Source organism: Pseudanabaena sp. FACHB-1998 (assembly GCF_014696355.1).
Classification (GTDB): Bacteria; Cyanobacteriota; Cyanobacteriia; order Pseudanabaenales; family Pseudanabaenaceae; genus Pseudanabaena.
In genome coordinates, this window is the sequence record NZ_JACJQA010000026.1 from 115,344 (window position 1) to 168,851 (window position 53,508).

The 53,508-nt window shown below is 41.2% G+C and carries 55 protein-coding genes and 2 tRNA genes (1 of these 57 cut by a window edge); 15 read left to right on the forward strand and 42 right to left on the reverse strand.

Annotation, left to right across the window (positions count from 1 at the left end):
• The 8 genes from H6F42_RS09980 to H6F42_RS10015 form a co-directional block, all read right to left on the reverse strand.
• Positions 1-1,047, reverse strand: partial view of a glycosyltransferase gene (locus tag H6F42_RS09980; protein WP_190399200.1) — the 5' portion only. Its footprint begins 1,278 nt before the window's first position; 1,047 of the gene's 2,325 nt are visible here — the first part of the coding sequence; its start codon is at positions 1,045-1,047; its stop codon lies beyond the left edge, outside the window.
• Between the two features lie 13 nt (positions 1,048-1,060).
• Positions 1,061-2,170, reverse strand: a complete 1,110-nt coding sequence (locus H6F42_RS09985) for a DegT/DnrJ/EryC1/StrS family aminotransferase (protein ID WP_190399201.1) — start codon at positions 2,168-2,170, stop codon at positions 1,061-1,063.
• The gene (locus tag H6F42_RS09990) at positions 2,170-2,583 is read right to left on the reverse strand and encodes an FdtA/QdtA family cupin domain-containing protein (RefSeq protein ID WP_190399202.1); all 414 of its coding nucleotides are present in this window, start codon (positions 2,581-2,583) and stop codon (positions 2,170-2,172) included. Before H6F42_RS09990 ends, H6F42_RS09985 begins: the two co-directional genes overlap by 1 nt.
• Positions 2,580-3,521 (reverse strand): GNAT family N-acetyltransferase, encoded by a 942-nt coding sequence (locus H6F42_RS09995; protein WP_190399203.1) that lies wholly within the window; start codon positions 3,519-3,521, stop codon positions 2,580-2,582. Before H6F42_RS09995 ends, H6F42_RS09990 begins: the two co-directional genes overlap by 4 nt.
• Before the next feature lie 133 nt (positions 3,522-3,654).
• On the reverse strand, positions 3,655-4,572 hold the full coding sequence (locus H6F42_RS10000) for a hypothetical protein (protein ID WP_190399204.1): 918 nt from the start codon (positions 4,570-4,572) through the stop codon (positions 3,655-3,657).
• A 70-nt stretch (positions 4,573-4,642) separates the two neighbouring features.
• Entirely contained in the window at positions 4,643-5,329 is a 687-nt protein-coding gene (locus H6F42_RS10005; protein WP_190399205.1) for an acetyltransferase, read from the reverse strand.
• A gap of 64 nt (positions 5,330-5,393) precedes the next feature.
• Positions 5,394-6,797 (reverse strand): ABC transporter ATP-binding protein, encoded by a 1,404-nt coding sequence (locus H6F42_RS10010; protein ID WP_190399206.1) that lies wholly within the window; start codon positions 6,795-6,797, stop codon positions 5,394-5,396.
• A 66-nt stretch (positions 6,798-6,863) separates the two neighbouring features.
• Positions 6,864-7,709 carry an ABC transporter permease gene (locus H6F42_RS10015; protein WP_190399260.1) on the reverse strand — a complete coding sequence of 282 codons (846 nt, stop codon included), beginning with the start codon at positions 7,707-7,709 and terminating at the stop codon, positions 6,864-6,866.
• Positions 7,710-8,059: 350 nt separating this feature from the next.
• On the opposite strand from H6F42_RS10015, the gene H6F42_RS10020 reads away from it, so the two are divergent.
• The gene (locus tag H6F42_RS10020) at positions 8,060-8,794 is read left to right on the forward strand and encodes an ABC-2 family transporter protein (protein WP_242018395.1); all 735 of its coding nucleotides are present in this window, start codon (positions 8,060-8,062) and stop codon (positions 8,792-8,794) included.
• A 71-nt stretch (positions 8,795-8,865) separates the two neighbouring features.
• The gene (locus H6F42_RS10025; protein WP_190399208.1) at positions 8,866-9,744 is read left to right on the forward strand and encodes a neutral zinc metallopeptidase; all 879 of its coding nucleotides are present in this window, start codon (positions 8,866-8,868) and stop codon (positions 9,742-9,744) included.
• A 14-nt stretch (positions 9,745-9,758) separates the two neighbouring features.
• Here the strand turns inward: H6F42_RS10025 and H6F42_RS10030 are convergent, their stop codons facing one another.
• Positions 9,759-10,652, reverse strand: a complete 894-nt coding sequence (locus H6F42_RS10030) for a cation diffusion facilitator family transporter (RefSeq protein ID WP_190399209.1) — start codon at positions 10,650-10,652, stop codon at positions 9,759-9,761.
• Between the two features lie 366 nt (positions 10,653-11,018).
• Here H6F42_RS10030 and rsmH point away from each other — a divergent pair, with 366 nt between their 5' ends.
• On the forward strand, positions 11,019-11,885 hold the full coding sequence (rsmH, locus tag H6F42_RS10035; protein ID WP_190399210.1) for a 16S rRNA (cytosine(1402)-N(4))-methyltransferase RsmH: 867 nt from the start codon (positions 11,019-11,021) through the stop codon (positions 11,883-11,885).
• Positions 11,886-11,921: 36 nt separating this feature from the next.
• Here rsmH and hemC read toward each other — a convergent pair whose 3' ends face one another.
• Positions 11,922-12,869, reverse strand: coding sequence for a hydroxymethylbilane synthase (gene hemC / locus H6F42_RS10040; protein WP_190399211.1), 948 nt, complete (start codon positions 12,867-12,869; stop codon positions 11,922-11,924).
• A gap of 308 nt (positions 12,870-13,177) precedes the next feature.
• Positions 13,178-13,885, reverse strand: a complete 708-nt coding sequence (gene bchM, locus H6F42_RS10045) for a magnesium protoporphyrin IX methyltransferase (protein ID WP_190399212.1) — start codon at positions 13,883-13,885, stop codon at positions 13,178-13,180.
• A 297-nt stretch (positions 13,886-14,182) separates the two neighbouring features.
• Between bchM and sppA the strand changes: the two genes are divergently transcribed.
• Positions 14,183-15,193 carry a signal peptide peptidase SppA gene (sppA, locus tag H6F42_RS10050; protein WP_190399213.1) on the forward strand — a complete coding sequence of 337 codons (1,011 nt, stop codon included), beginning with the start codon at positions 14,183-14,185 and terminating at the stop codon, positions 15,191-15,193.
• Between the two features lie 93 nt (positions 15,194-15,286).
• On the forward strand, positions 15,287-15,850 hold the full coding sequence (locus H6F42_RS10055) for a hypothetical protein (RefSeq protein WP_190399214.1): 564 nt from the start codon (positions 15,287-15,289) through the stop codon (positions 15,848-15,850).
• A gap of 118 nt (positions 15,851-15,968) precedes the next feature.
• Here H6F42_RS10055 and H6F42_RS10060 read toward each other — a convergent pair whose 3' ends face one another.
• Entirely contained in the window at positions 15,969-16,205 is a 237-nt protein-coding gene (locus H6F42_RS10060) for a hypothetical protein (RefSeq protein ID WP_190399215.1), read from the reverse strand.
• A 428-nt stretch (positions 16,206-16,633) separates the two neighbouring features.
• Entirely contained in the window at positions 16,634-16,771 is a 138-nt protein-coding gene (locus H6F42_RS10065) for a photosystem II reaction center protein K (RefSeq protein ID WP_190399261.1), read from the reverse strand.
• A 290-nt stretch (positions 16,772-17,061) separates the two neighbouring features.
• Between H6F42_RS10065 and H6F42_RS10070 the strand changes: the two genes are divergently transcribed.
• Entirely contained in the window at positions 17,062-17,526 is a 465-nt protein-coding gene (locus tag H6F42_RS10070; RefSeq protein ID WP_190399216.1) for a hypothetical protein, read from the forward strand.
• A gap of 120 nt (positions 17,527-17,646) precedes the next feature.
• A complete protein-coding gene (locus H6F42_RS10075; protein WP_190399217.1) occupies positions 17,647-17,922 on the forward strand; it encodes a MoaD/ThiS family protein in 276 nt (91 codons plus the stop codon).
• A gap of 114 nt (positions 17,923-18,036) precedes the next feature.
• On the opposite strand, the gene H6F42_RS10080 is transcribed toward H6F42_RS10075, so the two are convergent.
• Positions 18,037-18,354, reverse strand: a complete 318-nt coding sequence (locus H6F42_RS10080) for a hypothetical protein (RefSeq protein WP_190399218.1) — start codon at positions 18,352-18,354, stop codon at positions 18,037-18,039.
• Positions 18,355-18,432: 78 nt separating this feature from the next.
• Here H6F42_RS10080 and H6F42_RS10085 point away from each other — a divergent pair, with 78 nt between their 5' ends.
• On the forward strand, positions 18,433-19,101 hold the full coding sequence (locus H6F42_RS10085) for a 4'-phosphopantetheinyl transferase superfamily protein (protein ID WP_190399219.1): 669 nt from the start codon (positions 18,433-18,435) through the stop codon (positions 19,099-19,101).
• 87 nt (positions 19,102-19,188) lie between these two features.
• Here H6F42_RS10085 and larB read toward each other — a convergent pair whose 3' ends face one another.
• Positions 19,189-19,938: a nickel pincer cofactor biosynthesis protein LarB gene (gene larB / locus H6F42_RS10090; protein ID WP_190399220.1), complete on the reverse strand. Its 750-nt coding sequence runs from the start codon at positions 19,936-19,938 to the stop codon at positions 19,189-19,191.
• A gap of 312 nt (positions 19,939-20,250) precedes the next feature.
• On the opposite strand from larB, the gene H6F42_RS10095 reads away from it, so the two are divergent.
• Positions 20,251-21,174: a LysR family transcriptional regulator gene (locus tag H6F42_RS10095; RefSeq protein WP_190399221.1), complete on the forward strand. Its 924-nt coding sequence runs from the start codon at positions 20,251-20,253 to the stop codon at positions 21,172-21,174.
• Positions 21,175-21,281: 107 nt separating this feature from the next.
• On the opposite strand, the gene bchL is transcribed toward H6F42_RS10095, so the two are convergent.
• The 13 genes from bchL to H6F42_RS10160 all read right to left on the reverse strand — a co-directional run bounded on the left by bchL (position 21,282) and on the right by H6F42_RS10160 (position 35,039).
• The gene (bchL, locus tag H6F42_RS10100; protein ID WP_190399262.1) at positions 21,282-22,154 is read right to left on the reverse strand and encodes a ferredoxin:protochlorophyllide reductase (ATP-dependent) iron-sulfur ATP-binding protein; all 873 of its coding nucleotides are present in this window, start codon (positions 22,152-22,154) and stop codon (positions 21,282-21,284) included.
• A gap of 92 nt (positions 22,155-22,246) precedes the next feature.
• A complete protein-coding gene (gene bchB, locus H6F42_RS10105) occupies positions 22,247-23,974 on the reverse strand; it encodes a ferredoxin:protochlorophyllide reductase (ATP-dependent) subunit B (RefSeq protein WP_190399222.1) in 1,728 nt (575 codons plus the stop codon).
• A gap of 55 nt (positions 23,975-24,029) precedes the next feature.
• Complete coding sequence (locus H6F42_RS10110) at positions 24,030-25,316, reverse strand: ferredoxin:protochlorophyllide reductase (ATP-dependent) subunit N (protein ID WP_190399223.1); 1,287 nt, start codon at positions 25,314-25,316, stop codon at positions 24,030-24,032.
• A gap of 352 nt (positions 25,317-25,668) precedes the next feature.
• Positions 25,669-26,430 carry a hypothetical protein gene (locus tag H6F42_RS10115; RefSeq protein WP_190399224.1) on the reverse strand — a complete coding sequence of 254 codons (762 nt, stop codon included), beginning with the start codon at positions 26,428-26,430 and terminating at the stop codon, positions 25,669-25,671.
• 3 nt (positions 26,431-26,433) lie between these two features.
• Complete coding sequence (locus H6F42_RS10120) at positions 26,434-26,727, reverse strand: hypothetical protein (RefSeq protein WP_190399225.1); 294 nt, start codon at positions 26,725-26,727, stop codon at positions 26,434-26,436.
• Positions 26,728-26,791: 64 nt separating this feature from the next.
• A complete protein-coding gene (locus tag H6F42_RS10125; protein WP_190399226.1) occupies positions 26,792-27,064 on the reverse strand; it encodes a WXG100 family type VII secretion target in 273 nt (90 codons plus the stop codon).
• Between the two features lie 20 nt (positions 27,065-27,084).
• Entirely contained in the window at positions 27,085-30,570 is a 3,486-nt protein-coding gene (locus tag H6F42_RS10130) for an FtsK/SpoIIIE domain-containing protein (protein ID WP_190399227.1), read from the reverse strand.
• Positions 30,571-30,626: 56 nt separating this feature from the next.
• Complete coding sequence (locus H6F42_RS10135; RefSeq protein ID WP_190399228.1) at positions 30,627-31,316, reverse strand: hypothetical protein; 690 nt, start codon at positions 31,314-31,316, stop codon at positions 30,627-30,629.
• A gap of 544 nt (positions 31,317-31,860) precedes the next feature.
• Positions 31,861-32,130, reverse strand: a complete 270-nt coding sequence (locus H6F42_RS10140; protein ID WP_190399229.1) for a Txe/YoeB family addiction module toxin — start codon at positions 32,128-32,130, stop codon at positions 31,861-31,863.
• A complete protein-coding gene (locus H6F42_RS10145) occupies positions 32,111-32,383 on the reverse strand; it encodes a type II toxin-antitoxin system prevent-host-death family antitoxin (RefSeq protein WP_190399230.1) in 273 nt (90 codons plus the stop codon). The genes H6F42_RS10140 and H6F42_RS10145 overlap by 20 nt, the downstream gene beginning before the upstream one ends.
• 113 nt (positions 32,384-32,496) lie before the next feature.
• Positions 32,497-32,907: a DUF29 domain-containing protein gene (locus tag H6F42_RS10150; RefSeq protein ID WP_199288974.1), complete on the reverse strand. Its 411-nt coding sequence runs from the start codon at positions 32,905-32,907 to the stop codon at positions 32,497-32,499.
• 120 nt (positions 32,908-33,027) lie between these two features.
• Positions 33,028-34,683, reverse strand: a complete 1,656-nt coding sequence (locus H6F42_RS10155; protein ID WP_347272300.1) for an adenylate/guanylate cyclase domain-containing protein — start codon at positions 34,681-34,683, stop codon at positions 33,028-33,030.
• Between the two features lie 131 nt (positions 34,684-34,814).
• Positions 34,815-35,039: an RNA-binding S4 domain-containing protein gene (locus tag H6F42_RS10160; protein WP_190399231.1), complete on the reverse strand. Its 225-nt coding sequence runs from the start codon at positions 35,037-35,039 to the stop codon at positions 34,815-34,817.
• Between the two features lie 233 nt (positions 35,040-35,272).
• Here H6F42_RS10160 and H6F42_RS10165 point away from each other — a divergent pair, with 233 nt between their 5' ends.
• Positions 35,273-36,892: a peptide chain release factor 3 gene (locus H6F42_RS10165; protein ID WP_190399232.1), complete on the forward strand. Its 1,620-nt coding sequence runs from the start codon at positions 35,273-35,275 to the stop codon at positions 36,890-36,892.
• 152 nt (positions 36,893-37,044) lie between these two features.
• Complete coding sequence (locus H6F42_RS10170) at positions 37,045-37,572, forward strand: pentapeptide repeat-containing protein (RefSeq protein ID WP_190399233.1); 528 nt, start codon at positions 37,045-37,047, stop codon at positions 37,570-37,572.
• Between the two features lie 37 nt (positions 37,573-37,609).
• On the opposite strand, the gene H6F42_RS10175 is transcribed toward H6F42_RS10170, so the two are convergent.
• The 8 genes from H6F42_RS10175 to H6F42_RS10210 form a co-directional block, all read right to left on the reverse strand.
• A complete protein-coding gene (locus H6F42_RS10175; RefSeq protein WP_190399234.1) occupies positions 37,610-38,950 on the reverse strand; it encodes a four-carbon acid sugar kinase family protein in 1,341 nt (446 codons plus the stop codon).
• 155 nt (positions 38,951-39,105) lie between these two features.
• A complete protein-coding gene (locus H6F42_RS10180) occupies positions 39,106-39,981 on the reverse strand; it encodes a DMT family transporter (RefSeq protein WP_190399235.1) in 876 nt (291 codons plus the stop codon).
• 328 nt (positions 39,982-40,309) lie between these two features.
• Positions 40,310-41,047 (reverse strand): hypothetical protein, encoded by a 738-nt coding sequence (locus tag H6F42_RS10185; protein ID WP_190399236.1) that lies wholly within the window; start codon positions 41,045-41,047, stop codon positions 40,310-40,312.
• Positions 41,048-41,510: 463 nt separating this feature from the next.
• Positions 41,511-41,840 carry a DUF433 domain-containing protein gene (locus H6F42_RS10190; protein WP_190399237.1) on the reverse strand — a complete coding sequence of 110 codons (330 nt, stop codon included), beginning with the start codon at positions 41,838-41,840 and terminating at the stop codon, positions 41,511-41,513.
• Positions 41,841-42,115: 275 nt separating this feature from the next.
• Positions 42,116-42,691, reverse strand: coding sequence for a hypothetical protein (locus tag H6F42_RS10195; protein ID WP_190399238.1), 576 nt, complete (start codon positions 42,689-42,691; stop codon positions 42,116-42,118).
• Positions 42,692-43,151: 460 nt separating this feature from the next.
• Positions 43,152-43,889 (reverse strand): Uma2 family endonuclease, encoded by a 738-nt coding sequence (locus H6F42_RS10200; RefSeq protein WP_190399239.1) that lies wholly within the window; start codon positions 43,887-43,889, stop codon positions 43,152-43,154.
• Between the two features lie 27 nt (positions 43,890-43,916).
• The gene (locus H6F42_RS10205) at positions 43,917-44,162 is read right to left on the reverse strand and encodes a hypothetical protein (RefSeq protein WP_190399240.1); all 246 of its coding nucleotides are present in this window, start codon (positions 44,160-44,162) and stop codon (positions 43,917-43,919) included.
• Positions 44,140-44,415: a hypothetical protein gene (locus tag H6F42_RS10210; protein ID WP_190399241.1), complete on the reverse strand. Its 276-nt coding sequence runs from the start codon at positions 44,413-44,415 to the stop codon at positions 44,140-44,142. Before H6F42_RS10210 ends, H6F42_RS10205 begins: the two co-directional genes overlap by 23 nt.
• Before the next feature lie 227 nt (positions 44,416-44,642).
• Between H6F42_RS10210 and H6F42_RS10215 the strand changes: the two genes are divergently transcribed.
• A complete protein-coding gene (locus H6F42_RS10215) occupies positions 44,643-46,019 on the forward strand; it encodes an NAD(P)/FAD-dependent oxidoreductase (protein WP_190399242.1) in 1,377 nt (458 codons plus the stop codon).
• 33 nt (positions 46,020-46,052) lie between these two features.
• Here H6F42_RS10215 and H6F42_RS10220 read toward each other — a convergent pair whose 3' ends face one another.
• The 3 genes from H6F42_RS10220 to H6F42_RS10230 all read right to left on the reverse strand — a co-directional run bounded on the left by H6F42_RS10220 (position 46,053) and on the right by H6F42_RS10230 (position 48,137).
• Entirely contained in the window at positions 46,053-47,657 is a 1,605-nt protein-coding gene (locus H6F42_RS10220) for a TROVE domain-containing protein (protein ID WP_190399243.1), read from the reverse strand.
• Positions 47,658-47,807: 150 nt separating this feature from the next.
• Positions 47,808-47,928 (reverse strand) — tRNA-OTHER (locus H6F42_RS10225).
• Positions 47,929-48,012: 84 nt separating this feature from the next.
• Positions 48,013-48,137: transfer RNA gene (locus tag H6F42_RS10230), tRNA-OTHER, on the reverse strand.
• A gap of 381 nt (positions 48,138-48,518) precedes the next feature.
• Between H6F42_RS10230 and H6F42_RS10235 the strand changes: the two genes are divergently transcribed.
• From H6F42_RS10235 to H6F42_RS10245, 3 genes are all read left to right on the forward strand, one after another.
• Complete coding sequence (locus H6F42_RS10235; protein WP_190399244.1) at positions 48,519-49,841, forward strand: hypothetical protein; 1,323 nt, start codon at positions 48,519-48,521, stop codon at positions 49,839-49,841.
• A 159-nt stretch (positions 49,842-50,000) separates the two neighbouring features.
• The gene (locus H6F42_RS10240; RefSeq protein ID WP_190399245.1) at positions 50,001-51,209 is read left to right on the forward strand and encodes a DUF2252 family protein; all 1,209 of its coding nucleotides are present in this window, start codon (positions 50,001-50,003) and stop codon (positions 51,207-51,209) included.
• Positions 51,210-51,272: 63 nt separating this feature from the next.
• Positions 51,273-51,575, forward strand: a complete 303-nt coding sequence (locus tag H6F42_RS10245) for a hypothetical protein (protein WP_190399246.1) — start codon at positions 51,273-51,275, stop codon at positions 51,573-51,575.
• 29 nt (positions 51,576-51,604) lie between these two features.
• Here H6F42_RS10245 and H6F42_RS10250 read toward each other — a convergent pair whose 3' ends face one another.
• The 3 genes from H6F42_RS10250 to H6F42_RS10260 form a co-directional block, all read right to left on the reverse strand.
• A complete protein-coding gene (locus H6F42_RS10250) occupies positions 51,605-52,282 on the reverse strand; it encodes a hypothetical protein (RefSeq protein WP_190399247.1) in 678 nt (225 codons plus the stop codon).
• Between the two features lie 134 nt (positions 52,283-52,416).
• Positions 52,417-53,094, reverse strand: a complete 678-nt coding sequence (locus H6F42_RS22305) for a cold shock and DUF1294 domain-containing protein (RefSeq protein WP_190399248.1) — start codon at positions 53,092-53,094, stop codon at positions 52,417-52,419.
• 60 nt (positions 53,095-53,154) lie between these two features.
• Positions 53,155-53,508, reverse strand: a 354-nt coding sequence (locus tag H6F42_RS10260) for a transposase (protein WP_190399249.1), incomplete at its 5' end; no start/stop codon positions are given.

Genomic DNA, 53,508 nt, shown 5'->3' on the forward strand with positions numbered 1-53,508 from the left:
ATGTAATTGGGATTGAGATTGTTTTAATTGATATTGCAAATCAAATTGTTTCTGAATATTTGTAGTATCTGTGTGTTTTGTTAGTTTATACAATTCAGGAAGATCCAATTCATACTTAGAAATAGCTATAGATAATATTCTTTCACTCTGTAATATATCAAAAAGTTTTTCAGCACCAAGAGTTTGAAATATATTAGAGTTTTGTAGCAATGGAAAATGATGATTTAGATATAAAAATGCTTTTTCTAATTCATATTCATCTGCTCCTTGAAAATTTTGGTACTTTAATTTGTCCGAAAAACTTAACCTAAAAAAATCTTCAGAAACATCATCAAATATTTCTCTATAAAGTTGGTAGCCTTCAAAAGCTGTACGAATTGAGTTTTCAGGACTCAAGCTTAAGTTGCCAGATTGATTTCTAATTCTGTATTTAACTAATTTTTTCTCAATTACCGATAAATCATAACTCTTAACTAACTTTATCCACATGTAAAAATCTTGCATTTGAATTGATGTTAAATGCATTAACCCAGCCTCTATTAAGGTGGATTTTTCCACCATAACTGTTACTCCGCATAAATCATTACCTTTTAAAAAGAAAGAATTAAATAATTCTGTCCGAGATCTATTAGGAACATTAAAATATTTTTGTATATGATGTCCGTCTAATATATTTCCATCATCGTCTATAGTATCTATCCAAGTAAATAAAACTTTTTTGTTGTAGCTTGTCAAATACTTGTATTGTATCTCTAGCTTTTCAGGGTAATAAACATCGTCTCCCGCTAGTAAACATATATATGTACCTTTTGCTTCTAGTATTCCTCTGTTAGAAGCTCTACTTGGTCCTTGATTCTGTTGATAAATATATCTGATTCTATCATCCTTGAATTTTTGAATAATTTCCTCAGTTCTATCAGTAGACCCATCATTAATTACTATTAGCTCAAAATCTTTAAAGGTCTGATCTAGGACACTTTGGATTGTTTCAGCAATATATTTTTCGTGATTATATGTCGGTATAATAACGCTGATCAAAGGATTCATATTTGTAACTTTCCTATATAAAACTTATTAGTACTTTTGTAATCATATCGATTTCTTGCTCACTTATATGAGGACTTATCGGCAAACTAAGAATCTCTCTACTTAAGCTCTCCGTAAGTGGGAAAGAGGCGGGGTATTCTTCTAAGTCTTTATGTCTACTGTAAGCCTTAGATAAATTTGGAGGAATTGGGTAGTGTATTAATGTAGCTATTCCAGATTGATGCAACTTTTGCTGGAGTTCATCTCTATTTGGATAACGAATAACAAATAAATGCCACACTGGCTCTGCCCATTTAGGCGTAAATGGTAAAGTCAAATCTGAGTTGTTACTTAAGGTATTCAAGTATTGCCTAGCAACTTGTAATCTTCGAGTATTCCACTCGTCTAATTTGGATAATTTTACTCGTAAAAAAGCGGCTTGCAATTCATCAAGTCGGTTGTTATATCCCTGAATTTCATTGTCATATTTTACGCGAGAACCATAGTTTCGCAAAAGTCGAATTTTATCAGCTAACTCTGCCTTATTAGTCGTTACTGCTCCAGCATCACCGATCGCCCCTAAATTCTTAGCTGGGTAAAAGCTAAAACCCGCCGCCTCCCCCAAGCTACCAACACGACGATTTTTATATCTTGCACCATGGGCTTGAGCCGCATCTTCGATTACTTTGAGATTGTGCCGCGTGGCAATTTCGTTAATTGCATCCATATCAGCAGGTTGCCCATATAGATGAACAGCTATAATCGCTCTAGTTCGAGATGTAATAGCATTTTCAATCAGTAGTGGATTGATATTGTACGTCTTTTCATCAGGCTCGACAGGGACTACCCTAGCACCTGCCTGAGAAATGGCTAGCCAACTAGCTATGTAAGTATTTGCTGGAACTATAACCTCATCTCCCGCCCCGATCTCCATTGCGCGTAAAATTAGATGTAAAGCTTCCAATCCATTGCTCACGCCGACGCAATATTTAGCATCACAGTACGAAGCAAATTCAGTTTCAAAAGCCTCAACTTCTTTGCCCAAGATATACCATCCTGATTCCATGACTCTCTGATAAGCGGAATCAAGCTCAGATTTCAATTCAATATAGGGAGAATGTAAATCAAGAAATGGCACTTTCATTAAGAGTCACCTTTTACTTTTTTGAGAAAGTCTTCATAGTTTCGATAGTAATCTTCGGGATCATAATAAGTAGAAACTAACGCCATACATACAGAACCTGAAGAAAAATTATTGATTTCGCGCCAAATCATAGGAGACACATACAGCCCATAATATGATCTATTGAGATGAAAACATTTCTTTTGAAACCCGTCATCTAGAAGTACATCAAAGCTGCCAGACATAGCGATGAGTATCTGATTACAGGTCTTAAGAGCGTGTCCCGCTCGTTCAGCCCCTCCGGGTACATCATAGAGATAATAAACTCTCTGAATATCAAAAGGTATATGACGTGAACTTTCTACAAAGGTTAAATTACCTCTGTAATCATTTATCTTGGGAAACTCTATTATTTTACAGTTGTGTAAAGTCATATTTGATTAACGCTCATTTCATAAAAATCATAAGTAACTGCTCTAGCACCAAAACTTTCCTTATTGCTAATTAAATTTGTATTTAAATATTTGCCCTGATCTTCGGTTGAAATACCAAAATCAAAATATTTTTTATTTATGTAGTAGGAGTTTATTAAGAAATCTAGGATTGCATCAAGGGCACCTATTTGTTTGCCTAATTCATTTGCTGCTATATATTGGGCATGAGCGACCTCAGAATTCTCATAAATTAAAACCCCTGCTAACATAATTTTATCTTTAAAAGCTGCAAATAACTTAATATTATTTGGAAAAATAGATGCTAAATATTCAATTTCTTGAGGTGTATGTACAGGCTTTTTGCCATACTTATTTCCTAAATGTTCTATCTCAATACTCATAAACCCTAAAAAATCAAAACTTTGTTCTACATTTATCAGAAATTTACGGCTTTTATTAATAATGTGCTTACGCCCTTTAGAATAAGAAGGTCTATTTCTTAGTAAAATAGTAGAAGCAATATCTCTTCTAAATAATGTTGCTTTATTGACAAATAGTGCGTATAAATCTTCTTCAGATGGTATGCGGTGATATATATGGGGTATAGCTTTGTATACAAGTTTATCAATCTTTTGTTGGATTAAGTAAATCTTTAAAGAGGCAAATATTTCAAGCATTTTGTTGGCTTTCATGTGATTACTACTAATAACACCTCCAAAAGTCAACCCGCCATGACTAATTAAGGTTTGACTATCTAAATTTGCTGGCATTACTGCAATTAGATGGTTGTCATCAAAAAACATTAAAGAAAAGTCACTGAATTTATCCGCGTGATACTCCATATAATCTCTAAAAAACAAGAAAGTTCCATTCTTGGAATTCAAAATAAATTTATCCCAAGTTTTTTTTTGCTCAAAATCATATTTTTGAATATCCATTTATATTTCCTCCGTTTGATTAAAAATTAGTATATAGAATGTAAATCTAATCATTTTCTATATGTTAATTTGTCCCATTAATACAAAAACCTTTGTTTGAAATTAGGATACAGTTAAAAGATTGGAAATAGATTTAGTTTTCCCATTCAGCATATCCAATCCCTGAGTAACCCATGCCATTACCACTATAGAAAATATACTTATTACCATGTGGAGTTACATGAAGTGATGGGTAACATAACATTTCACAATCCCATCCACTTTCACTACGTTGCAATAAAAATTTAGAATCATCTCGTTCCCAAGTTAGACCATCAATAGAGTGTGCATACCCCGAAAAATATTGTTTGTTTAGAGTGTCACAAGTAAAATACATATCATAACCATCAGAAGCTTTGTAAACCCTTGGTCTACCTATGCGGTACTCCCCATCTCTATAGGTCAAGACCAGTTGCTCTGTCTTATTAAAATTTATGCCATCATCAGATTCTGTGTACCAAATTTCGTAGGATGGATAAGCAATTCCATTAATATAGTGCCATCTTCGTCCCTCACCACACCAAAATCTCCATTTACTGTTTTCTTTAATGACAGTGTGAATTGCTCTAATATATAAGCCATTGTGGGAACGATCCAGTATGGGCGCATCTGAATATCGACTAAATGAATATCCTTTATCATTACTAATAGCTAAACCAGTAAAAGCTAAAAACTTTACTTTTTCTACTAATTGAAAACCTACATAGTACATGTAAATTTGATTGTCATTAGCAGCAATAACATCTCCTAATATCAGTCCATTGTCATCGAATGCGCCTGAAATTCCTATGTCTAATATAGGGGTTTTACTAATTTTTTTTACGATTTTAGGATTATAAGTATCGACATCTATATACCCAATTCGACTAATTCCTTTATCATCACGCATTCCCCCAAAGATACGAATTGTATCGTCATTTAGTTGCCAAGGAGTAGGAGTCATAAATGAATGAGAAGCCCATTTCACTTGACCTTCCAGATTAAAAATTCTACCTCTTTTCTTCCACGTCATAATTTTACTGAAAATATTTTAAATTCTTTCTTCTATATATTTTGTGTTTGATAATTAACACTTCCATAAATCAAAAACTAACTTTAAAGAGCTTTAAACTACTTGCTTTTGATGCTTGGGCTGGATTACCAATATAAACTTTAGCTGCTTCAGTGTTTTTTGTAATAACTGCTCCTGCTCCTATCACGTTGTCTAAGCCGATTTTTACGTGATCTGCTAAACAGCTATTTACGCCTAAGAAGGAGTTTTCCTCGATTTCACAATATCCAGAAACTACAACATGGGAAGATATAAAACAATTATCATGAATAACTGCTCGATGCCCTATATGATTACCACTCCATAAAATAACGTTGTTACCAATTTTAGCCTTGTATTGAATAACATTATTCTCGAAAATAAAACAATTCTCTCCAATTTCGACGTTATGCCAAACAAAGGCTTTAGAACTAATATATGTAGCCATTGAAAATCCTTTTTGTTTGGCTTTTTGATATAGACTTGTGCGAACTCTATTTAACTTGGTGTAAGAGACCGCTACAAAGACTTTGTGGTGTTGGGGATCATATTTTTCCTCTAGTGTCTCAAACGCTACTATAGGTAATCCAAATAACTCATTTGCGTTAATATAATCTGATTCGACACTAAAAGCGATGACTTCATATTCAGAGTCATGGGTAAAGTACTCGTAGGCTATTTCAGCAGTTTCGCCTGCTCCAACAATAATAAGTTTTTCTTTTTCTTTAGAGCTATTCATAGTTTTTAACTTTATCAATAAATTTACTATCTTAGTTTTGTTTTGATTCGGTTTTTGCTATTCATTAGCATTTTAAAATGTTGAAATTATTTTTGATATAAACCATTGAAGGAAATCGTATGCGATTATCTTCGGGCCATTTAGACTCAAAAACCATAGCTTCTTCTACAACATCCATAATAATATGTTGCTGATTTATTAGTACTGGCATTTCAACGCCAACAGCGATCGTATAGTTGCCAGCATGTAGTACATTAACACTAGATATTTCAACAATATATACATCTCCTATCTCAACATTGGGCATTTCGATATTTTCTACTGTTGAGACGCTTCCAATTACCTGCTGCCCTTTTAAATCTCGAAATGAATAGCCTACACAGAATGATGGTAGTAACTTATCAAAGCGTATAGAAATCTGAATGAAGTATTTTTCGTGAAGCTCTAGAAGGTTTGTAATTTTTTTGTTACTATCTATTAATTTAACATCTAATATTCTCGCTCCTCCGTCTCCGTAACGATAGCTATGGTGGAGGAAACTAACTTCCTGATCAAGAGAAACAAATATATTAGATATACTAGAATTTAGAGAGATAAATTCAGAAATATGGCGATGATTTAATTCTTCACTATTGTTTGTTTGTTGAATGTTTTGCTCATTACTATCTGTATTTTGATTGGAACTGCTCTCTTGGTTTTTGTTTTTTAAGTGATTTTTTAAGTCTTGATTCATATCTTGATGAACTAGACTTGTATAAATACTTACTACTTCAGAAGCTTTACCTATTTGTTTAAGTTCTCCATTTTCCAAAAAAACCCCTCTCTGACAAAGTGCTTTTACTGAGCTTGTGTCGTGACTGACAAATAATACGGTTACACCAGACTCCATCATCTGCCTCATCCGAGCCATACATTTGGCTTGAAAGAACATGTCTCCAACGGCTAAGGCTTCGTCAACAATTAAAATGTCTGGCTGGACATGAATTGCAGAGGCAAAGGCTAGGCGGACGTACATACCACTGGAGTAGGCTTTTACGGGTTGATCGATAAAGTCTTTAATATCAGCAAAGGCAGCAATATTATCAAAACTTTCATCTACTTCTAGTTTAGAAAGCCCCATGATCGCTCCATTCATATATACATTTTCGCGACCTGTAAACTCAGGATTAAATCCTGCTCCTAATTCTAGTAAAGCTGCAACTCGTCCATTTACTAGCAACTCTCCATTAGTAGGAGTTAAAGTTTTGCAGATTAATTGTAAAAGTGTTGATTTACCAGCGCCGTTACGACCAATTATCCCTACAGTTTCTCCTTTGTTAATCTCAAAGGAAATATCACGTAATGCCCAAAACTCTTGAGCATAGCTCTTATTAGATAAAATGAGTTCTTTCAGTCTATCCACTGGTCGAGCATAACGCTTAAAGCATTTCGATACATTTTTAAGGGAAATTGCAATATTTTCTTGCATTTTTTAAAATTTTTTGTATTAGTTCACTAAACTATTCAAGATAAATCGCTCCAGATTTTCATGTTTTTACAGTACATCTGCAAAAGCTGGGCGTAATCGTTTATAGGTCAAAAAACCAAAGCACAACATTAATAAGGACATAATTGCAGTAACACCCCATTCACTCCAATGCTGGATTTCGCCAACCAATATGATATCTCGGTAAACCTCAGATATTGCAGCGAGGGGGTTTAGCCAAAATACCCAATCTCGAAATGTTTCTGGGATAGCGGAAGCTGGATAAATGATCGGAGTCATATAAAACCAAATATTTAAAATTATTCCCAAAGTTTGGGGGATATCACGTAGAAAGACTGTTAATGCTGCGGCGAGATATCCTAAACCTGCTGTTAGTAATAGTTGGGTTAGCCATACTAAGGGTAACAAAGCTAGGGTGGGTTGTAGGGTGTGAGTAGTGAGAGCTACGGAGAGGATTAAAGCTACTAGCCCAAAGGCAGATTCAATAAAAACTGATAGTATCGGAACTAAAGGTAGTAGTGCGAGGGGAAATACTACTTTTTTGACTAAGTTTGGTTGAGCTAGGACTGAGTTGGAAGCTTGGGTTAATCCACCCGTAAAGGCGATCCAAGGTAATAAACCTGCAAACAGCCATAGTCCAAATGTGAAGTTGTTGCTCGGTATGCCTTGAATATTGAGTTTTACCTTAAGCACGATCGCAAATACATAGGTATAAATCAGCAATTGGGACAGTTGATTGACTAACGGCCAAAGATTACCCAGAATGGAGCCTTTGTACTTTGCTTCTAGGTCGCGTTTAACTAGGGTTCTGAGCAGATCAAACTTAGCCCACTGGTATGAATTAAGAGGAATTATCTTTTTTATCTTTGTGATTTTGCTTAAAATTCCATGTATTCCTTGCCGCAAGCTGTATCTCCAAATTTTTGCCAGAATTTTTTGTAAGTATACCGTAAGTTGTTAAGTAGCTGGGCGCTATTAAATCTAAAAAACAAGCAACTGTGATGTCCCCGCAATGTGAGCCACAGGTGCTTGTTTATGTAAATCTCATATTTCTTTCTTAGTCTAAAAATAAACCTTCTCACCCAAGAATTAGTGGTGCGACGCGAAGCGCCGCACCACTAATTCTTGGGTGAGAAGGAAGCAGGTAAAATAAATTAGGTTATATAGGTCAAAAATTCATGAGAAAAAGAATTCAATATATAACTCGGCTAACGAGGGTTTTATTCGCGACTTATTATGCTTATATGCTCGAATATCGAGCAGAGTTATTTATTTGGGTGCTCTCTAACTCTTTGCCTTTTATTTTGATGGGGGCTTGGCTTAAGGCTTCGGAGAATGGAGGATTTGGGATTACTTCCTTAGAATTTATTCGCTACTTTTTGGCAGTATTTATCGTACGACAATTTAATATTGTGTGGGTGATTTGGGATTTTGAAAAGGAGTTGCTTTCAGGGCAGCTATCCCATCGCTTGTTACAGCCGATTGATCCTTTTTGGCATCATTTTGTGGGGCATATTGCCGAGCGCTGTGCGAGATTGCCGATGTTGGTGGGCTTGATCGCTTTATTTTTTGTGATTTACCCACAATCTTTCTGGATTCCGTCTTGGGCTGATGGCGTTGTGACGATTTTAATTGTGGCGATCGCCTTTACCTTGAGATTTTTAATTCAATATACTTTTGGGATGTTTGCCTTTTGGACGGAGCGAGCTAGTGCGATCGAGCAGCTTTGGTTTTTGGCATATATTTTCTTGTCTGGGATTATTGCCCCCCTTGAGGTGTTTCCACTTTTGGTTCGTGAAATTGTGATGTGGACTCCTTTTCCCTATATGGTTTATTTTCCTGCGACGATTTTAATTGGTAAGGATGTAAATTTTTGGCAGGGTATTGGGGTGATGGCGGGATGGATGGTTGTTTTTTTTGTATTTAGTCGGTGGTTGTGGCGTAAGGGTATTAAGCAATACTCGGGGATGGGTGCATAAAGCGCAAAGCGCTGTATGCTTAGCTGTTTAGATTAAACTTTTAAATAACCTGTAACACTGGGATTGACCATATGAAATGGGATGAAATGCGCCAAAGCGACAATGTAGAGGATGTGCGAGATGGTTCATCTAGTCCTAGCTCATCACCTATGGGAATGCTGGGTGGCTTGGGTTTTGGTGGTGTGGCGATCGCTTTGATAGCGAGTTTTGTATTTAAAATTAATCCTGCTCAAATTTTAAGTTTTCTGAACAATACTAGTCAAAATGTGCCTGCTCCTCAAAGTTTGGTGAAAACCCCTGCTAAGGATCGGGATTCTACTTTTGTGCGATCAGTGCTTGGCGATACGGAGGACACATGGAATCGGATTTTTAAGCAGCAGCTAAAAACTAATTACCAAGCCCCAAAGTTAGTTTTGTTTAATGGTTATGTGAATTCGGCTTGCGGATCGGCGAAAACTTCGGCGGGTCCTTTTTACTGTCCCGCCGATCGCAAGGTTTATTTAGATATGGGCTTCTTTAAATATTTAGAAGCAACGGCTGGAAATAATGCTGATTTTGCGAGAGCCTATGCGATCGCCCATGAGGTGGGGCATCACATTCAAAATTTACGGGGTACTTCGGGCAAGGTTCGGCAATTAAAGTCAAGTTCTAGTAAGGCAAAGGCTAATGAATTATCTGTGCGTCTGGAGTTGCAAGCGGATTGCTTGGCGGGAGTTTGGGGGCATTTTACGGCTCAGAAAGGATTAATTACCGATCAAGATGTGGCTAAGGCTCTGGATACAGCCACTCAAATTGGTGATGACTATCTACAAAAGCAATCTAAAAGTGGTCATGTTATTCCTGAGTCTTTTACCCACGGAACTTCGCAGCAACGAGTTACTTGGTTTAAGCGAGGATTGAATACTGGCGATATTGATCAATGCGATACCTTTGAAGCTAGTCAGTTATAGGAGTATGGCGACAGCTATAAATCTTGGTCTGTCCAAGATTTGGGATCTTCGAGGGGTTCTAAATGTGTAAAGACATTTATATTGGGAATAGCCGCACAAATTGATGTTTCCACTTCTTCACATAGATCGTGTCCCTGTTGAATTGTCCATGAGCCGGGGACTAAGATATGAAAAGATACAAAACGTCTATTCCCAGCCATTCTGGTACGAATTGCATGAAACTGGACTTTTTGGCGATCGTAGGGAGATAAAATCTCATTGATCATTTGTCTTTCTTCGAGAGGAATTGAAGCATCTAATAGAGCGGAACCACTTTCTTGAATGAGTTTGAGCCCAGTCCACACAATATTAGCGGCAACAATCAGAGCAATGAGCGGATCGAGAATTAGCCAACCTGTTACGGAAACTAATAATAATCCTAAAATTACTCCCACTGAAGTCCAGACATCGGTTAATAAATGATGAGCGTCAGCTCGTAAAGTGATGGAGTGCAATCGTTTCCCCGCCTTAAGCAAGATAAGGGCAACTACTCCGTTAACGATTGATGCGAGTATTGATAACCCCAGTCCTAGACCGATTTTTTCGAGTGGCTCAGGGTGAGCGAGTCGAGGAATAGCCGCGATCGCGATACTAATGGCGGCTACTAAAATCAACGCCCCTTCAAATCCACTAGAGAAATATTCTGCTTTAGAATGCCCAAAGGCATGTTCTTCGTCAGGAGGTTTAGCTGCATAGGTTAAAGCCCATACTGCACCCATTGCTGCAACTAGGTTTACTCCCGACTCAAGGGCATCGGAAAGGAATCCCACCGAATTTGTTAAAAGATAAGCGCCTAATTTTAAAGCGATTGTTAAGATTGCCGCTCCAATTGAGATAAAAGCATAGTAGCGAGCAGATTGGCTGTGCATAGGGAAACTTATCAAAATAGGCATATTGATTATATATAGCTGTTGCCATTCTTGTGAGGACTCAACCCCATAGGCGAGTGGCGGCGCGAAGCGCCGCCACTCGCCTATGGGGTTTTGATTTGTCCTAATCCAAGTGACCACAGCTACAGCAATGCAACTTTTCTGTAGAAATGAATCCTAAAGATGAGTAGCGCCGTTACTCATCTTTGGGATTCATTTCTAAAGAATTCAATAGACCTATTGCAGAACTGAAATCAAGGCTTAGAAATAGAGGGTTTAGAAGCAAAAAGTCCCTCTTCAAAGTCATAAATGAAAGTATAGTAGCTACAGGCGACCCCGAAAGATTCGATTTAAAATCTCAAAAATATGACTGCTCAGTTTCATCACGTTCCTGTCCTTGCCGAACCCACGATCGCTGGTTTAGAAATCATCTCAGATGGAATATATCTTGATTGCACGGTGGGCGGTGGTGGGCATAGCGCTTTAATTTTGCAAGCGGCGGAGAATGTGAGCTTGGTAGGAATTGATCGCGATGAAATGGCGATCGCGGCGGCAAGTGAAAATTTAAAAGATTATGCCAATCAAGTTACCTTTTGGCGGGGTAACTTTTGTGAATATAAACCTAGTACTGACTTACTCTTTGATGGGATTTTAGCGGATTTAGGCGTAAGCTCGACGCAGTTTGATGTCGCTGAGAGAGGCTTTAGCTTTCGAGAATCTGGTGATCTGGATATGCGAATGGATAATCGGCAGACCCTCACCGCCGCCGAAATCGTCAATCATTATAAAGAAGTAGAACTTGCTAATATCATTTTTAAATTTGGTGAAGAGAGACTCTCTCGCAGAATAGCCAGTCAAATTGTCGAGAAACGTCCTTTTAAAACCACCTTGGAGCTGGCTAATGCGATCGCGGCATGTGTTCCTTCCAGTTATCGTCATGGTCGCATCCATCCTGCTACGCGGACTTTTCAAGCCTTAAGAATTGTCGTCAATCGTGAATTAGAAAGTCTGGAGAAATGGCTTGCCGTTGCCCCGAATTGGCTAAAAACTGGTGGCAAAATCGCGGTGATTACCTTCCATAGTTTGGAAGATCGCATTGTTAAACATACATTTCGTGAAGATGAGCGTTTACAAGTTCTCACCAAAAAAGTGATCATTGCCACCGACGCAGAAAATAAAGCCAATCCCAGAGCGCGATCGGCAAAGCTTCGCATTGCTCAAAGGATTGCTTAAAAAAAAGAGGTGCAGCGCACCTCTTTTTTTATGCTTCTACGCTCTTACTTCGGCGAAGATTTTATTGAGAATGTCTTGAGCGCCTTTAGATTTGAGATCGTCAGCGAGTTCTGCCCCGATCACATCTGGATTGCTGAGATCGCCTGTTACCTCACCCTTAACCAGAGTGTTGCCATCAAGACTAGCGACAATTCCCTTAAGGGTTAACTTATCGCCATTAATGGAAGTGTTTACACCAATGGGAACTTGGCAACCGCCTTCAAGTTCACGCAAGAAGGAACGCTCAGCCAGACAGCGTTGAGTCGTGGGATAGTGAATAATTGGGGTAAATAGCGCCACAATATCAGGATCTTCAGCACGACATTCGATGCCCAAGGCTCCCTGTCCGACTGCATGGAGAGAAATCTCCGCATCAATTACCTCATGAACGCGATCGCCCATCCCCAAACGACGCAAACCTGCGGCAGCCAAAATCAACGCATCATACTCGCCAGAATCTAACTTTTGGAGACGAGTATTTAAGTTACCGCGTACATCCTTAAAAGTGAGGTGGGGGTAGTAATGGCGCAACTGGGCGAGACGACGTAAGGATGATGTCCCAACTACAGTACCAGAGGGCAAAGTGGCGAGACTTTTATCCTTGAGCTTTTCATGCACTACTAGCGCATCGGCGGGATCTTCGCGCTCTGTTACCGCACCAAGGATTAAACCTTCGGGCAAATTGGTTGGCAAGTCCTTGAGACTATGTACTGCAAGGTCTGACTCTTTGGTCAGCATTGATACTTCTAATTCTTTGGTAAATAAACCTTTATCGCCGATTTTCGCTAGAGCTACGTCAAGGATCTTATCGCCCTGTGTACTCATGGTAACGACATCAAATTGGATATCAGGATGTGCTTTGCTTAGTTCCGCTTGTACCCAATGCGTTTGTACCAGTGCTAGCTGACTTTTGCGAGAACTAATGCGAACTGTTGAGGATGCCATAGGACAGAGGGTGAATAAAGTTAAAAGTTAAAAGTTAAAGGACTTATGAGCCATTATGAATAGTGCTAATCAGCATTCATAAGGACTAGATTTGATGGCATGGTGAGATTTTTAAGATATAAAAAGATTATAAAAATCGAACTAAAAGCACCATTTTCTATTCAAACAGGTTTTGCTACGGTTTCTATGCGATCGCCTATTTAAGCAATGTAAAGAATTCTTACGCCACACGATTTACAGCTATAGCGAAGTTGATGCCGTCATTTTAAATCTATAGCTCACGTACTGCGTGAGCTATAGATTTGAGATTAATTACGAACAGCTTCTAATAATCTAGAGAAATAGAAAGAAGTTGCAGTAAACTCTTTACGCTTGATTGTAAAACCTAGACTTTTGAGAACCCGACGCACATCGGACTCCTTGTGGAGATAAGCGCGAGTTGCCTTGCTAGGACCCGGAACCATATCGCCCACTTTCTTCATAAGGATATAGTAGGGATTTTTAGGAGCAAAGCTGAGAATGAGACGGGACTTGGCAAGGGAAGCCAAATGGGCGATCATTGCTTCTGAATCGGCATCAGGATAATGGATTAAAACATCTAAGCAAATTACGGTGTCATATTCTCCAGATAAGGAAGCTAAATCCTTGACTTCAAATACTGGATTTTCGGGATCAGTGGCGCGTTCTTTACCTTCGCCGACCATTTTCTCAGAAATGTCGCTAGCGTATACCTTTGCCCCCATATTTGCTAGAGGAATACTCAAACTGCCAGTTCCACAACCTGCATCACAGACCGTTTGATCAGCCGCATTTTTATCATTTTTGAACCAGCCCAACACATAATCAACGGTTTGTTGATGCCCGATACGAATATCACGCTGCACTCGGTTCACGTCACCTTCACCGTAAATACGCCGCCAGCGATCAAACCCAGTGGAATTAAAGTAATCGCGAACTATTTCCTTATCTTTTTTTGGTGCTGGCTTAGTTGCGGTAGTAGTGGATTTATTTGCCATGATTGTGAAAAAAGCTTTTCAAAAAGCTAATTAAATTAATAGTTTTGTTGCAGACGATGATTTTAACCTATAGCAGTAGCCAGTTACAGCAATTTTCGATCAGACGAATTATACCCAATGAAGAAATGGCTACGCCATTTCTTCATTGGAAAAACCTTACTGGGTTTGGTTTTTTAATCACAAAAGTGTGATCACACTTTTGTGATTTGGTATTATCTCTTGGCTTGGGTTTGAACGCAAAGCGCTGTAAGTAGGAAGGGAGTATATTAAACTAAAGCAACTGCCACAAAAATTTCTATGCAACTCAATCGCATTATTGCTCTTGTTTTAGTCGTTGTTTGCTTTGTTTCCGCTACCTTTGGGATTCAACGTCGCCAAATGGATGAAGCCCTGAATCTCAAGAAAGTACTCGATCGCGATCGCCTTGAGTTAGTTTCGCTTGATGGCGTAATTACAGGTGCGCGGAGTTCGGCGACAGGAGCATTAGCAGTACGCGATCGCCTGCGCGAACTCATTGATGAGGACACCGTTAAAGGGGTATTGCTATCGATCAATAGTCCGGGCGGAACCGTTGGCGCTAGCAAAGAACTCTACGCCGCCATTAAGGATTTAAGCGCGAAAAAGCCTGTGGTCGTAAGTATGCTCGATCAGGCGACCAGTGGGGGCTACTATGCCGCTAGTGCCGCCACCAAAATCTATGCAAATGCTGGCTCCTTGACGGGTAGCATCGGTGTAATTTTGAGTGGAGTCACGGCTAAGGATTTATTAGATCGGGTGGGCATTAAGTCCCAAACCATTAAAACTGGCGCATACAAAGATATTCTGTCGCCCTTCCGCGAATTATCCGATCCAGAACGCCAACTACTGCAAGATCTGCTTCAAAGTACCTATCAAGAATTTATTAGCGATGTGGCGAAAGGTCGCAAAATGGATTTAGAAGAGGTTCGGAAATTGGCAGATGGGCGGCTGTATACAGGCAGTCAAGCGAAGGAAAATAAGCTGGTTGATGCTATTGGAACCTTAAATGAAGCTGTGACCGATCTCCGTAGCTTAGCCAGAAAGAAATTTGATTTACCTGAAAACAAGGAATTACCCATTAGGCGATCGCTGGCTTCCTTTGAGAGATTATTAGATCAACTGCTCAATCAAGCAAGTGTCAGCATTGCGCTTCCATTCTTTGATATTGCGGGGACTGGCAAAATTTCGGGTGCGATCGCCGATCAGCTTTCTTCTAGGCTCACAGGACAAAATACGCAACTAGGCAGCTACGATCCGCCCATTTTGCTAATGCCAAGTTGGTCGAACTAACAAAGTAGTGTAGATAAACTTTTGAAAGCGTGGCATAGCCACGCTTTCAAAAATTTATCTGGGTTTTAAGATCATGCCTAGCGCTGTAATTCTATGAAATCAATTATTTTTTCCGAAGAACGTAGCCATCAGGTTCATCTTCTCATTCAACAATTGGATCATATTAAACATATTGTCGAATCTGGCTTTTGGCTGTCAACCGAGGAGTTAGGATTACTGCTCAATCTCGAACCGAGCTTTATCGAAAATCTTCACTCTTTAGTTACATCTCAGAAAATAAATTACAAATTTCCTTGGCGAAACTTTGAATGCCATCTAGTGGATTGTCAATCAGGAGCAGGATTTTGGACAATCAAAGAACGACAATCTCCTGCAAATCTAGATAGATCTCTCTTAACAACTACCGTTACTAAAGCGCCTCAGCCATCGATAAATCAAGCATTAGCGCCATCAGAAATTATTCCTTCTCCCTATGCCTTAATTGAAAACTTCCTCACTCCCAAGCAGTTAAATGATCTATTGCGCTACAGCATTAATAAACAGCCTGAATTTTTACCCACTACTAACTCCGCCAACGATCCCAATTATCGGCGTTCATTTTATCTCACCTATTTTCCTGAATTCTCAGAATTAATGATTGAATCGGCGTATGCATGAGGTATTGCCCGTGAGTTGTCCCTCAGAATATTTCGCAGATAGTCGCTTTACGATTAATGGTTGGCTCAGACGGGTTTAGTAAAAGCCCACCCCTTTAGGGTGAGCTTTTACAGGATTTCTATTTAGAGAGCTTTTGTTTGATTTTGGAAATGACACCGCTAGCGATCGCCCCAGCCATCACAATACCCAATACAGGCTGAATCAATGGCTCCCATAGTTGTCGCCAGAGTTCTAGACCGAGATTAATTTTGAGACTTTCGCCACCGAGGGCAACTAGTAGCCATGCAAAAAAGAAAAATACTAAGAACAAATTGAACATTAAAAATTTGTTCGTCCAACGCCCGATAGTTTCCATAGGGATTATTTCGTAAAAATAAAATCTTATAAGTTTGAGACAGGCTTTGCCCGACTTAAACTTATGTTCTTAAAACAGTTTTTGAACTACCTAACAAGAAAAATTTGAAAGTTTGGCTTTGCCAAACTTTCAAATTTTTCCTGTTAAGATTTGAGCCTATAGCTCTGTAATACCAAGACTAAAAAATGGCAACGCCATTTTTTAGTCTTGGTATAGCCTTAATGGGTTTGGTTTTTAATTTACAAAAGTGGGATAACACTTTTGTAAATTGTTATAAAACAATCGGGGTAACGTTGCCGCTACCCCGATCGCTGATATCGTTTTTCTTTTAAAAATAAGCGAGAAATACGCGAAAAAGTACTAGATGTACTTCAAAAGTTTCTTATAAGTTTTTGATTAATTTGATTAAATTAAAACCTACTTAAAACCTATTTGAAACCAACTGCTGCTTGCCACACGAAAGCGAGTAACAAGAAGAACACAGGAATCACAGGAAGAACGTTGACCAGTGGATCGAAAATTCTATACGCTTCAGGTAACGTTGCGAGTAGTAGACAAAATTGCATTAAAAACAGACCTCCTTCAAGAGCTAAGATGAATTTTAGCACCCAAAGAATACATTCTTTTTGAGAATTTTTGGTGGAGCTAGATTTTTAGGACTCGCAAGGGTAGCTTTTAGTGAAGCCTTTTGCAGGTTTGAGTAGGACAGAAAGATTTTTGAAAGCGGCACTTCGGGCAGCTTTCAAAAATCTTTCTTGGGTTTTAAGTCAGTGCAAAGCGCTGTAATCCTGACTGCGTATGATTTACTAAATAATTTATAAATAGGTTTTTAGATATGGCGATCGCAAACTATAAGATGCAAAACTCTCAAAGTTTTCTAAATATTCCTGTAATTGTGAAAGTATTACAGATTAGCTTTCTCTCTCTTCTGCTCTGTGTGGCTAGCTTTACCTTTAGCCATCCTGCCCTAGCCAGTGTCCAAGTCAAGTTAACTAATGTTACCTATGAGCCTTGTACGGGCGATGCAGGTAAAAACATGGTGTTAGGTGGCGGGGTGATGTCGGCGAAGTGCTACATGATTAAGGGCAATGCGGATAATCCATCGGGTAAGGTGGTTTACAATGCCGATATTTTTGGCAGAATTTATGATGCTAATGGTAATGATGCGATGCCAGAACGCTCAAGGCTGGGTGCTGTTGAGGAGATCCCCGTAGGTAAAAGTGAGTTTGAGATTATGGTGGCGGTTCCAGCCGAGCAGCCTGAGCCATTAGAACTCAAGCAATTTAAGGCTTCAGGCTTTGCTGGTAAGGTTAGACGCTAGTTAAAAAAAGGAGGCGACGCTTTGGGTCGCCTCCTTTTCGATTTTATCGCGATAAAATGTTGGTTAGTCAGTATGGCAAAATCTTAAATCTAAATCTCTCTGAATATCGATACCAAAAATATGGCTGTTAAAGTTTTAATTCCCACTCCGCTCCAACAATTAACCAATAACCAAGCAACCGTAGAATGTGCGGGTACTTCGGTTAAGCAAATCATTGACTCTTTGGAAACCAATTGTCCGGGCATTAAGGCTCGCATTTGTGACGAGCAAGGAAATCTTCGCCGCTTTGTAAACTTTTATGTCAACAGCGAAGATATTCGCTTTCTTGATGGGGCTAATACAGCTCTCAATGATGGTGATGAAGTCAGCATTATTCCCGCGATCGCAGGGGGCTAATACCAAAACACAAAATAGCTTAGCCATTTTGTGTTTTTTAATCTTTGCTGGGTATAGCTGTAGTCAGCCAGATTAAGAACATAAAAAGCAACGCTTAGCGTTGCTTTTTATGTTCTAAGGATAATCACTCCCCAAAGTTTCGATCGCAAATTGAAATATCCATAGCATCGTCTGAATTTTTTTATCGCCATCGAATTTATTTTTGTTGCCCCAGTTTTGGAGCCATGAGGAAAATCTAGTGAGCGAGATGCCCATCCATTGCCCGACCTGATTAAAAATTTGTTGGGGCCCCACACCCGTTAATACCTGCACTGTAAAAATGACGGCAACCACTAAAAATGCAGTTTTGAAGCTTGCTTTAATTACACTCATCAGCCACCACAAAAGCAGCAGCGAAACAAGCAATGCGCCAATCACTAGAGGGAAATTCATAGAGTTTTTCTCAGTCTAATTTCAAGTTCTAAGATTCTATACCCAGAAGAGGGTCGGCGTTATTGCGAGTCCACTACCATGTCCCAAGATTTGCAAATTTACCAAGTCAGTCTGGATATTGCGGCTTTGGAGGTCGATCGCCTATGGCAATTTCTGTCTGAAGAGGAGCGATCGCGGGCTGATCGCTACAAACGCGAATATCTCAAACGTAATTTTGTGGCGGCTAGGGGAAATTTGCGAGTGATCTTGGCGCAGTGGTTGGCTTGTGAGCCACAGGAAATTGTGTTTAGCTATAGCGATCGCGGTAAGCCCTATATTGCGAAAATGCCTAAACCTCCTTACTTTAATATGTCTCATTCGGGCGATTTGGCGATTTATGCAGTTTGTAGCGATCGCGAGGTGGGGATTGATGTGGAATATATCAATCTCAATGCTGATGTGGATAGTATTGCGAATCGTTATTTCTTGCGATCAGAGCAGCAAGTTTTACAGCGCTTAGGCGATCGCGCCAAACATCTAGCCAATTTAGCTTTTTATCAAGCATGGACATTAAAGGAAGCCTATGGCAAGGCAACAGGGCAAGGGATCGCCCATATCCTTGATCGCATTGATGTCTCCCCATTGCTCGAAAGTCCTTTAGGGGAAAGTTTGGAGCTTGACCAATGGATATTAAAAATACTCGCTCAAGAAGTTGATATTGGCACAAATTACACCGCCGCCTTATGCATAAGTGCTTGTGCAAACTAAATTACCAAAACCCGTAAAGTTGCGCCCCGTAGAGGTGTAACTTTACGGGGCGCAACTTTACGGGTTTTGGTTTGTAATTAATCCTGCCTAGCTATGCCGATGCAAAATTTTGCCTGCCAGCATGGCGGCTCCAAAGCCATTATCAATATTGACAACACCTACTCCAGTCGCGCAGGAATTGAGCATCGTCAATAGGGGAGCCAAACCGTTAAAACTGGCTCCATAGCCAATGCTGGTGGGTACGGCGACAATCGGACAATTTGCCAAACCAGCCACCACACTGGCAAGCGCTCCCTCCATACCTGCAACCACGATAATCACATCGGCATCAGCGATCGCCCCCTGATGGCTGAGCAGTCGATGAATTCCTGCAACGCCCACATCCCATAGACGTTTGACCGTAAAGCCGCATAGTTCTCCTGTAACCGCCGCTTCCTCGGCGATCGGGAGGTCGGCAGTACCTGCGGTAATGATCGTAATTGTGCCTGACTTTTTCATTGTCGATTCGCCAAGGCAACAAATTTGGGCAAGAGGAAAATAGCGCAAACCTCTCAAAGCTGGCTGAATTTGGTCATAGACCAATGCCGAAATCTTAGTTGCCATTACCAGTGGATTTTTAGACTCCATCACCCGCATGATCTGCACAATTTGTTCGGGAGTTTTTCCCAAGCCAAAGATCACCTCTGGAAAACCTGTCCGCAGAGTGCGATGGTGATCGATTTTTGCGAAGTCTCCCACCGACTCATAGTGGAGATATTTCAAGGCTTCTAAAGCTTTATCTGGGCTAAGCTCCCCCTTGGCAACTGTTTCTAACAATTGCTTTAAGTTATCGTGCATAAGGATGTAAAGATCCTATTTTATCGCTTTTGCCACCCAAAAGAAGTAGGGAGTATACTTTGCCATTTTTGTTAAGACGCAAAACCAGAAGACGAGTTGCGGCGATTCGCGCCGCAACTCGTCTTCTGGGGCTTTTGTTTGTACTGGCTAACTCTTGCTTTGCTATATTTCCAACGTTGAAGACGTGAGAATTTTTGAAATCCCGCCGTAGGAGGGATTTCAAAAATGAGTTCTTGTTACCGATGCTACTTTTATAAAACCCTATAAGCGGCTTAATGAGATTAGACTTAACCCCAATATCGTTAATCTCTCATGCGTTTGGAACAGTTACAGGCTTTTTTAGCGGTTGCCGAAACGGGAAACTTTCAGCAAGCGGCGCAGAAATGTGGAGTTAGTCAGTCAACGATTAGCCGACAGGTTCAGTCTTTAGAGGCAACGATGGGGATCTCGCTGTTTCATCGTCAGGGAAATGCCAAGCTAACCTTAGGGGGCGATCGCCTACTGCCCCATGCCAAAAAAATTTGTCAGATCTGGGCTACGGCTACCCAAGAGTTATACGATTTGCAAGCAGGTAAGCAAACAGAACTCTGCGTAGCAGGAATTCCTTCCGCTTGTGCCTATCAACTGCCACCGATATTACAAAGATTTGCGAAGTCCTATCCTAATGTCCAGTTGCGAGTAACGACCTTGGGAAGCGATCGCGCTCTTAAGGTACTGAAGGATGGCTTAATTGATATTGCGATCGTGATGAATAACCCATTTCTAACGGCTAGTGCAGAAATGGTCGTAGAACGACTGTATGAGGAAAAAATTCAACTATTACTTCCTAAAAATCATCCACTTAGCAAAAAGGAAGAACTAACATGGAAGGATTTGCATAACTTTCCGCAAGCAGTCTTTAAGGACGGTTATGGTTTACAAAGATTGGTACAGGATCAGTTTAATCGTCAAGGGCTTTGTTTGAATGCGGCGCTAGAGCTTAATTCCCTTGAGGCTTTTCGGGGGGTAGTGAAGCAGGGGAGTTTGATTGCGCTTTTGCCTGAAACTTTTTTGGTGGAAGTAACTAACGATCCTGAACTCGTGGTGCGATCGCTGAGTGAACCCTGTCTAACTCGCGAAATTGTGTTAGTCACAACTAGCGATCGGATCCAAATACCTCCTATTCAATATTTCTGTAAACTTGCTGCTGAAATGATTCAGCAAGATATTTCTGTGATTTTGCCCAATGCTTTGTAATTATAGCTATTGTCATTCTTGATCCAAAAGATGAATGGCGGCGCAATGCGCCGCCATTCATCTTTTGAGATTAATATTGAAAAAATGGCGTAGCCATTTTTTCAATATTAGTCAAAACCGAGAAGATCGAAAATATCGCGATCCTTTAGAGGTTGAGCATAAAGAGGTTGAGCATCTTCAAGCATCGTCTTTGCAAGCTTGAGATATTCTTGCTGTACTGCCAGAACTTCTGGCTCGGGTTCCATTTCAAACACCGTACATTTTTTCAAACGGCTACGGCGAATTGCATCAACCGTGCGGAAATGTGCCAATGTCTTTAAGCCGACACGTTCATTAAATTTATCGATCTGATCGGTTCCTTCGCTACGGTTAGCAATGATGCCACCAAGACGCACGCGATAGTTTTTAGCTTTAGATTGAATCGCCGCCACAATGCGGTTCATCGCAAAGATCGAGTCAAAATCATTTGCCGTCACGATTAAGCAGTAATGAGCGTGTTGCAAAGGAGCCGCAAAGCCACCACAAACCACATCACCCAATACATCAAAAATTACGACATCGGTATCTTCGAGCAGATGATGTTCTTTGAGAAGTTTAACGGTTTGTCCTGTGACGTAGCCACCACAACCTGTACCTGCGGGGGGACCACCAGCCTCAATACACATGACTCCGTTGTAACCTTCAAACATGAAGTCCTCGGTCTTTAATTCTTCCGAATGAAAATCAACGGTTTCAAGAATATCAATTACCGTCGGAACCATTCTCTTGGTGAGGGTAAAAGTGCTGTCATGCTTGGGATCGCAGCCAATTTGTAGCACTCTTTTGCCAAGGTGAGAGAAGGCGGCGGAGAGGTTAGAGGAAGTGGTGGATTTGCCAATCCCGCCTTTACCATATACCGCAATTACTAAAGCACCTTCAATAACCATTGAGGGATCTTGATGGACTTGGAGACTTCCTTCTCCATCTTCTCCTTTATTAATAACGGGGGGACGAACGTTTGCAACTACCAAAATAAACTCCTAATGTAAAAATAATTTTCTATATCGTTTAGGCACTATGCGCCTAAACGATGTTATTTGCCGATCGCTGCCTTTGCTTCGTACAGGGTTTCGGTGGTAATCGTGTTGATGCCGCGATCGCTGGCAAATTTCTCAGTATTGCGCTTGATTTTGCCGCGTACAAAAAAGGGAATCTTCTTTAACTCGGCTTCACCATCAGCGCTCCAAGTAAGCCCGTCAACCGCCTGCTCAACAGGTGTAAGTACAGCTTGATTAGAATTACCTGTCGCGGGAATTTGCCCATTACTCGACCCATTAACTTGAGAATTAATAGGGGTTTTCTGTGCAGTTTCACCCATTTCTTCACGAGTTACTTCATGGCGATTTTCCTGAGAGGGGGCAGTATGCAAGTGGCTCATATGCCCTTCCGCAAACTCGAAGTCTTCGCGGAACATACCGATCAAATGCTCCTCTAGTCCCATCATCAAAGGATGCACCCAACTATCAAAAATCACATTCGCACCTTCCCAACCCATTTGAGGTGAGTAACGGGCTGGCACATCCTGCACATGAATTGGGGCTGAAATTACCGCGCAAGGGATGCCCAAGCGTTTGGCAATATGCCGTTCCATCTGAGTACCAAGGACTAGTTCTGGAGCGGCTTCGGCAACTTTGGCTTCTACTGCTAAATAGTCATCACTAATTACAGCTTCCAGTCCATGCTTTTTGGCGACTTCGCGCACTTCCCGTGCAAATTCACGGCTATAGGTTCCGATACCCACAAGGGTAAATCCTAATTCTTCGGTGGCAATTCTGGCGGCGGCGAGAGCATGGGTCGCATCACCAAAGATAAATACGCGCTTACCCGTTAAGTAAGTGGAGTCCACCGATCGCGAATACCACGGAAGGCGGGAAGCATTAGGATTATTTGCCGAAGAAAGGCGAGATGCATCCCAGTTACCGAGAGTATCGGCTTGCGATCGCGCTAGGGCTTCACTCACATCAATCTCTGCAACCTTGCCAATCTCTGCAATAAAGTCGCGAGTTGCGCCAACTCCAATCGGCACAGTCTTAATAATTGGCTGTCCGAAACTGCGCTGTAGCCAACTACAAGTGGTCAGTGCGATTTCAGGATAGAGACAAATATTAAAATCTGCATCTGGAATTCGCTTTAAGTCGTCTGGGGTTGCTCCCATGGGCGCAACCACATTTACCTCAACGCCAATTTCGGCAAGCAATTTCATGACTTCGCGAATGTCATCCCGACACCGAAATCCTAGAGCCGTCGCTCCAATGATGTTCGCTTTAGGGCGGATATGAGCTTCGCGCTTAGGTCTTTGGGTTCCCGCCTTGGGTACTACGGGCAGTAATAATGTCCGCACTAAATGATAGAGGGTTTCACTTGCTCCCCAATTTTCTTTCTTAGAATAGGCGGGCAACTCTAAGCTAACGATGGGAATTGGCAAATTCATGCCCTTAGCTAGCGAACCCGGTTGATCCTGAATTAGCTCAGCAGTGCAGCTTTCGCCCACTAACATTACTTGAGGTTTAAACCTTTCGTAGGCTTCGCGCACCGAAGTTTTGACCATTTCCGCCGTATCACCGCCAAGATCGCGAGCTTGGAAAGTTGTATAGGTCACAGGTGGGCGGCGATCGCGGCGTTCGATCATCGTAAATAGCAGATCGGCGTAAGTATCACCTTGGGGTGCATGAAGTACATAATGCACTCCTTCCATGCCCGTTGCTATTCGCATCGCTCCCACATGAGGTGGGCCTTCGTAAGTCCAGAGGGTTAGTTCCATAATTTATATTAATAAAAAATACCTTTAAGTAGTAGAGTGCGAAGCACTCTACTACTTAAACTGTTAATCTTTTTCTTCTTTCAAGGGGACGCGCAAATAGTTCGGCGAGATCGGCGGTTTGGTCATAGCCATGAATTGGGGAGAAAACTAATTCAATCGACCATTTGGTTGCCATACCCTCGGCTTCAAGGGGGTTAGCTAAGCCTAAGCCACAAACGGTGATATCAGGTTTGGCTTCTCGACAGCGATCCAGTTGCTTTTCCACATCTTGACCTTCTGATAGCGCTGTTCCCTCAGGCAACAGATTAATTTCGCTATCCATTAATAGGCGATCGATATAGGGCGTACCCACTTCCACTAGTTCCATGCCACATTCCCGAGACAGAAATCGGGCGAGAGGAATTTCCAATTGCGAATCTGGAAATAGAAAAGCCTTGCGACCTGAAAGCACTTGGCGATAGCGCTCTAACGCAATTTTGGCGCGATTAGCCGCAGGGGCGATCGCCTGTTCAAATTGCTCCTGACTAACATTCCATGCATCGGCGGCTGTTTTCAGCCAAGCAGTAGTTCCTTCAATGCCGAAGGGGTAAGGCGATGGCAATAAAGTTGCACCACGCGCCATTAGCGATCGCACTGTTTCACTAAGAAAGGGCTGCGCTAACAATAATTTTGTACCCTTGCCAATGGGGGGCAAATTCGCCGCACGTCTAGGGGGGAAGAAATAGACTGGACCAATGCCTAACTTATCAAATAATCTTTGAAATTGGTCTTCAACCACATCCGCCAGACTTCCCACTACCATCAGGCTAGGTTCATCATAACTACGGGGCAGCACAGGAACCATTGAGCCAAGGCAAGTATCTTCACCTTGGGTAAAGGTTGTTTCAATACCGCTACCCGAATAATTGAGAATTCTTACTTTAGGAAAGAAACGCTGATTTAGTCTTTCGGCGGCTTTGGCTAAATCCAGCTTAATTACTTCAGACGGACAAGATCCTACTAAAAATAATGTGCCAATGTCAGGACGACGGGCTAATAATTGATCGACAACGCGATCAAGTTCTTCATTTGCATCCGCCAATCCCGCCAGATCTCGCTCACCAAGAATCGCTGTACCGAACCTTGGTTCCGCAAAAATCATTACTCCAGCCGCAGATTGAATTAAATGGGCGCAAGTACGCGAACCCACTACTAGAAAAAAAGCATCCTGCATTTTGCGATGTAGCCAGACAATGCCTGTCAAGCCACAAAACACCTCCCTCTGTCCACGTTCTTTTAGAACCAGCTTATCTGGGGTGTTAATTGTTGGGGTAGAAATTTCTGTGCAAGGCTCTAGAGCCATCTTTTGCTCTCCTCTGGGGTTAAAACCCTAGTGTTTTCAAAGAGGCAATTGCCCTATTTGTGAGAGGGCTATGCCCTGTCTTATCTCTAAAAAGTGGGCGATCGCAAAGCGATCAAATAAGTTAATTCCCTTTACTATATTTACTAAAACAATGAGACTGTTGAAAAAGTTGCAAAGGTTTACAGGACTACAGGATCTGTGATCATTTTTAAGAAAATCGTAAGTAAATATACTTGCAAACACTGAATAAATAAGGTTAGCGACTTGGGTGGAGCTTGTTTATTCAGGAATTTATCATTATTTGGCTAATGTGTAAATCTCATGAATGTTGAAGCGATCGCCCCTCTCACAATTATTTTCCACCCGTTATTTCAGGATGATCTGGTAGTTTGCGGTTCCTCTCATCTTCTTCATCTTTCTTTTTCTGCTCAATTGCCTGCCAAGTATCAAGCTGTTCAAAGTTATCACTACTAAGCCTATGTCTTTCTTTTGCTTGATCAGAAATATCTGTAATTATTGCGGGGGCGGAATCTTCGGGCAAGTTAGGATTTTTGGCGATCATTTCATCGTAAACAGCGATCGCGGGCGAAATAATTTCATCATAATTTTTGACTAGCCCACCACATACCATCGTTATAAAAATCATGCTGCTAGCTGTACCTTTCCTTAGCGCTCCGATGGTTTGGTAAAAGTGACTAGTAATGCCATTGAGAAGTGTATCTAGTGGTGAATTATCCGTGTTTTTTGGATTATTAGGTTTAGTCTGACTACTTGCCGATGTGGGACTAGCACTTTGCATTTTGATCGGTAAGTTAGAAGTGAGGATTTCGGAAATCGCCCCTAAGCCATAAACGAGTTCGGCAATTTGAATCTTTCTATCCAAGTATTCACTGGTTTCTTCATAAATTTTGATTGTAGTTTTAGTTTTATCTAAAAACTCGTCCCAAAAGTCATCTACAAAGTCTGAATACTGGTCATCACGCCATGTTGATTCGAGGTTATGCCATTGGTTTATTAATCTACTAAATTCTTGATTTAATACATCTCGCAGATTTTGTAATTGTCGAGATAGTTCTTTTGCCTCTTCAATATCAAACTTTGTCTGTACTGCCATAGATTAAAGTCCCTTTAAAGCTCCTAATTTAGCTCTACGCTCTTCGGCAATGCGAACTTGCTCACGCATGAAAGAGATAAATTCTTCAGATTCTTTCTGACTATCTTTGTGGGATGTAGTCAGTTTTTCGTATAGTGGCTCAAAGGTTTGGTACTGGTCATCGTGCCAGCACGATCGCAAGTTTGCCCATTGATTTTCTACTCTTGACCAATCTTGTTTCATCACTTGATGAAAGTTTTCGAGTTGCTTGAGTAAGTCTTTTGCATTGTCAAGATCAAATGTAGTTTGTGCTGCCATGATGTCCTCTTTTATTTATGTTTAGCTATGGAGAACAAGGAGCTTAAGCCCCTTGTCTGTATTTTTAATTCCTTTCAAATTCTTCGACAATCTCTAGAAAACGGTCTAGCCATTTTTTTGCATCTTCGCCAGCATCAAGGGCAGATTCAGTCGTCTTGGTTGTTTCTTCAAATTCTTTTGTAAAACGTTCTTTTGATTCGCCTTGCCAAGATTCATCGCACTTTTTCCATTTGGCTTCTAGCTCTTTAAATTCATCACCAACCTGTCTCTGGAAGTTTCCCAAAACATCGATAAACCGACTGAGTTCATCAATATTGACATCGATATCTCTTGCCATAAATTTCTCCTGTTGTTTTATTAACGCTTCTGTTCTAGATAATTTGTATAGGTCGCAAATTCCTGTTTAGTTGGAACAGCATAGGGTTTGAATTTCTCTAAATTGGCTGCTGTGGCTTCATCTTTGAAATAGGCGCGAAGCTTGGTTAGATTAGCGGCTAAGGTTTCATTAAATAAAGCGCGGGAGTCATCGGTAGGCATGGTCAAGCCAATCCGTAGGTCAAAATTGCTGAGGGAGATACGCTCTTTCCCTGCAAATAGCTGATTAAAGGTTTTGATGCCTTCTACCCACAGGATTAGATGAATGCCAAGTTCTGCACCTTGAGAGGCGATCGCCATTAACTTCTTCGCATCATCGGACATATCGGGATTACCGCGATTGTCAACGGTGGGGCGCAAGCTATTTAGTCGTTCTAATGTGCCGATCGCTGCTACAAAAAAGATGGAAGCACCAAAATTAGTCGTATCGGGATCGGCTTCGCGTAATTGCTTACGGCGCTCGAATTCGGCACTAATATTTTGCAGGGTGGTATTTGCCTTGCTGATTTGGCGATCACTGTCGGCGAAGTCTTTGGCGATCGTAATTGGGAAATAGGTTGAGAAGGATTCACGGAAATTAGTGGTCATACTTGACCAGTGACTACCACGATCGTCTTCATCGGAGAGGTCGATGATGTGAAATTCGGCTTTTTTGGGTTGATGGCTGCAAACAAGGCTAGTCATCACGCCGCCGAGAATACCAAAGATATTTTCTTCGATGTTGCCGACTAGAAGCATATTGCTACGGCTACGGCGGCGGAAGATGGCGCGGCTATGGTAGCCAATTTGCATCGCTTCACCGACCCATGCAATGCTAGGAAAATCACGGACGCGCCAGTTTGATTCATTGACGATATCCTTGATATCCGCAGGGCTGAGCCAAGTATCAGCCGATGCTAATACCGTCAATAGTCCGTTATTTCTCAGACGGGTGGGATGTCTGCCATCAAAGACTACCAGTTGATCGGTGGGTGGGCGTTGGTAGCCAGTGGCTTGCACAGCTTCTTGGATCTTTCGTAGTGCCATTTTGCGTTGATCGGTGGAAGCATCGGCAACTTGACCGATTTCGTTACTGCCTTTGCGTCCAAAGTCAGAGTTGTAAATAATCCGTCCTGGGCGATCGAGTAAATCGACAGCATCGGTATTTCCTTCCGCGAGGGTCATGGCAGCAACGTTTTGATTCATCTGCATTGCCATCCGCAGATCGATTAGGTCATAGACGCTACGGGTAATGTTTTTGATGTTGGGCGATTGAGAAGCTAGTAGTAAGTGAATCCCAAAAGCGCGACCTTTTTTAACAATGGTGTCAAAGATTTGGTTTAGCTCTGCGGAGATGCTGTCGTTGTCTTCAAATAAAACCTGAAACTCATCAATGACGATGAGAATACGCGGCATCTTTTTGCCATTGGTTTTGTTGCGATATTCGGCAACTTTGGTAATGTCATTAGATATCGACTTCCATTCGTTAGCCCGAATCTGGAACTGCTCATTGACTTTACGCAGGACGCTCAAACCAAACTCGCGATCGCTTTCAATAGAAATAACTTTGGCATGGGGTAATGCTTTTGTAAGATCAAGATCATTAGAAGAGCCAGAATCTTCACCGCGATCAGGATCGACATAGACTTGAAATTCTACGCCTTCTTTGAAGTCGAGTAGATATAGTTCTAATTCATCAGGAGAATAGCGCATGGCTAAACCGTTGATAATGCTGTGCAAGGTGTAGCTTTTACCTGCCCCTGGTTTACCAAATAGCAGCGATTGGCTAACTTCTAAGCCCTTAGGGTTTTGTCCTAACCAGAATTCTAGTTTTTCTCGCGCACCCGCCACACCGATCGCTGTCCGAATTTCACCACGACTATCGCCTGTCCATAGAGTTTCTGGATATAGATGCGAGAAGGCAACGGTATCAACTTTGACTTCACCACTAGCTTTGCTAATCATGGCGGTGAGTTGGTTAAAGCGATCGCTTTCAGGCGGCTTATCTAAGGTTGCATAGCAAATTATCGGCGCTTCAGGGGATTCATAAACAAATAGGGGTTCGCCGTTGTAAGACTTTCCTGCGGGGCGTAAAACCTGACAATGTGCCTTGAACAAGTCGTAATTAAAGTTACGTGGCTTTTCTAGGGTTTCGTCGATGTGAATGATGGTGTAAACCCCTGCTCTTGAACCATTGACTAGAAGGCTATTGAGATATTCAAAGGCGCGATTGTCAAATTTGCTAGGAAAGTCTGCAATAAACAGATAACGATAAGCTTCTTGAATCGCTTCGGCGGCGGCGTTGTAGGCTTCGATATTGTCGTAATCACGACTGAGATAGTTTTGGATGACTTGCTCGGTATGTCCGATCAGCTTATGCAGTTGTTCTTGAATGTCATCGCTGGTTGTATAAGTACGCTTGCCGCGTATTTCTTCGGGTAGGCTTCTAAAGGGGAAGGTATTTCCCATGCTGACGGGATCGATGAAAATGCCTTGCAGTTTTCGGGCGGGGAATGTGGCGATGGCGCGTAGTGCGATCGATTCAAGGGCAGCAGTTGCGGCTTGTCTGGTTTCGGGGCTATTGGTAAAAATAGCGATATGTCCAGAATCCTTTCCTTGCTTGAAAGTTCGGCATTGTAGTAGTAGTGGTAGCTCATTTAGGTATTCTGTTCTTTTGTCAGACATTAATTGCTGAATACCTGATTTCTCTACAAATTCTGAAATATTAAAATCAAAATCACTTGCTTGACTTTGCGTAGAAACAATTTGAACAATTCGAGCCAGAATAGATTCAATTCCTTGAATTTCAGATACAGAACCATGTGCTACATTGTCACTCCATCTGGGCTTTTGAACTAATTCCTTGATATTGAAATTAAACTTACTCCCCTGATGTCGAATCGTAATAAGTTGACCAGTCCGCAATAGCATAGGTGCAAGCCCTTCAGTTCTGGATCTGTAGCTATTCTCTACATTACTATTCCACCAACGCCTGTCATTCCAAGGAACCGTAATCTGTCTAGATGGTGTGTCTAAAGACTTAAGTCCTCCATCAGTCGCTGCTAAAATTCTATCTAAAAACAAATATGAAGATAGAAGTAGCTGTGATGAATCAGCAATGCTATTAGCAAGATTATCCGTTAATGTCTCATCGATTGTTTTTTGAGCGATTTGAAGGAACGCAAGCACGCGAGACAATCTTCTCGCCAATGCCTCGCGAATATTTATCGCTTCTTGCCCCAATTGCCCTCTTTTGTTGTTGATCTTTTGATTCCACTCCTCCTCACTGGTCTTTATTTGCTGTTCATAATCCTCTTGGGCAGACTTAATTTTCTCTTCCCAGTCTTCTTCGGCAGACTTTAATTTCTTGGGAGATATTCTCTGTAGGTCGTTCAAGATTTCAATACAGCGAAATTCATCTCTTTGTAAAGACTCTAAAGCTTCTTTTGCTTTAGCACGTTTTGTTATAACTTCAAGAATGTTTGCCATAGTTTCGTAATCCAATATTAACTCGATGAAAAAAGTTTATGTCGTAGTAGAATTCTCTATAAATTAATTCGCCAATAGTAAACACCACTGAAAGCTATAAATACTCCCCAAACACCTCCAACACTTGCACCAAAAATCAAAGCTGCGATAAGAAATAAAGTTTCAATTAGAAGAGATTTGTTTAAATCTTTTATTTCTGATTTTTTTCTTTCAATAGAATATGAACAAGACTCTAACTGTTGTTTTGCCGATGCAATATTAGAGGATTGAGATTTTTGCAAACTTGACAAACCAGAGTTTCTGGCATCTCGTAAACTTGTCAAATCAGAATCTCTTTCATGTCGCAAATCAGCTAAATCAGAATACTTGGCTGTTTCTAAACTCTCTGGATCGTTTTTTGCTCTTTTTTCATGTGCTTGCCAATCAGCAAGACCATTACTAAGACTCATTACCAAAACATCAAATTCATCCTTCTTTAGATTTAAAGCAGCTTGAGTGAATTCCAACGTTTCAGCGTGTTCAACTTCAGGCAGATCTGAAAGACTATATCTAGAGACCTTCAGGGCTGTATCTCTTTTGTCATTTGGCAACTTATTTTTACAGTAAGAGAGAAATTCTTTTCCTGCCTCGAAGTTATGCCAAGCATTCACAATACTTTCTAAAGCAGTCTGTTCCGTCGCTTGGCAGTAAATATCAAGATCTTTTAAAGCATCAGAGTTTTCAATTGTTTGGTTATCTGTTGTCATAGATTAATGAGCCTTAAATTGATAGAAAGATGGAATCGCTACATATCAAGTAGCTAGACATGAGAAATTGAAAAGAGATTAAGATCTCCGACTTTTTCTCTGCAAGCAGTGTTAACTTTTGTCCTCAGCACAAAAAGTCGGAGATCTGACATTCGACAACTCGCTTTTAATTTAAAAATAGTGAAGAAACTCCCTAAGAATGCAGAAAATTGGAAATCGCTGCTTGTATAAGCGATTAACTGTCTAAAACTTGGTAAATCTCACCCCTGCTTGACAAACTTATACAAAATATACAGAAAAAAAGAATAGAAAGCAACCAATTTAATTAATGTAATTTATGTCGATTTTTTAGATATCTGATTTTCTGACAAGTAAAGATGTAGCTCCAACCTAGTCAAAAAACTGGGGATCATTGCATGACAAAGGTTTCGTAGATAAATTGTCCCTGCGTGGTCAGGTTTAGGAGCCGAGCATTCCCGATTTAAGGTGATCTGAGAATTTGTAAATTGCTGCGTCAATGCTCAGCCCCACCTAATTTCCTAAATTAATATTGGTCGTAATGACCACCGATCGCAAAAATATAAACGTACTTATCATCAAATTTATAAACAAGACGATCCTTTTGAGAAATCCGTCTTGACCACAAACCCGACAAATTATGCTTCAACGGCTCAGGTTTTCCCGTCCCCTTAGTAGGATCTTCCCTCAAAATTTCCTTGAGCAGTTTACAAAGACTCTTGTGCAGATTTTTATCCTTTTGCCGCAGTTCCTCATAAACCTCCCAAGTATCACCCTCAAAGACTAAGTATCTCATTCAACTCTTCCTTGCTGGGATGATAGCCTTGATTTTGGGCATGGGTAGCCATAGAAAGAGATATCTGTTGGATGAGGTTACTATTTTGCAAAATAAACAAAGTTTCCTGCTGCTGCTCCCAATCTTCAGCACTGACCACAACAAAATCTTCCCCATCTTGACTCGTAATTTTGAGGGGAATATGTTGTTGAATTACCTGCTTTACAAAGGCTTGTAGATTATTTGTAAATTGGTTAATGGAGATAGATGTCACTTTTTTCTCCGCGATTACTTAGCTTTTAATTCAAGTTAATTGTAGCGCGATCAGTAAAACTACGTCTAAAGTTAATAGTGTCGAACAGGGCAACCGCATAAAAAATAGACGGCTTAAATTTGTTCGACAGAATAAGGACATTCTTTCGGTAAATCTTTGGGTTTAAGGCGGGTTTCTTTTTCTACCCAAACTAACGCTAACTCGAATCCATCGGTGATCACTTCCGAGAGGTAAGACTTTAGGCTAGGATTTTTTCGGATTAGTTTTTTTATTTGAATTCTTTGCTCTTTGATGGTTAGTCGCCAACTTTTACCGCGCAACATTGGCGGCAAATCCCACTTAATTAAATGCGCTAATAAAATTGCTAAGCGATTTTTCAACTCAGAGCTTTTTGGGTTATCCAAAGACTCAATTTCCTCAGCCAAATTTTCTATATCTAATCCATCCCATCTACCTAAGCGTAAACGCTCTACTTGCTCAACTGTCCAACGATAAAAATCTGAATCATATAGTAGTGTTGACATGATCAAAATCACCTTTTGATTGCCTAGCTTTTAATCCAAATTGATTGTAGCGCGATCAACAAGTAAAAAAGAAACGAGAAACGCAAAGATTATTTAACGAATCCTAGGCGATCGCCTGAATCAAGATTTGCGACCAATTAATAAATAAGTCCTCATAATCCCTTTGCCCTTGATATCAATTTCTCTCATTTTGTCGAATTGATACTTATGTTTTAAGAGTTGATAAGTCGCTTCGGTAACTTGGATACAACCTGCAATTCCTTGAGACTCCATTCTGCTCGCGACATTGACAGTGTCACCCCATAAATCATAAATAAACTTCTTAGTACCAATTACTCCCGCGATCGCCTGTCCTGTGTGAATGCCAATTCTGAGCGAAAAAGGGCTACCATCGCCACGCTTAAACTTTTGAATGGAAGATTGCATATCTAAAGCCATCTCCGCGATCGCTTCGGCATGATCCTTGCTAGGGACGGGCAACCCCCCAACCACCATATAGGAGTCGCCAATAGTTTTGATTTTCTCTAACTCATACTGTTCGACAAGATGATCAAAATCAGAAAAAATATCATTGAGAACATTCACTAACTGACTTGGAGAAATGGAAGCGGCATATTCCGTAAAGTTCACAATATCCGCAAAGAGAACAGTCACTTCATCAAAGGAATCCGCAACAATTACTCCACTCGTTTTGAGATGTACCTTTGTAAGAGACTGTACTGATTTGAGTCGTTCCGCAATCTCTTGAGGCAAAACATTCAACAAGAGCCGTTCTGATTTCTTTTGTTCAACTCGCAAACTCTCTTCGGCTCGCTTTCGTTCCTGCGCTTCCATTCCTAAAGACAAGAGATCAGATAGAGAATTAACAAAGCTAATTTCTTCCTCTAGCCATAAATGTTCTATTTCAGTATGTTCAAAGGCGACAATGCCCATAATATCTCCTCCAACTTCAAATCTTGATAGGAGAATGGAAACAATATTGGAAGGTTTAAGATAGGATTCAAGAAGTTCTTGGACAACTTCTTCTTCTTGGACATCTTCGATCGCAATAGTATGATTTTCTAGTAACGCATTAAAAAAGTTAGGAAATTTTTCGGCATTTAAAACATCGGCTTCCGTATGGAAGTTGAGACTTCTTTGATAAAGATCCAGACACTGAAGTACAGTTTTGGTTTTATTGAAAAGCCAAATGCTTACCCGCTCTACGCCTAAGGCATAACTACCCGTTCTGGCAATATTTTGGACAGCCATAATAAAGTCACCTTGATTGATTGACTTATCTTTGGATAATCCAAATAAAATTTCTTGTTGCCTTCGGAGTTGCTGTTCTCGTCGATAGAGAATAAAATTAGTCCGTTGTAAGGAAGCCTTAGACGCATCTAGCTCATTACTTTTTTCTTGGACTAAATATTCTAAGTCTTGATTAGACTTTCTGAGGCGCTGTAAATTTAAAATAAAAGATCGGGTAAGCCAGAAACCAGAAGCTATAGCGATCGCTACGAGCATTAACCATAAATACATAGGCTCTAAAGAAAAGCCTTGACTACTTAAAATCAGCAACTCATTTGATCTAAGAGATTGAAAATCTTTAATATTTTCATGGCTATCCGCTAGTAACTTAGGCAAATTTTGCGATCGCTGCTCTAAGTTACTAGCGAGTCCATCGGTGCTAGCAAGGCTATCTCCGCATATAGTGGCTTGTAACAAAATAAATATCATAAACATCTGTATGCCGAAGTAAGCTGCTCGATTAGCCTTTAGCAGCTTATGTCCCATAAATTTAGGCAGATGATGAAATATCAGAATTTTAAAAGTAATACAACATAAAATTTTAAATATTGGTTATGCTATCTTGCTCCCCGATGGCGGTCAATTCGCACAATTGCTGAGCTATGCCGACCTAATTTTTAAAAATGCTCACTTGCCACTACTGAAATTTCAAATCCATAGCCGCTTACGATCTGCCCTGCTCGAATTTTACAGCCTTTGCGTAGTTCCATCTGACCATCCACTTCTACATCACCATCGACAATCATCAACTTAGCTGCTCCCCCAGTATCCGCAACTCCACAGACCTTTAAGAGGTTACATAGAGTTATATATTCGCCAGTCAGTTCAAAGGTTTCTTGCATTATTTCTTGCATTATTTTGGGTAGTCCTAAAATGTTAAAAGATGGGTGGCGGGACACACTGCCCCATCTTTATCATTTTAGGACTACCTTGTTCTAAAAGCTGTGGCGCACAGCTTGCGCCACAGCTTTTGGAATTTTATATTTAATTGCGCCTAGCTACTTACGCACAAATATAGGCATAAATATACGCATAATAGATAAGTACGGATACTAAACAGATTATTTAAATTTCCATGAGTCAAATGTGGCAAGAGTTAGAGCGCGAAGTCGAACGGCGACGCACCTTTGCAATTATTTCGCACCCCGATGCGGGGAAAACAACCTTAACTGAAAAGTTACTGTTGTACGGAGGTGCAATTCACCTTGCGGGCGCAGTTAAGGCTAGAGCGGCTCAACGTCATGCCACCTCAGACTGGATGGAACTAGAAAAGCAACGGGGAATTTCAATTACCTCGACGGTGTTGCAATTTGACTATATGGGCTATTGCATTAATTTGCTTGATACCCCGGGACACAAAGATTTTAGTGAAGATACCTATCGCACCCTAGCCGCTGCTGATAATGCCGTAATGTTGGTGGATGGGGCAAAGGGTTTAGAGCCTCAGACCCGCAAATTATTTGAAGTTTGTCGAATGCGATCGCTGCCGATCTTTACCTTCATCAATAAAATGGATCGCCCTACCCGTGAGCCATTAGAGCTTTTAGATGAAATCGAGAAGGAACTGGGGATCACTCCCTATGTGATGAATTGGGCGATCGGTACAGGTGACCAATTTAAAGGCATATATGATCGCGCTAGCAAAACTGTCCATTTATTTCAGCGTAGCGCTCATGGACAAAGGGAAGCGACGGTCAAGATTTATCCCTTTGATGATCCCCAAGCCATCAAGTTTATTGGCGACAATCTCTACAATCAACTCTTAGAAGATTTGGAAGTTCTCGATTCTCTCGGTGCGGAATGGAATACGAAAGATTTGCATCGGGGCAAGCTTACGCCAATTTTCTTTGGTAGTGCGATGACCAATTTCGGTGTAGAGCTATTTTTAAAATCTTTTCTCGAATGTGGTCTGACTCCAGCCGTCCATGATAGTTCGAGTGGCGAAGTGTCTCCCACTGATGAGGATTTTTCGGCTTTTGTATTTAAGCTACAAGCCAATATGGATCCCCGCCATCGCGATCGCATTGCCTTTGTGCGCGTTTGTTCGGGCAAGTTTGAAAAAGACATGTCTGTAAACCATCTGCGAAGTGGCAAAACGATCCGCCTCTCCCACGCTCAAAAGCTATTTGGTCAAGATCGTGAGGCGATCGATGTTGCCTACGCAGGCGATGTGATTGGCTTAAATAATCCGGGGATGTTTGCGATCGGCGACACGATTTATATTGGCAAAAAACGTCAATACGCGGGGATTCCCTGCTTTTCTCCCGAACTGTTCAGCACTCTCCGCAATCCCAATCCTTCCAAATTCAAGCAATTCCGTAAGGGTATTTCGGAACTACAGGAAGAAGGTGCAATTCAAATTATGTATTCCGTTGATGAATCGAAGCGTGATCCTATTCTTGCGGCTGTTGGACAACTTCAGTTTGAAGTTGCTCAGTATCGTCTTCAAAGTGAATACAATGTGGAAACAATTCTTGATTCGATGCCTTACTCCGTAGCCCGATGGGTGGAGGATGGCTGGGAAGCCCTCGAAGCAGTGGGTAGACTTTTTAACACGATGGTCGTTAAGGATAGCTGGAATCGTCCCGTATTGCTATTTAAGAACCAATGGAACTTAAATCAAGTGGAAGCCGATCATCCAAAATTAAGACTGAAAGCGATCGCGCCTATCGCTGAATTAATTTCTAGCGAGTAATCCCAAAAGGTGAGTGGCGGCGCTTTGCGCCGCCACTCACCTTTTGATTATATTGATGCAGTCCAATAGGGTGAAGCTAAATTGTTAAGAGAGGACTATATTTAGACAAATAGTCATAACCAGCTAAAAGTCTAAGCTAGTGAGCGATCGCAATGATGTCCACACAAAATTCTAAAACTCACTCACACTCCACCAAAGCCCTCGCAATGGGAATGGCGTTAAAAAAGTTGTATGAGACGGGGCGTAAAGATTTTGGGAGTGAAAATTTTTCGGGGCTGAAATTATCCTGCTGCAAGCTTCCTCATATTAACCTGACGAGCGCTGATCTGCGCGATGCTGACCTTGACCTGACCGACCTGAGCGGAGCCGATTTAAGGGGAACAAACTTAGAGCGATCGACCCTAAGTTTTACAAATCTCAGGAACGCTAATCTAAGTAACGCTAATTTAGGGGGAGCAAATCTAGGGGGAGCAGATTTAAGTGGGGCGATTTTACGGGGGGCAATTTTAAAAAATGCCAATTTACGGGGGGCTAACCTGAGCAATGCTCATTTGGAATTTGCCGATTTACAAAACGCAGACTTAACGGGGGCAAACTGCTTTTCTTGCAATTTTAGTTACGCCAATATTCAAAACGTGGATTTCACCGACGCAAATCTAGAGAATGCCATTCTTTTGTAAAGTAAAAAAACTTTACTTTGCCTACGGCAAAATTTTCTCACTCTATACCGATCGCTAGTCTGGTATAGACCGTAGCTAAAGCATTCGCATCACCGACATTTCCGGGGAATAATACTACAGGTAAATCGGGAAAGCGCGGATGATCTTCAGGGGTTTTAACCACTGAGCAGCCAGCTAAAATTTGACCTAACAGCCTCGCTGTGGGTAAGTTTAAGCCTGTGCTTAAGACATCATTTGAAGTGATGCCGCCTTTACTAATCAAAAAGCCAATATCAGATGGTAATCCCTGCACGATCGCCATTAATAGAGACGATACCGATTGCCCAAAGGCAAGGCGAGTCTGAATATTGTCAAACTCTAATTCTTTACGACTGGTAAATACGACAGCAGTTTTTCCTGCGGCATGGGCTTGTTCGACCTGAGCGACGGCTTCTTGCTGGAGGATTGGCGATTGTGTTTCCACATCATTCAGTAGGCGTGAGACATCAATCTCTACAGGGACAGTATTCGGAGCCTTAAGTAAATTTTCAAGTTGTTCTGTAGTTTTCTTAACGTGAGAACCCACGATCGCCACCCCTGCCTTGTGCGATCGCATATATTTCGACATTTCCTCCGCAGCAATGGGTTGAGGCGGCAACTTCGCTAGAGCCGTCAGGAGACTTGCCGCACTACGGAATAAAAAGCGCTTACCCGTCGCCGCGATCGCCAAAACATCAGAGGCAAATTGATTTAGATCCGCTTGATTTTCCGCATCCACCACACCGCATTGGTTGTCATGCATCTTCGCCAAGCGCAGACGGCAGCCCGAACGAATGTCCCCTAACAAAAATCTTTCCACCTTTGCCGCAGGAATCCGCCCCTTAGTCTTCTCCTCAACATAATCAGGCAAGTAGCTATGCTGGTATCCAAACACGGAGTCTTTAGCAAATTCTGTCTCATGGACTGGCGTTGGCACACCATTGACCACTAAGTAATGAATGCTGGACTTAGTAAAGCGCCCCCCTTCAAAAAATGCAGGCACAAGGAAATGAGCATCAAAATTACCTAGCTCCTCCGCGATCGCATCCGTCTCAATCGGATAATGCCCGCGCAAAGTCGAATCTGAACGACTAACGATCATAAACTCATGAATACCCTCAGCTTCTAAGGCAGGTTTGAGATTACGACAAACCTCACGGGTAACTTGGGTAGCATCTTCGGGCGTAAGCGATCGCGTATTTGTCAACACAAACATAATCGGCGAAACATCCGCTAGCCCAGCCCTTAAAGTATCTACATCCCACTTAGTTAGCAATAGGCAGCTATGCACAGTTTGCGAACCTGTCGGATCGTCATCAAGAACAATGATTTTGGGTTGTCGGGAAAAAGTAGCTGCCATTAACGTACTTGTGGAGATGAGATTTTATATTAATACTTGTAGCAGCTTATCCTGAATTATCGCGATCGTCACTTTAGTTATTGTTTGTCAGTTTTTGGCTTAAAAAACAAATTCATAAAAACAAATAAAAAAGGCGGCTTTTCGAGCCGCCTTTTTTATTTGTTTCTCCTACCCAAAGCTACGCACATAACTACTCCGAGAGCAAAGCTAATAGTTCTCAAGGTAATTGCCTCTCCTACTAAAAATGCTGAAGCAATAATCGTCAAAAATGGCTGAAGCAGTTGTAGTTGTCCTACTCGGGCAATCCCTCCCAAAAATAAGCCGCGATACCATGCAAAAAAGCCTAAAAACATACTGAAGCAGCTTATATACAAAAAACTGAGCCACACGTTACCTGAAATGGTGGCAAACGAAGATGGGGAATGCATTAAAACAATCGGTAATATGAATGGGAAAGATAGTACTAGCGCCCAGCAAACCACCTGCCATGAGCCAAAGGTACGTGCCAAAATAGTGCCTTCCGCATAGCCAAAGCTTGCAGTTATAACTGCTCCTAATAGAGCTAAATCCGCAAATTTGATAGTGCCAGTGCCAGAAGTGAGTGCAAAACTCACAACCAAGCCACTACCAGCGATCGCAAATATCCAAAAATTTGGAGAGGGTCTTTCCCCAGCCCGCCATACACCAAAAAAAGCAGTGGCTAAAGGCAATAACCCAATAATCACCGCTCCATAGGAAGCAGAGGTATCTCGCATGGCAAGAGTGGATAGCAATGGAAATCCCACAACTGCTCCACTAATCACGATCGCAAAGCTAGGCAAAAATCGCCAATGCGGAAAAGGCTGTCTAGTCGTCACTAATAAAATCAAGGACAACACCGAAGCAATGACTGCGCGACCTAGACCGACAAATATGGGGTCAAATTCCGTTAAAGCAATTCGAGTGGCAGGGAGAGTAATGCTAAAAATAAGCACTCCAAGGAACCCATATACAAGTCCCATGGAATCTTTTTTAGCTTGTGGATTAGTCATTTTTAACTTGATTAAAAATCAATAAAAACATAAAAAGGTGTAGCTTTTTTGTGCTTTTACTGGCTTTTAAGCAAATTTTGGAAATAATTAGGCGTGCGTGGCAGAGCTTCGCACGCCTAATTATTTCCAATTTACGAAAGTGTGACCACACTTTTGTGAAAACGAATTCATTGGGTTTCTAGTAGATGTGGCGCGGGCGAAGCCCGTGCCACATCTACTCAATGCGTAAGCTCTAAAGGATTTTAAAAGCACTAAATGGCTTAGCCATTTAGTGCTTTGGTATTATTCACTTGGAAGAGAGAGCTACCTATATTCCAACCCCAAAATATTAATAAAATGGTCTTAGAGCTTGGATAATCACCGCAGCAGCTCGTTTAGAATCTTCAGGCTGATCTAGGGTCTGACTCACTTGCGTTAACTGCTTTTCTAACGCTTCAATAGTTTCATAGGTTTGAAACGTAAGTTGCATCAAATCATCAAGATCGTAAGTATAGAGTGCCGACCAGTCCCGCTCTTGGGGACTAAATCGATAATTTAGGCTGGAAAATAATAAAATCTTGGCGTGCAGAGGACTTATATTTCGCGAAATATCTGTGCGTAGATCAAAGAGATTAGTTAAATATTTGAGATTGTGGCGATGCGGGATTGTGTCAGTGTCCTGACCATTTTTTTCTGAAGAGTTTTGTGGAGAATTGCTCCCATGGTTTTTAGCTAATTTAGAGGCAAAAACTTCAGGATTTAAAAAGCTTTCGGGGAGAGTGCCATCATCTCGTAAAGTATATAAAAAACCAATGCTATCGATAATACTATCGGCAGCAAGAAGGTAGTCTGACTGTTTGCTAAGTTGCTTAACATGACTACTTAGCTTTTGCTTGAGAGTATTGAGATCAGGAAACATGATCATCAATTCTCGGACAAGCTGACGCACATGCAACGCTTTGACTTCGTTGACATCATTTGACCAAGTATCATGACAAGTAAAGAGGATAAGGCGTTTGATGCGAAGGACATTGCTGTCTTGCTCCAAGTTATCTATAACTTCCTCTAGAAGATTGAAATCTTCCATAGTCTTTTTTGTTACGCTATGCGATGCTCATATGACATCTTGGTTGATTAAGGCGGTTTGCGTCAAGGATTCATAGAATAATTTTTGAATGTTACCTTGAATTCATTAACTTGAACTGATTTTAATGCAGATCGCTACAATTTTGCTTTGGTTGTCTGCCTTTTGGCTCAAGGATAGATTTGGTTAATTATAATAAGCGTTGAAAAACGAAAATACTGCGACCAAGATCTTCGGCTTTTGCTGGGCGATCGCCGATAGCTTTCGCTAATCATCCAAAAAGTCGGGGATCTGAGCAGTTATCAGGTTGCTTTTGCTTAATCGGCGATCGCATTCATCCTAAATCTTTTAGCTACTCAGAATGGGATAGACATTATTTGATTAATCCATTCTTCAGCAGTAGAGGCTTCCCAAATGAGAATAAGTGCATCAATTGCGTCACTAACTGGCAATTTCTGAGAAAGAATTAAAACCCCTGAACTGTTTTTTGAGCAGTTTTTAACTTCTGATATAGAAGCGGATTCTTTTGTCTATAGGACTTTTGCAATTTCTCAAATTCTTCTTCACCTTCTTTGAGATATGCGTCAACTAACTCGCGGCTGCCAAGATAAAAGGCGATTGCTCCATAAACCTGTTCTAGTGAGAGTAATGGAAAGTCTTGGGCAATGCTTTCAGGTGACTTACCATTCAAAAAGGCATAAACAACTGAATCCAGAGAAATACGGGTTCCTTCGACCCAGTATCCTCGATCGCGTTGCTCGATATATCGTTTTGCTAAGGTTGGTGCTGCGGTCATAAAGCTGCTGGCTATTCTTTATGTAACTATTTTAAGCGATCGCTTCGCCCTATCATCAACAAGGTAATCACGATTTTTCTCCAAAACGTACTACACCATCCGCGATCGCACTCAAGAAATTTGAAACAAATAACCAACTTCGTAGTGCATAGACACAGCTAATTTGGAGTATTAGAAATTCTTTTAAAATAAGCTAAACACAGTTCTCAGGAATTCACTATTACATCAATCTAACTATGTCTTTCACTACAAGATCGGCAATCGCACTTTCAAGATCAAAAACGAGGATTATAGTTTTCCCAATTACGATCAAATTCTTCTGATTTAATAAAATCTCGAACTCGTTTGAACTTTACCATTGGATTGTTAGGCATTAATTCAAGTATATTCATGAACCACCAGTTCACATCTCGGCTTTCTTTAGGCTTTGCTTCCTCCCACTTTTGCCATAGATCATCGTATTCTTTCTGAATTTCCAAGACTGTTTTTTTCTCTATCTCATCAATATTCACAACAAAAAAACTAGAAAATTTTCTACTCCAGTGTTCAAACATATTTTCCATTTCACGATGATTACTAGCTCTTTTAAATGGATCAAGAGAAGCTAGAAGTGATGAAAGTATTGCAGCCACAACTGAAGAAGTCACAACAACAACTTTAAGCTCTGTGTAGGCGGCTAGAGCTGAAGCGCTAGCAATGACAGCTACAATACTGTTGAGCAGTATAAAAAATGTATGCAAGCCTTCCCAAACAGTAGCTGTTGTACGGTGTCCCCTAGACAAAGAGAGCAAATAAAGGTAGTCATACTTCACATTCTTCAGAATTTCTCGCTGTCTTGGAATTGCATTCATTGAGTTACTCATCTAAATCTAATTTTTACTCATAATTATCTAGGAAAACCTGACAAATATGTATTTAGATATGCATACTGAACCACTTCAGAAAACTGTCAACTTTCATGTTTGAGTCAAAAACGATGGCTGACCATATCTGTGATGTAATAAAGAAATATATGTGAAGTGGATTTGGAGATTTGTCTAACATACATGACAGTCGACATCTAGCAGAATGATCGGTGATTAAGTTAATGCGTGTTTGGCCGATCTGACATGAACTTTGAGAATTGCCGATATCGCCTCACCATTGCGGGCATTCCTCGCCGAAAACAAAAAACACCAGTGTGGTTGATGACAGAATATTAGATTTCCTCATGATTGATGCCAAGCGATCGCGGATATGCTGCAAGTTTTTCTTTTTCCTAACGCTCCTGATGCGAAACTAACTTTGCTTGTTTAGCGATCGCCTTTTTGATTATTCAGAGATATCACCGAAGCGATCGCGATACTTTTGTAATAACGCCTCAGCCTCAAGTCTAGCCTGACGCTCTAGGTTCGCACGTTCTTGAGTAGTGAGATATCTCTTACCATCGCGATCGTACCAATAGACCCATTCGCGTTGCCAACCATCATAAATACCCTGCTCACAACCAATTCCTAAACCAATCTCAGGAATCCATACCATTCTTCCTCCCTCTGGCAAAAGCACCACCGCAGGCAAAAGTTGATATTTTCCATCAACTAACTTGTACACCTCTAAAGATTGATGATCCTGATACAGTCGGCGACCAGTTGTGGAATTGTAAACCACATAATAGAGAATTCCCACCTCTGCATACTTGGCTAACTTTGTGTCGTATTCACCATTATATTTTTTAGAAACAACTTCTAACGCAAGCAATGGCATTACTTTTTCCTGCCAAACCACATAGCTCAAGCGTCCACCTTCACCAGTTTGCTTCGGTACACCCACAGCGAGAAACCCGTCGGGAACGATTGCCTTAGACTTGGTTGGCTCCTCAATGTTTGGCTCGTAATACACTCCCATATCCACACCCCAAAACCAATCAGAGCGACCGCTCCAAATCTCTCGCAATAGATTCAATAGAAGATTGGGAATGTCATTTTGGAGTTCATTATCCACAGGCGTTTCATCGGAATCGGGTAGGTCTTCCGCAGTTGGCAAACGATAAGGAGAAGGTACAGTAACCATAGTTTTTTGTACTTTACGTTGCAAATCTCAGTCTAACTGATAAGCCGTAACGATTCTATCATTCACGGGATTATAGACAGCCATCACACTATTATGCTTTTTATGAGAAAAAAGATACTTCAAACAATTATGTTTACCTGAAGGCATAGTTGCACTCATACTGTAGCCAGCACTCTCAAGAAGAGCAAAAAATTCTTGTTTAGGTAAAGACTTAACCGTAAAAGGAGGTAAGCCAATAATCGCAGGATGTTCATTTAACGGCACGAGTCTCAAAACCTTCCGCTACATTATTCACATTCTGTTTGATGCGCTTAAACTTATCAAACGGAGTATGCCACGAAAAATAATTGGGAAGCACAAACCCAAACCCAATAAACGTAGGAACCACAAAAGGATAGTAAAAAGGCTCATCATCCACCTCAGTACCACCGAACTGAATCACAAAATTTCCGCACCAAAAATATACCCCAACTATTTGGATATCCAAGCTATAAGTTAGCGATCGCAGTTTATCCGACACATTCATAACAAGTATTTTGGATTACTAATCTAAACATTAGCATTTTGGATCTCGCAGCGATCTCATATAGCAACAAATTGGTTTGATGGAATATCCGTCTTGCTGCTTACGCTTGCAACATATGCCAAATGTTCCAGAACAAAAAGATACAAAAAGATATTTTTATTTACATATATAATAACTTTTAAAAGATGCCACCTGCAAAAACATCACACCCAACTTAAAAACTTGCCATGTCTCTAAGTACTCAAAATGAAAGCGCACTCCATCATGTTGTTATTATTGGCGGTGGCTTTGGTGGACTATATGCTGCCCAAAAGCTAGGCAAATCAAAGGTTCCCCTTAAAGTCACCCTCATCGACAAACGTAACTTTCACCTATTCCAGCCCCTACTTTATCAAGTCGCCACAGGCAGCCTCTCCCCCGCCGATATCGCTTCACCATTGCGGGCAGTCCTCGCCGAAAACAAAAATACCAGCGTCGTCATGGGTGAAGTGCTAGATATTGATCCCCAAGCACAGGTAGTTAAATTAAAAAATCACTTAGATATAAACTATGACTCGCTGATCGTGGCGACAGGAGTTAGTCACCATTACTTTGGTAATGATCAATGGTCAGAACAAGCCCCCGGATTAAAAACCATTGAAGATGCGATTAATATGCGTCGCCGCATCCTGAGCGCCTTTGAAGCAGCCGAAAAGACCCATGATCCTAAGTTTAAAGAAGCATTGATGAACTTTGTGGTCATCGGTGGTGGTCCAACAGGCGTGGAACTCGCAGGAACCTTAGCGGAACTTGCCCATCGCACCCTTAGTGATGAATTCACGAATATTGATACAAAAAAAGCGCGAATCATCTTAATTGAAGGAACCGATCGCGTATTGCCTCCCTACCATGTCGATCTCTCTGAAGCGGCGAAACAATCTCTTTTGAAATTAGGTGTGGAAGTTAAAACTAGTGCGATGGTGACGAATATTGAGGATCAAGTTGTTACCTTTAAATGTGGTGAGCAAGTTGAGCAAATCCAAGCTCAAACGATTCTTTGGGCGGCAGGTGTGAAGGCATCGCCAATGGGCAAAGTATTAGGCGATCGCCTGAATGCCGAACTAGATCGGGTTGGTCGTGTGGTTGTCCAGCCTGATATGTCGATCGCCAATTATCCGAATGTCTATGTCATTGGTGACTTGGCGAACTATCCTCACCAAGGCGATCGCCCACTTCCGGGGGTTGCACCTGTGGCGATGCAGCAGGGTGAATATGTGGCGCACTATATTGAAGCTAAAGTTCAAGAGAAAGAACCCAGAAAATTCAAGTATTGGGATTTTGGAAGCCTCGCTGTAATTGGTCGTCATGAGGCGGTTGTGGACTTTAAGTTTATCCGTCTGAAGGGTTGGTTAGCGTGGTTTATTTGGACATTTGTGCATGTTTATTATCTAATTGAATTTGATAATAAGCTTCTTGTAATGGTTCAATGGGGATGGAATTATTTCACCCATCGTCGTGGCGCGAGAATTATTACAGGCAGGTATTTGCAGGCATTAGAAGAAATGGAAGGAATCCGAGCAGGTGGGCTTTCATTAGAAACAAGAGAACCAGCCGAGGTTGTCTAATAAAAAAGGAGTCGCTTTGCGACTCCTTTTTTATTAGACTTCACCCATTGCTACCATTTGGATCGCACGGGGCATCGCTGGATCGAAACCTCCCATATCCCAAGAATTAGGGTCTTTAGGATCGACTAGCGAGAGCCGATAGGGAGCCAAGGTCACATAGATTGCCTTCGCATTAGCATTCACCTTGCGGCGATATTCAGCTAAGGCTTCGCTAGGATGACGATGACCTGCCCAAGATTCGGAATCAGTCCAGAAGCAGAACACGTCTGCATAGAACTTATTCTTAATCGCCCAGTCATAAGCCACCGACGCATCCGTACCACCGAAGTTTTGGTTCGATGCTTTTTGCATTGCCGATGTGAAGGAATCCTTTTTAGTGATTCCCAAATCGCGGAAGTCGGTCGCAAATCCGCGAATCGCATAGTTGGTTTCCGCCTTCACCGTTGCTAAAGCCATCGTTGCTGCAATTTCGCAGCAGGTCAGACCGATAGAACTAACGGTGTAGTAAGCCATCGAACCCGATACATCGATCGCATGGAGGAAAGTCGCACCTGTGGGCGCGATCGCATCGAAGGACATTTCCAGAGCAGTTTCCAGAATATCGACAATGCGAGGAATTGGTTCCCAAGTCTTTTGGCTACGTCCGAGCGCACCACCTGATTGATAGGTCTTGAGAGCTTTCAAAACATCAATGGGGTGAATGCGTCCCTTCTTGAGGCGATCGTGATTGTTCAACACATTGGCGACATGCTTCAAGTTGTCCTTGTTCTTTGCTGTCAAGACACCGAGTTCAGTCAAGGAGCCAAGGTTCCGCAACAATGCACCGATAGGCATTTCGTTAAAGAGCAACTGCCATGCGCGTACATCCATCTGTCCGATGGGAGCCGCCATTTCATGGGTGAGTTTACCCTTAGCGATCGCTTTATGGGTCTTGTCAGGGTGACGCTTTAGCCATTCATACCACCAAATTTGCGCCAGCGCATCCGATGGAAATTGGGTCGGAAGTTCATCCCAACCCTTGACCGCCCATTGATAGAGCGCTTGTTGATCGTCAGTTTCAGGCTTAACGTGAAACAAACGCAACGCATCACGGTGCGAGAAGCCTTGCCGTTGTTGGTACTTCAGCAATTGATAGGCGAGTGCCTTGGTGTCGGGATTGGAGAGCCATGCCTTACCGCTTTCACGAATGACTTTACCGAAGCCACGCATGGACTTGGTGTAGTTCATCCATTCATAGAAGTGGCTACCCGTGCGGACAACTTGAGGAAAGATTTCCATGAAGTTCCGTTTCGCCGCTTGGCTGTCGCCCATCGATAGCAAGACTAGAGCCAGAATGGGAGCGCTGTTATTCACCGCCCGACCATCGCTTGCATATAGAATTTCGCTCTTTGCGCGATTGGGATTTTCGGCGACACATTTCTGCACCGTATCGATGAAATCAGCGGACAGTTCGTGTTTGCCAGCGTAGTAGGTGCTTTGGGCAGTACCAATCAGCAAGCAACGCCGCAACATGCGCCAGATACCCGCATCAAAGGCAAAGCCACCCGATCGCCCTTGGATCATTTCGGCTTCACGACCTGCGATCGCTTGAGTTTGAGTTGTATCTTTGGGTTTCTGAAATAAAAATTTATAAGACATGACATTCTCTGTCCACTTGGGGCAAACCAGTGGGAAAGTTAAAGAGAACTTCCTTCGCCTCGACCAAAGAGAAGGATATTTTTTTAAATTTTGATTGCACTTACAGTGCAATCAAAATTTAAAAACCTAAAAGCTTTTAGCTTTTAGAAGGGGGTGGAATGGGACTCGAACCCACATCTCGCGACATAAGGAGGGGAGCGTTAAAAGCGATAACCTTAAGTCTGCGTCCCTTACGGGCAAAAGTGCGTTCTACCAGTTGAACTATCCACCCCAAGATTTGGGATAAATTCCATTTAGAAAATGGCATTGCCATTTTCTAAATGGAAAACCATTACAGGTTGAGATTTTATCCCAATTGACGGAGAGGGACTCGAACCCTCGACACTTGGCGTTTCAGGCGATAACCCTAAATCTGCGACCCTTGCGGGTAAGTGACGAAAAAGGATGTTTTCAATGCTCTACCTACTGAGCTATCCGTCAATGTTTAGCAAATTGGAATTTTGCCGTAAGCGAAATTCCAATTATTTAGAAGTTTCAATTTGTGAATAGATGCTACCTGCGAACAAGCAGCATCTATCTGGAGCAGTAACCCTGAATGCTTCAGCCCATAAAGGCAAGTCAGTGCATAAAGGAATTCAGCAGTTCGCGAGGCTGCATCTCCTTTTCTAATTGCTACACAATTACTTGAGTAGTACTTGCAATGGCAATCAGGTTAGGCGTTCTACGCGCTTGAACTATGTCGCACTACATTTATACTACATATACTACAAAAATGCAATAGTTTGACTTGGCAACAATAGATGCTATAAGTGCGTCTTACAGAGATAAGTTGCAACTTGTGTACTTAGGAAAATTTTCAAGATGCTTGTAAATAAAACTTTGGCTCATTCTTGTTTGGCTTTATTTGGCGCGATCGCCTACACAGCTTTGACCCCACAGATTACACAAGCTGCTTCCGATCAAACCTTAGAGAGCCTTGTCCAGCAAGCAACATCTGCCGATCGCACCACATCGCAACAGGCGATCGCCAAATTACGAGAATTTAAAGAGGTGGGGGTAGATGCGTTTTGGAATACCTATCGCAAGGATTTACCGAATCAGCCAAAGTTAAGGGCAGTTTTAGACGATATTTGCCAGCAAAAAGATTGTGATGCCTCTCGCCTATATTGGTACAAAGATCTGGCGGCGGCACAGGTGGCTTCCAAGGAAACTGGAAAACCAATTTTAGCTCTGCGTTTGTTGGGCAATCTCAACGACGAACTGAGTTGTGCCAATAGTCGATTTTTCCGCACGGCGCTCTATCCTAACGCTGGTGTGTCTCAATTGCTGCGCGATCGCTTCATTTTAATTTGGCAATCAGAGCGACCTGTCCCTAAGGTAACGATTGATTTTGGTGATGGTCGTAAATTAGAGCAAACAATCACGGGTAACAGCATTCATTACGTGCTAGATAGCGAAGGTCGCCCCATTGAAGCGATTCCCGGTTTGTATAGCCCACAGGCTTTTATCGAAAACTTGAAGGAAGCAGATCGTTTATTTCAATCGGTAAGAGGTTTAGAAGGCGATCTAAATTTGCGTCAAGAGCTTTTAACTAAATATCATCGCGATCGCTATGCCCAATTAGAAAACAACTGGCGATCGGATTTAACTCGATTACGCTTGCCCACCCAGCCTTTACTCCCTTTATCAATTACTGATCCTAAAGCAAGTGCCATGCTCGCAAGCCGCTTGACAGTCGGTAAGGCAATGGTTGAATTACCAACCTTAAGCCGTACCAATGGCGATCCGTTGGCAGAGGTTACGCCGCCTTCTCCCTTTGATAAGTTGAGTGATGCTAACTGGGCAAGATTAGCTAGGCTTTATCAAAATCGCGTCTATCTCGATCAAGGTAGTTTGCAGGTGATGGAGCGTAAATTATCGCCTAATGCCTCCCTCCGAACTGTAGTAAATCGCTTTGAGCGGGCGATCGCACAGGATACAGTTCGCAATGAGTATGTATTTCATGCCCAGATCCATAACTGGTTTGCCAATGGCGAATTTGTGAATAATTCTGTTAATAATAGTGCATCTTTAAACGCGCTTAATCGACGGGTTTATGATCAACTCTTTTTAACACCTGCCAGCGATCCGTGGTTAGGATTAGTTAATGAGAATGTCTATACAGGAATTAGTAAGGTAAATTAATGTAGTCAGTACTTTAAGCGGGCTACATTACAGCGCTTTGCACTTTTTTAAAACCCAGAAATATTTTTGAAGGAGTTACGAAGCGCCGCTTTCAAAAATATTTCTATACTGCTCAAACCCTCAAAAGACTGTAATTCTCGGATTAATTTGGGAATGTTTATGGCAAATCGAAATATTACCGATCGCATTCAAAGATTTAATCTTAGCCAAGCTAGAGATCCTTACTTGCTATCTAAAAAATATGAAGCGATGCGATCTCCAGATGAAAATCCTTTTGTCTTTTTTCGGGCAACCTGCCATCTTTTTTATGAAGATTTACCCATTAAATCTTGGTTTAAGAAAGCTCCCTTGGTTTGGATTTGCGGCGATCTTCATATTGAAAACTTCGGTAATTATAAAGCGGATAATCGTAGCGTTTACTTTGATATTAATGATTTTGATGAAGCTATCCTTGCCCCAACTACATGGGAAATTGCGAGGTTGTTAACCAGTATTTTTGTGGCGACACAGACTTTCGCTATTGGAGAAATTGCCGAAAACCTTTGTCATCAATTGCTCGAATCCTATGGGAGAACTATTGCGGAAGGCAAAGCCTATTGGATGGGGGAAGACACGGCTCCTGAAGTGATCGAAGATTTGTTGTCTCGTAAACATCACGTTAAACGGAAAGCCTTGCTAGAAGAAAGAACTATTCTGGATAATGAAAAGCAAAAGCGATCGCTTAAAATCGATAACAAAAAAGCTCTATCAGTTTCAGAATCCCAAAAGCAGAAAGTACAAGCTTTTATGGAGGACTTTGCGACAAGGCATCCGAATCCGCAATTTTTTAAACTTTTAGATGTAGCCCAACGTATCGCTGGCAAAGGAAGTTTAGGGATTGAGCGTTATGTTTTATTAGTGGAAGGTAAAGGTTCTCCAGATAATAATTATCTCCTCGACCTCAAGAAAGCCCTACCGTCTTCGCTTATGCCCTACAGCATTTGGAAGCAACCCCATTGGCAAAGTGAAGCCGATCGCATCGTGTCAATTCAGAAGCGATCGCAAGCCATACCTATTGCTTTTCTTCAAGCGGTGACAATGGGTGCAGATTCGTTTGTTTTGCGCGAACTTCAATCTACTCAAAGCCCTACCGATAGCTTGAAAATCGAAAAATGGGATGACCAATTAATGCGATCGGAGCAACTGATGCAAGCTTTAGGAAAAGTAGTTGCTTGGTCACATATACGAAGTAGCGGCAGACAGGACTCGGCAACTGTTGAGCAGTTAATGGAGTTTGCAAGCAAATCAAAATGGAGAACTGAAGTAATGGAGTATGCTAAATCCTACAGTCAGCAGGTATATCAAGACTGGAAAGAGTTCTGTAAATAAAAAAGCCCAAAATGGTTTATCATTCTGGGCTTTAATGTTATTCATCGGGAAGAAAGTAGAAGTATGCGAGTCAAGATCGATAACGAGGTTTTATTTATAAATCGGGAGGATGTGCCGAAATATAACAAACAAGGCTCCATTGTCCGTAATAGTTACTTTTGGGCTTTACGATCAATTGCTGGTCGCTCCAACTCTCGCTATGACTGGGAATTTGAGCCAGAAGTATGGATCGCCTTGCAGAGAATGCTACTTTCCTTTGCGGAGTCAGGATATTTGCCCACTCGCGAAACTCAATTGGAATTTGATGCAGAAACAGATGCTATTCCACAAGAACTAAGGCTAGTTTCTACAAGAATAGATCAATAATCAGAGGTACACAACAGAGCTACATACTTCTAAATTGTTGATATCCACTCCTGTATCAAAGAATTAATTGTGTGGTTAGCTAAGATCAATATTTCACCTGTAGCATCTATCGGGGTCATGATGCCATGAGCAATTTTATTTCTAAATTTCAAAAAATCTTTGAAAATTTCAAACTGATCTATTGAAATTTCTCCCCTTGAATAAAGGTGATCCAGTAAATAATTTACAGGAAATCTTTCAATGGGAATATTTTCTATTATTGCTTTTTTACGAAGTGCTGCTTCTAAAATACTCCACAGGAATAGGGTAGCAGGCTCAAAAAATGATTCTTGAATAAGAGTATCTACTTTCAATAATCGAGATTCTAACTCTTGCCAGTACGGAAAGTCTTTTTCCTCTAATTGTAAATTTTCTTCATTCTCATCATCCAAAGTTATTAACACAAACCGCCATCCCTGATGAGATGCAACTTGTTCAGCAATATTTTGCAATCGATCAACCGAAAGACGCTTGAAAGTAGTTTTAACCTCAAAAACTATCCCCCGATCGTCTTTAGTTGCAATCAAATCAGGAAGGTATCCACCTAAGTTAAAGGGTAAGTCTGATTTTGAGGGTTCAGTGACTACTTTATAGCCATGCTCCTGTAATTGTTGAGCAGTAGACTTAATTTTCTGTTGCTCCTGTAAAGATTTATTTGTTGTGATCATAGAGATGTCTCTAAATTTCCAGAAAAACTAGTATTTACATAAACACGTGAATTCCCACAGATAAAACATTACATTACAAGAAACTGAACAGATTTTTAGAACAAACCATCGTTAAATATTATTTTTTCTTATTTTCAAAGTCTTATAGAAGCTATTTGTTTTAAATACGCTTCACTAAAAATTAGCCATACAATCCAAAAAATATAATGTATTATTACGACCAACCAAAATTCGATCTGATAGGACTTTTTGATGTTTTTATGGCGCAGCATTTTTTGGGCTATAAATCCTCCCAACCATCCTCCTAAAAACTCAAAAGAATGCAAGGTTATTTCTGAAGTTCGCCATTTCCCATGATTTGCTTGATACTTGTCAGCAGCATACAAATTAAAAGTAATTAAACTCATACCAATATATAAAATTATTGGCAAAAGATTGAATACTGGAAAGATACTAGCTACTCTCCAAGCAAAGTGACCTGATCCAATTAACGGCAAAATTGATAGGCATAAAGTACTCACTAAAGGAAATGCTTGTTTAGGTACACTTTTAGATGAAGTTTTAGGATTCAAAGAGTTTTTTGTCGATTTATCTCTTGCTCCCAAAATAAAAGCATTGATGGCGCAAACTTTACCATTTTTAGTAACAGTATTGTAGTAAATTGTGTCATTCAGAACAGGAAGGCGAGTTGCATCTTTGATTTCAGAGATGTGTAAAAATACGTCTAAGCTTCCATCTGCTGGCTGAATAAACCCAAATCCTTTTTCGTCTTTCCATTTAATAAGTTTTCCACTAACTAAACCAGATTTCATGGACTAATCCCAACGTTATTCTTCTATTTCTTCTTCAATTGTAGACGCTATATAGCAATCCTAAATGAGTTGTGGAAAAAAGCCATACTTAAAAATCTTCTCAAAGCAAAAGACTTGAAGATGAGTGACTAACTCAAATAACCTCTTCACATTGTCAAAGTTCTTTAGTAAGTGATAGTACTGACGGATAAAACGCTTTGCTTGCAACCAGACATCCTCAATTGGATTCTGAGTAGGATCGTTTGGAGCAAAACGTATACAGGTAATTTTCCAATCTGATTCGCTTTTACCGTCATTGATAGTCGCTAAATAGTCTTTAACCTCTTGAGAACGATGATAGCTTGCCCCATCCCATAACAAAACAATTTGACTGTTAGGATACATGTTGACTAGATATTGCATAAATGCAACCGT

Coding starts and splice junctions, on each gene's coding strand:
- H6F42_RS09985 (WP_190399201.1), bottom strand. CDS start 2,170: ATGAAAGTGCCATTTCTTGATTTACATTCTCCCTATATTGAATTGAAA.
- H6F42_RS09990 (WP_190399202.1), bottom strand. CDS start 2,583: ATGACTTTACACAACTGTAAAATAATAGAGTTTCCCAAGATAAATGAT.
- H6F42_RS09995 (WP_190399203.1), bottom strand. CDS start 3,521: ATGGATATTCAAAAATATGATTTTGAGCAAAAAAAAACTTGGGATAAA.
- H6F42_RS10000 (WP_190399204.1), bottom strand. CDS start 4,572: ATGACGTGGAAGAAAAGAGGTAGAATTTTTAATCTGGAAGGTCAAGTG.
- H6F42_RS10005 (WP_190399205.1), bottom strand. CDS start 5,329: ATGAATAGCTCTAAAGAAAAAGAAAAACTTATTATTGTTGGAGCAGGC.
- H6F42_RS10010 (WP_190399206.1), bottom strand. CDS start 6,797: ATGCAAGAAAATATTGCAATTTCCCTTAAAAATGTATCGAAATGCTTT.
- H6F42_RS10020 (WP_242018395.1), top strand. CDS start 8,060: ATGCTCGAATATCGAGCAGAGTTATTTATTTGGGTGCTCTCTAACTCT.
- H6F42_RS10025 (WP_190399208.1), top strand. CDS start 8,866: ATGAAATGGGATGAAATGCGCCAAAGCGACAATGTAGAGGATGTGCGA.
- H6F42_RS10030 (WP_190399209.1), bottom strand. CDS start 10,652: ATGCACAGCCAATCTGCTCGCTACTATGCTTTTATCTCAATTGGAGCG.
- rsmH (WP_190399210.1), top strand. CDS start 11,019: ATGACTGCTCAGTTTCATCACGTTCCTGTCCTTGCCGAACCCACGATC.
- hemC (WP_190399211.1), bottom strand. CDS start 12,869: ATGGCATCCTCAACAGTTCGCATTAGTTCTCGCAAAAGTCAGCTAGCA.
- bchM (WP_190399212.1), bottom strand. CDS start 13,885: ATGGCAAATAAATCCACTACTACCGCAACTAAGCCAGCACCAAAAAAA.
- sppA (WP_190399213.1), top strand. CDS start 14,183: ATGCAACTCAATCGCATTATTGCTCTTGTTTTAGTCGTTGTTTGCTTT.
- H6F42_RS10055 (WP_190399214.1), top strand. CDS start 15,287: ATGAAATCAATTATTTTTTCCGAAGAACGTAGCCATCAGGTTCATCTT.
- H6F42_RS10060 (WP_190399215.1), bottom strand. CDS start 16,205: ATGGAAACTATCGGGCGTTGGACGAACAAATTTTTAATGTTCAATTTG.
- H6F42_RS10065 (WP_190399261.1), bottom strand. CDS start 16,771: ATGCAATTTTGTCTACTACTCGCAACGTTACCTGAAGCGTATAGAATT.
- H6F42_RS10070 (WP_190399216.1), top strand. CDS start 17,062: ATGCAAAACTCTCAAAGTTTTCTAAATATTCCTGTAATTGTGAAAGTA.
- H6F42_RS10075 (WP_190399217.1), top strand. CDS start 17,647: ATGGCTGTTAAAGTTTTAATTCCCACTCCGCTCCAACAATTAACCAAT.
- H6F42_RS10080 (WP_190399218.1), bottom strand. CDS start 18,354: ATGAATTTCCCTCTAGTGATTGGCGCATTGCTTGTTTCGCTGCTGCTT.
- H6F42_RS10085 (WP_190399219.1), top strand. CDS start 18,433: ATGTCCCAAGATTTGCAAATTTACCAAGTCAGTCTGGATATTGCGGCT.
- larB (WP_190399220.1), bottom strand. CDS start 19,938: ATGCACGATAACTTAAAGCAATTGTTAGAAACAGTTGCCAAGGGGGAG.
- H6F42_RS10095 (WP_190399221.1), top strand. CDS start 20,251: ATGCGTTTGGAACAGTTACAGGCTTTTTTAGCGGTTGCCGAAACGGGA.
- bchB (WP_190399222.1), bottom strand. CDS start 23,974: ATGGAACTAACCCTCTGGACTTACGAAGGCCCACCTCATGTGGGAGCG.
- H6F42_RS10110 (WP_190399223.1), bottom strand. CDS start 25,316: ATGGCTCTAGAGCCTTGCACAGAAATTTCTACCCCAACAATTAACACC.
- H6F42_RS10115 (WP_190399224.1), bottom strand. CDS start 26,430: ATGGCAGTACAGACAAAGTTTGATATTGAAGAGGCAAAAGAACTATCT.
- H6F42_RS10120 (WP_190399225.1), bottom strand. CDS start 26,727: ATGGCAGCACAAACTACATTTGATCTTGACAATGCAAAAGACTTACTC.
- H6F42_RS10125 (WP_190399226.1), bottom strand. CDS start 27,064: ATGGCAAGAGATATCGATGTCAATATTGATGAACTCAGTCGGTTTATC.
- H6F42_RS10130 (WP_190399227.1), bottom strand. CDS start 30,570: ATGGCAAACATTCTTGAAGTTATAACAAAACGTGCTAAAGCAAAAGAA.
- H6F42_RS10135 (WP_190399228.1), bottom strand. CDS start 31,316: ATGACAACAGATAACCAAACAATTGAAAACTCTGATGCTTTAAAAGAT.
- H6F42_RS10140 (WP_190399229.1), bottom strand. CDS start 32,130: ATGAGATACTTAGTCTTTGAGGGTGATACTTGGGAGGTTTATGAGGAA.
- H6F42_RS10150 (WP_199288974.1), bottom strand. CDS start 32,907: ATGTCAACACTACTATATGATTCAGATTTTTATCGTTGGACAGTTGAG.
- H6F42_RS10155 (WP_347272300.1), bottom strand. CDS start 34,683: ATGGGACATAAGCTGCTAAAGGCTAATCGAGCAGCTTACTTCGGCATA.
- H6F42_RS10160 (WP_190399231.1), bottom strand. CDS start 35,039: ATGCAAGAAACCTTTGAACTGACTGGCGAATATATAACTCTATGTAAC.
- H6F42_RS10165 (WP_190399232.1), top strand. CDS start 35,273: ATGAGTCAAATGTGGCAAGAGTTAGAGCGCGAAGTCGAACGGCGACGC.
- H6F42_RS10170 (WP_190399233.1), top strand. CDS start 37,045: ATGATGTCCACACAAAATTCTAAAACTCACTCACACTCCACCAAAGCC.
- H6F42_RS10175 (WP_190399234.1), bottom strand. CDS start 38,950: ATGGCAGCTACTTTTTCCCGACAACCCAAAATCATTGTTCTTGATGAC.
- H6F42_RS10180 (WP_190399235.1), bottom strand. CDS start 39,981: ATGACTAATCCACAAGCTAAAAAAGATTCCATGGGACTTGTATATGGG.
- H6F42_RS10185 (WP_190399236.1), bottom strand. CDS start 41,047: ATGGAAGATTTCAATCTTCTAGAGGAAGTTATAGATAACTTGGAGCAA.
- H6F42_RS10190 (WP_190399237.1), bottom strand. CDS start 41,840: ATGACCGCAGCACCAACCTTAGCAAAACGATATATCGAGCAACGCGAT.
- H6F42_RS10195 (WP_190399238.1), bottom strand. CDS start 42,691: ATGAATGCAATTCCAAGACAGCGAGAAATTCTGAAGAATGTGAAGTAT.
- H6F42_RS10200 (WP_190399239.1), bottom strand. CDS start 43,889: ATGGTTACTGTACCTTCTCCTTATCGTTTGCCAACTGCGGAAGACCTA.
- H6F42_RS10210 (WP_190399241.1), bottom strand. CDS start 44,415: ATGAATGTGTCGGATAAACTGCGATCGCTAACTTATAGCTTGGATATC.
- H6F42_RS10215 (WP_190399242.1), top strand. CDS start 44,643: ATGTCTCTAAGTACTCAAAATGAAAGCGCACTCCATCATGTTGTTATT.
- H6F42_RS10220 (WP_190399243.1), bottom strand. CDS start 47,657: ATGTCTTATAAATTTTTATTTCAGAAACCCAAAGATACAACTCAAACT.
- H6F42_RS10235 (WP_190399244.1), top strand. CDS start 48,519: ATGCTTGTAAATAAAACTTTGGCTCATTCTTGTTTGGCTTTATTTGGC.
- H6F42_RS10240 (WP_190399245.1), top strand. CDS start 50,001: ATGGCAAATCGAAATATTACCGATCGCATTCAAAGATTTAATCTTAGC.
- H6F42_RS10245 (WP_190399246.1), top strand. CDS start 51,273: ATGCGAGTCAAGATCGATAACGAGGTTTTATTTATAAATCGGGAGGAT.
- H6F42_RS10250 (WP_190399247.1), bottom strand. CDS start 52,282: ATGATCACAACAAATAAATCTTTACAGGAGCAACAGAAAATTAAGTCT.
- H6F42_RS22305 (WP_190399248.1), bottom strand. CDS start 53,094: ATGAAATCTGGTTTAGTTAGTGGAAAACTTATTAAATGGAAAGACGAA.